General features: G+C 67.5%; 56 protein-coding genes and 1 pseudogene (1 of these 57 running past the window's edge). 40 read left to right on the top strand and 17 right to left on the bottom strand.

The annotated features are described in order from the left end of the window. The 10 genes in view from AC1DF3_RS16040 to AC1DF3_RS15995 are tightly spaced (at most 43 nt apart) and all read left to right on the top strand, a layout consistent with a single transcriptional unit that may run on beyond the window. Positions 1–185: the 3' portion of a substrate-binding domain-containing protein gene (locus AC1DF3_RS16040; protein ID WP_478140163.1), read on the top strand. It extends 538 nt beyond the left edge of the window; only the last 185 of its 723 coding nucleotides appear in the window; the start codon falls outside the window, past its left edge; the stop codon is at positions 183–185. Next, complete coding sequence (locus AC1DF3_RS16035) at positions 182–1561, top strand: MFS transporter (protein WP_478140162.1); 1380 nt, start codon at positions 182–184, stop codon at positions 1559–1561. Before AC1DF3_RS16040 ends, AC1DF3_RS16035 begins: the two co-directional genes overlap by 4 nt. A gap of 43 nt (positions 1562–1604) precedes the next feature. Next, positions 1605–2633 carry an amidohydrolase family protein gene (locus AC1DF3_RS16030; RefSeq protein WP_478140161.1) on the top strand — a complete coding sequence of 343 codons (1029 nt, stop codon included), beginning with the start codon at positions 1605–1607 and terminating at the stop codon, positions 2631–2633. 22 nt (positions 2634–2655) lie between these two features. Then, positions 2656–3339: a 4-carboxy-4-hydroxy-2-oxoadipate aldolase/oxaloacetate decarboxylase gene (gene ligK, locus AC1DF3_RS16025; RefSeq protein WP_478140160.1), complete on the top strand. Its 684-nt coding sequence runs from the start codon at positions 2656–2658 to the stop codon at positions 3337–3339. Between the two features lie 24 nt (positions 3340–3363). Then, complete coding sequence (locus tag AC1DF3_RS16020; protein WP_478140159.1) at positions 3364–4356, top strand: Bug family tripartite tricarboxylate transporter substrate binding protein; 993 nt, start codon at positions 3364–3366, stop codon at positions 4354–4356. Positions 4357–4360: 4 nt separating this feature from the next. After that, positions 4361–5278: an amidohydrolase family protein gene (locus AC1DF3_RS16015; RefSeq protein ID WP_286534061.1), complete on the top strand. Its 918-nt coding sequence runs from the start codon at positions 4361–4363 to the stop codon at positions 5276–5278. Further along, a complete protein-coding gene (gene ligA / locus AC1DF3_RS16010; RefSeq protein ID WP_286534060.1) occupies positions 5278–5718 on the top strand; it encodes a protocatechuate 4,5-dioxygenase subunit alpha in 441 nt (146 codons plus the stop codon). The genes AC1DF3_RS16015 and ligA overlap by 1 nt, the downstream gene beginning before the upstream one ends. 1 nt (position 5719) lies before the next feature. Next, positions 5720–6577 carry a class III extradiol dioxygenase subunit beta gene (locus AC1DF3_RS16005; RefSeq protein ID WP_286534059.1) on the top strand — a complete coding sequence of 286 codons (858 nt, stop codon included), beginning with the start codon at positions 5720–5722 and terminating at the stop codon, positions 6575–6577. After that, positions 6574–7530, top strand: coding sequence for a Gfo/Idh/MocA family oxidoreductase (locus tag AC1DF3_RS16000; RefSeq protein WP_478140158.1), 957 nt, complete (start codon positions 6574–6576; stop codon positions 7528–7530). The genes AC1DF3_RS16005 and AC1DF3_RS16000 overlap by 4 nt, the downstream gene beginning before the upstream one ends. 8 nt (positions 7531–7538) lie before the next feature. Then, entirely contained in the window at positions 7539–8546 is a 1008-nt protein-coding gene (locus AC1DF3_RS15995; protein WP_478140157.1) for an aldo/keto reductase, read from the top strand. Positions 8547–8562: 16 nt separating this feature from the next. On the opposite strand, the gene AC1DF3_RS15990 is transcribed toward AC1DF3_RS15995, so the two are convergent. Then, positions 8563–9369, bottom strand: coding sequence for a PaaX family transcriptional regulator (locus tag AC1DF3_RS15990; RefSeq protein WP_478140156.1), 807 nt, complete (start codon positions 9367–9369; stop codon positions 8563–8565). A gap of 74 nt (positions 9370–9443) precedes the next feature. Here AC1DF3_RS15990 and AC1DF3_RS15985 point away from each other — a divergent pair, with 74 nt between their 5' ends. The 9 genes from AC1DF3_RS15985 to AC1DF3_RS15945 all read left to right on the top strand — a co-directional run bounded on the left by AC1DF3_RS15985 (position 9444) and on the right by AC1DF3_RS15945 (position 17569). Beyond that, positions 9444–10226 (top strand): crotonase/enoyl-CoA hydratase family protein, encoded by a 783-nt coding sequence (locus AC1DF3_RS15985; protein WP_478140155.1) that lies wholly within the window; start codon positions 9444–9446, stop codon positions 10224–10226. Between the two features lie 10 nt (positions 10227–10236). Then, positions 10237–11787 carry an AMP-binding protein gene (locus AC1DF3_RS15980; RefSeq protein ID WP_478140154.1) on the top strand — a complete coding sequence of 517 codons (1551 nt, stop codon included), beginning with the start codon at positions 10237–10239 and terminating at the stop codon, positions 11785–11787. 85 nt (positions 11788–11872) lie between these two features. Next, positions 11873–13081 carry an ABC transporter substrate-binding protein gene (locus AC1DF3_RS15975; protein ID WP_478140153.1) on the top strand — a complete coding sequence of 403 codons (1209 nt, stop codon included), beginning with the start codon at positions 11873–11875 and terminating at the stop codon, positions 13079–13081. Then, positions 13078–13875, top strand: a complete 798-nt coding sequence (locus AC1DF3_RS15970; protein WP_478140152.1) for an ABC transporter ATP-binding protein — start codon at positions 13078–13080, stop codon at positions 13873–13875. The genes AC1DF3_RS15975 and AC1DF3_RS15970 overlap by 4 nt, the downstream gene beginning before the upstream one ends. Beyond that, positions 13859–14575 (top strand): ABC transporter ATP-binding protein, encoded by a 717-nt coding sequence (locus tag AC1DF3_RS15965; RefSeq protein ID WP_478140151.1) that lies wholly within the window; start codon positions 13859–13861, stop codon positions 14573–14575. The genes AC1DF3_RS15970 and AC1DF3_RS15965 overlap by 17 nt, the downstream gene beginning before the upstream one ends. 45 nt (positions 14576–14620) lie before the next feature. Further along, positions 14621–15493 (top strand): branched-chain amino acid ABC transporter permease, encoded by an 873-nt coding sequence (locus AC1DF3_RS15960; RefSeq protein WP_478140150.1) that lies wholly within the window; start codon positions 14621–14623, stop codon positions 15491–15493. A 2-nt stretch (positions 15494–15495) separates the two neighbouring features. Then, on the top strand, positions 15496–16425 hold the full coding sequence (locus AC1DF3_RS15955; protein ID WP_478140149.1) for a branched-chain amino acid ABC transporter permease: 930 nt from the start codon (positions 15496–15498) through the stop codon (positions 16423–16425). Between the two features lie 150 nt (positions 16426–16575). After that, positions 16576–17001 (top strand): helix-hairpin-helix domain-containing protein, encoded by a 426-nt coding sequence (locus AC1DF3_RS15950; RefSeq protein ID WP_478140148.1) that lies wholly within the window; start codon positions 16576–16578, stop codon positions 16999–17001. A gap of 115 nt (positions 17002–17116) precedes the next feature. Further along, positions 17117–17569, top strand: coding sequence for a hypothetical protein (locus AC1DF3_RS15945; RefSeq protein WP_478140147.1), 453 nt, complete (start codon positions 17117–17119; stop codon positions 17567–17569). Positions 17570–17581: 12 nt separating this feature from the next. Here the strand turns inward: AC1DF3_RS15945 and AC1DF3_RS15940 are convergent, their stop codons facing one another. The 8 genes from AC1DF3_RS15940 to AC1DF3_RS15905 all read right to left on the bottom strand — a co-directional run bounded on the left by AC1DF3_RS15940 (position 17582) and on the right by AC1DF3_RS15905 (position 26011). Next, a complete protein-coding gene (locus tag AC1DF3_RS15940) occupies positions 17582–18475 on the bottom strand; it encodes a hypothetical protein (RefSeq protein WP_478140146.1) in 894 nt (297 codons plus the stop codon). A 169-nt stretch (positions 18476–18644) separates the two neighbouring features. Then, positions 18645–20138 (bottom strand): DUF1254 domain-containing protein, encoded by a 1494-nt coding sequence (locus AC1DF3_RS15935; RefSeq protein WP_478140145.1) that lies wholly within the window; start codon positions 20136–20138, stop codon positions 18645–18647. A gap of 109 nt (positions 20139–20247) precedes the next feature. After that, entirely contained in the window at positions 20248–21171 is a 924-nt protein-coding gene (locus AC1DF3_RS15930) for an SMP-30/gluconolactonase/LRE family protein (protein ID WP_478140144.1), read from the bottom strand. Positions 21172–21187: 16 nt separating this feature from the next. Beyond that, the gene (locus AC1DF3_RS15925) at positions 21188–22186 is read right to left on the bottom strand and encodes a Bug family tripartite tricarboxylate transporter substrate binding protein (RefSeq protein ID WP_478140143.1); all 999 of its coding nucleotides are present in this window, start codon (positions 22184–22186) and stop codon (positions 21188–21190) included. 30 nt (positions 22187–22216) lie between these two features. Beyond that, complete coding sequence (locus AC1DF3_RS15920; protein ID WP_478140142.1) at positions 22217–23146, bottom strand: NAD(P)-dependent oxidoreductase; 930 nt, start codon at positions 23144–23146, stop codon at positions 22217–22219. Next, complete coding sequence (locus AC1DF3_RS15915; protein WP_478140141.1) at positions 23143–23832, bottom strand: RraA family protein; 690 nt, start codon at positions 23830–23832, stop codon at positions 23143–23145. Before AC1DF3_RS15915 ends, AC1DF3_RS15920 begins: the two co-directional genes overlap by 4 nt. Positions 23833–23969: 137 nt before the next feature. Next, positions 23970–24989, bottom strand: a complete 1020-nt coding sequence (locus tag AC1DF3_RS15910; protein WP_478140140.1) for a Bug family tripartite tricarboxylate transporter substrate binding protein — start codon at positions 24987–24989, stop codon at positions 23970–23972. 128 nt (positions 24990–25117) lie between these two features. Beyond that, the gene (locus AC1DF3_RS15905) at positions 25118–26011 is read right to left on the bottom strand and encodes a LysR family transcriptional regulator (RefSeq protein ID WP_478140248.1); all 894 of its coding nucleotides are present in this window, start codon (positions 26009–26011) and stop codon (positions 25118–25120) included. A 105-nt stretch (positions 26012–26116) separates the two neighbouring features. Here AC1DF3_RS15905 and AC1DF3_RS15900 point away from each other — a divergent pair, with 105 nt between their 5' ends. The 5 genes from AC1DF3_RS15900 to AC1DF3_RS15880 all read left to right on the top strand — a co-directional run bounded on the left by AC1DF3_RS15900 (position 26117) and on the right by AC1DF3_RS15880 (position 29610). Further along, positions 26117–26443, top strand: a complete 327-nt coding sequence (locus AC1DF3_RS15900) for an ArsR/SmtB family transcription factor (protein WP_286522233.1) — start codon at positions 26117–26119, stop codon at positions 26441–26443. A 7-nt stretch (positions 26444–26450) separates the two neighbouring features. Further along, the gene (locus AC1DF3_RS15895) at positions 26451–26939 is read left to right on the top strand and encodes an arsenate reductase ArsC (protein WP_478140247.1); all 489 of its coding nucleotides are present in this window, start codon (positions 26451–26453) and stop codon (positions 26937–26939) included. Continuing rightward, on the top strand, positions 26939–28015 hold the full coding sequence (gene arsB, locus AC1DF3_RS15890) for an ACR3 family arsenite efflux transporter (protein WP_478140139.1): 1077 nt from the start codon (positions 26939–26941) through the stop codon (positions 28013–28015). The genes AC1DF3_RS15895 and arsB overlap by 1 nt, the downstream gene beginning before the upstream one ends. A gap of 11 nt (positions 28016–28026) precedes the next feature. Continuing rightward, the gene (gene arsH / locus AC1DF3_RS15885; RefSeq protein WP_478140138.1) at positions 28027–28743 is read left to right on the top strand and encodes an arsenical resistance protein ArsH; all 717 of its coding nucleotides are present in this window, start codon (positions 28027–28029) and stop codon (positions 28741–28743) included. Positions 28744–29028: 285 nt separating this feature from the next. Then, entirely contained in the window at positions 29029–29610 is a 582-nt protein-coding gene (locus tag AC1DF3_RS15880) for a cytochrome b (RefSeq protein WP_478140137.1), read from the top strand. Positions 29611–29646: 36 nt separating this feature from the next. Here AC1DF3_RS15880 and AC1DF3_RS15875 read toward each other — a convergent pair whose 3' ends face one another. Next, positions 29647–31200, bottom strand: a complete 1554-nt coding sequence (locus AC1DF3_RS15875; RefSeq protein ID WP_478140246.1) for an arylsulfatase — start codon at positions 31198–31200, stop codon at positions 29647–29649. A 236-nt stretch (positions 31201–31436) separates the two neighbouring features. On the opposite strand from AC1DF3_RS15875, the gene AC1DF3_RS15870 reads away from it, so the two are divergent. The 9 genes from AC1DF3_RS15870 (at position 31437) to AC1DF3_RS15830 (ending at position 41281) form a co-directional block, all read left to right on the top strand. Further along, positions 31437–32117 carry a TetR/AcrR family transcriptional regulator gene (locus tag AC1DF3_RS15870; protein WP_286534033.1) on the top strand — a complete coding sequence of 227 codons (681 nt, stop codon included), beginning with the start codon at positions 31437–31439 and terminating at the stop codon, positions 32115–32117. Positions 32118–32180: 63 nt separating this feature from the next. Continuing rightward, a complete protein-coding gene (locus tag AC1DF3_RS15865) occupies positions 32181–33977 on the top strand; it encodes an acyl-CoA dehydrogenase C-terminal domain-containing protein (RefSeq protein ID WP_478140136.1) in 1797 nt (598 codons plus the stop codon). 5 nt (positions 33978–33982) lie between these two features. After that, positions 33983–34417 (top strand): DUF2147 domain-containing protein, encoded by a 435-nt coding sequence (locus tag AC1DF3_RS15860; protein ID WP_478140135.1) that lies wholly within the window; start codon positions 33983–33985, stop codon positions 34415–34417. A gap of 34 nt (positions 34418–34451) precedes the next feature. After that, positions 34452–36851, top strand: a complete 2400-nt coding sequence (locus AC1DF3_RS15855; RefSeq protein ID WP_478140134.1) for a 3-hydroxyacyl-CoA dehydrogenase NAD-binding domain-containing protein — start codon at positions 34452–34454, stop codon at positions 36849–36851. An 11-nt stretch (positions 36852–36862) separates the two neighbouring features. Continuing rightward, complete coding sequence (locus AC1DF3_RS15850; RefSeq protein WP_478140133.1) at positions 36863–38062, top strand: acetyl-CoA C-acyltransferase; 1200 nt, start codon at positions 36863–36865, stop codon at positions 38060–38062. Between the two features lies 1 nt (position 38063). Then, positions 38064–38966, top strand: a complete 903-nt coding sequence (locus AC1DF3_RS15845; RefSeq protein WP_301808279.1) for an alpha/beta hydrolase family protein — start codon at positions 38064–38066, stop codon at positions 38964–38966. A gap of 28 nt (positions 38967–38994) precedes the next feature. Continuing rightward, complete coding sequence (locus AC1DF3_RS15840; RefSeq protein ID WP_478140132.1) at positions 38995–39825, top strand: acyl-CoA thioesterase; 831 nt, start codon at positions 38995–38997, stop codon at positions 39823–39825. Positions 39826–39867: 42 nt separating this feature from the next. After that, positions 39868–40461: a 2-hydroxychromene-2-carboxylate isomerase gene (locus AC1DF3_RS15835; RefSeq protein ID WP_286522246.1), complete on the top strand. Its 594-nt coding sequence runs from the start codon at positions 39868–39870 to the stop codon at positions 40459–40461. Positions 40462–40516: 55 nt separating this feature from the next. Then, positions 40517–41281: an enoyl-CoA hydratase gene (locus AC1DF3_RS15830; RefSeq protein ID WP_478140131.1), complete on the top strand. Its 765-nt coding sequence runs from the start codon at positions 40517–40519 to the stop codon at positions 41279–41281. 19 nt (positions 41282–41300) lie between these two features. Here the strand turns inward: AC1DF3_RS15830 and AC1DF3_RS15825 are convergent, their stop codons facing one another. Beyond that, positions 41301–41723, bottom strand: a complete 423-nt coding sequence (locus AC1DF3_RS15825; protein WP_478140130.1) for an acyl-CoA thioesterase — start codon at positions 41721–41723, stop codon at positions 41301–41303. 61 nt (positions 41724–41784) lie between these two features. On the opposite strand from AC1DF3_RS15825, the gene AC1DF3_RS15820 reads away from it, so the two are divergent. Both AC1DF3_RS15820 and AC1DF3_RS15815 read left to right on the top strand, forming a co-directional pair. Beyond that, positions 41785–43617, top strand: coding sequence for an ABCB family ABC transporter ATP-binding protein/permease (locus tag AC1DF3_RS15820; protein ID WP_478140129.1), 1833 nt, complete (start codon positions 41785–41787; stop codon positions 43615–43617). 32 nt (positions 43618–43649) lie between these two features. Continuing rightward, complete coding sequence (locus AC1DF3_RS15815; RefSeq protein WP_478140128.1) at positions 43650–44594, top strand: 2-hydroxyacid dehydrogenase; 945 nt, start codon at positions 43650–43652, stop codon at positions 44592–44594. A 409-nt stretch (positions 44595–45003) separates the two neighbouring features. Here the strand turns inward: AC1DF3_RS15815 and AC1DF3_RS15810 are convergent, their stop codons facing one another. Further along, a complete protein-coding gene (locus AC1DF3_RS15810; RefSeq protein ID WP_478140127.1) occupies positions 45004–46446 on the bottom strand; it encodes an amidase in 1443 nt (480 codons plus the stop codon). Between the two features lie 57 nt (positions 46447–46503). On the opposite strand from AC1DF3_RS15810, the gene AC1DF3_RS15805 reads away from it, so the two are divergent. From AC1DF3_RS15805 to AC1DF3_RS15785, 5 genes are all read left to right on the top strand, one after another. Further along, the gene (locus AC1DF3_RS15805; protein WP_286534015.1) at positions 46504–47454 is read left to right on the top strand and encodes a LysR substrate-binding domain-containing protein; all 951 of its coding nucleotides are present in this window, start codon (positions 46504–46506) and stop codon (positions 47452–47454) included. A gap of 253 nt (positions 47455–47707) precedes the next feature. After that, the gene (locus AC1DF3_RS15800) at positions 47708–48610 is read left to right on the top strand and encodes a transporter substrate-binding domain-containing protein (protein WP_286523948.1); all 903 of its coding nucleotides are present in this window, start codon (positions 47708–47710) and stop codon (positions 48608–48610) included. An 89-nt stretch (positions 48611–48699) separates the two neighbouring features. Then, complete coding sequence (locus tag AC1DF3_RS15795; protein ID WP_286534014.1) at positions 48700–49428, top strand: amino acid ABC transporter permease; 729 nt, start codon at positions 48700–48702, stop codon at positions 49426–49428. A gap of 1 nt (position 49429) precedes the next feature. Next, complete coding sequence (locus AC1DF3_RS15790) at positions 49430–50095, top strand: amino acid ABC transporter permease (RefSeq protein WP_286534013.1); 666 nt, start codon at positions 49430–49432, stop codon at positions 50093–50095. Between the two features lie 29 nt (positions 50096–50124). Continuing rightward, the gene (locus AC1DF3_RS15785; RefSeq protein ID WP_286506855.1) at positions 50125–50862 is read left to right on the top strand and encodes an amino acid ABC transporter ATP-binding protein; all 738 of its coding nucleotides are present in this window, start codon (positions 50125–50127) and stop codon (positions 50860–50862) included. Between the two features lie 5 nt (positions 50863–50867). On the opposite strand, the gene AC1DF3_RS15780 is transcribed toward AC1DF3_RS15785, so the two are convergent. The 5 genes and pseudogenes from AC1DF3_RS15780 to AC1DF3_RS15760 all read right to left on the bottom strand — a co-directional run. Beyond that, the gene (locus AC1DF3_RS15780) at positions 50868–51443 is read right to left on the bottom strand and encodes a nucleotidyltransferase family protein (protein WP_478140126.1); all 576 of its coding nucleotides are present in this window, start codon (positions 51441–51443) and stop codon (positions 50868–50870) included. An 87-nt stretch (positions 51444–51530) separates the two neighbouring features. Beyond that, on the bottom strand, positions 51531–52565 hold the full coding sequence (locus AC1DF3_RS15775; protein ID WP_286534010.1) for a DctP family TRAP transporter solute-binding subunit: 1035 nt from the start codon (positions 52563–52565) through the stop codon (positions 51531–51533). Positions 52566–52595: 30 nt separating this feature from the next. Beyond that, positions 52596–53894, bottom strand: a complete 1299-nt coding sequence (locus AC1DF3_RS15770) for a TRAP transporter large permease (protein WP_478140125.1) — start codon at positions 53892–53894, stop codon at positions 52596–52598. Beyond that, positions 53891–54451 carry a TRAP transporter small permease gene (locus tag AC1DF3_RS15765; RefSeq protein WP_286534008.1) on the bottom strand — a complete coding sequence of 187 codons (561 nt, stop codon included), beginning with the start codon at positions 54449–54451 and terminating at the stop codon, positions 53891–53893. The genes AC1DF3_RS15770 and AC1DF3_RS15765 overlap by 4 nt, the downstream gene beginning before the upstream one ends. Positions 54452–54596: 145 nt before the next feature. After that, positions 54597–54752: pseudogene (locus tag AC1DF3_RS15760) on the bottom strand (electron transfer flavoprotein subunit alpha/FixB family protein); the annotation flags it as partial.

Here is a 54752-nt window from a genome sequence, read left to right as displayed (position 1 = left end):
GCCCGATGCCGGCCGCGATTCAGATCGTCACGACTTTTTCAGGCGGCGTCTGCAGCGGATCGACCCAGGCCGAGACCGCGCGTGCCATGCTGGCCTTCATGGCCTCGCCCGAGGCCGACGCGGCGAAGCGCGCCCAGGGCATGGACCCGGCTCAACGCAACTCGCAGGAAATCTCGGGATCATGAAAAAGCAAGACAACGCGCCGCTCGACGTCCAGGCGTTCTTCAATGCGCAAGGCTTCTCCGGCTACCAGTGGCTGATCTTCGGCCTGTGCTTCCTGGTGGTGCTGCTCGACGGCTTCGACACCGCCGCCATCGGCTACATCGCGCCGTCGCTGATCGGCGAGTGGGGGGTGGCCAAGCCCGCGCTGGCGCCGGTGCTCAGCGCGGCGCTGTTCGGGCTGGCAGCGGGCGCCTTGAGCGCCGGTCCGCTGGCCGACAAGTTCGGCCGCCGCGCCGTGCTGACCGCCTCGGTGCTGGTGTTCGGCCTGGCCAGCCTGGCGTCGAGCTTCTCGGCCAGCCTGGACAGCCTCACCGTGCTGCGCTTCGTGACCGGCCTGGGCCTGGGTGCCGCGATGCCGAATGCCGTGACCTTGACCAGCGAATATTGCCCGGACAAGCGGCGCGCGATGCTGACCAATGCGATGTTCTGCGGCTTTCCGCTGGGCGCGGCCTTCGGCGGCTTCCTGGCCGCCTGGATGATCCCGCACTGGGGCTGGCGCAGCGTGCTGCTGCTGGGCGGTACGGTGCCCGTGGTGCTGGCGCTGCTGATGCTCGTGGCGCTGCCCGAATCGGTGCGCTACATGGTGGCCAGGGGCCAGCCGGCCGAACGCATCCGCCGGGTGCTGGCGCGCATCTCGGCGACCGCCGCCGCGGCGACCTCCTTCGTGCTGACCGAGCGCCAGGCCGCAGGCCCGGTGGCAGGCAGCGGCATGGCGGTGGTGCTGGGGCGCAACCACCGCATCGGTTCGTTCATGCTGTGGCTGGCCTACTTCATGGGGCTGGTCATCTTCTATGCGCTGATCAACTGGATGCCGATCCTGCTGAAGGATGCCGGCATGGATCCCCACAAGGCCGTGCTGGTGTCGGCGCTGTTCCCGCTGGGCGGCGTGGGTGCCGTGTTCTTCGGCTGGCTGATGGACCGTTTCAACGCCAACCGGATCATCGCGGTGGGCTATGCGCTGACGGCCCTGTCGGTCTACCTGATCGGCCAGGCCGTGGGCAACGACGGCCTGCTGGTGGCGATGGTGTTCGTCGCCGGCACCCTCATGAACACGGCGCAGTCGTCGATGCCGGCGCTGGCCGCGGCCTTCTATCCCACGCAGGGGCGGGCCACCGGGGTCGCCTGGATGCTGGGCATCGGCCGCTTCGGCGGGATCGCGGGCTCGTTCCTGGTGGCCGAACTGGCGGCCCGCAGCCTGGGCTTCGACCGCATCTTCACCATCGTGGCCATTCCGGGCCTGATCGCCACCGCGGCGCTCGTCGTCAAGCAGTGGACCCATCCGCAAGCGCCGCGCGAACTGAGTCTGCGCGATGCCGCCGCCGGACCCGCGGCCCATTGATTCCTTCACCGTCATCGACCTTTCAGTCCCAGGAGCACAAGACATGATCATCGACGTCCACGGTCACTACACGACCGCCCCCGCTGCGCTCGGCGCCTGGCGCGACCTGCAGATCGCCAGTCTCAAGGACTCGTCCAAGGCGCCCAAGGCCGCAGATCTCAAGATCAGCGACGACGACATCCGCGAGACCATCGAGAGCAACCAGCTCAAGCTGATGAAGGAGCGCGGCTCCGACCTGACCATCTTCAGCCCGCGCGCCAGCTTCATGGCGCACCACATCGGCGACTTCAACACCTCGTCGACCTGGGCGGCCATCTGCAACGAGCTCTGCTATCGCGTGAGCCAGCTGTTCCCGGACCACTTCATCCCGGCGGCGATGCTGCCGCAGTCGCCCGGCGTCGACCCCAAGACCTGCATCCCCGAGCTGGAGCGCTGCGTCAAGGAATACGGCAACGTCGGCATCAACCTGAACCCGGACCCGAGCGGCGGCCACTGGACCAGCCCGCCGCTGAGCGACCGCCAGTGGTACCCGATCTACGAGAAGATGGTCGAGTACGACATCCCCGCGATGATCCACGTCAGCACCAGCTGCAACCCGGCCTTCCACACCACCGGCTCGCACTACCTCAATGCCGACACCACGGCCTTCATGCAGTGCCTGACTTCGGACCTGTTCAAGGACTTCCCGACCCTGCGCTTCCTGATCCCGCACGGCGGCGGCGCGGTGCCTTACCACTGGGGCCGGTTCCGCGGCCTGGCGCAAGAGCTCAAGAAGCCGCTGCTCGACGAGCACCTGCTCAACAACATCTACTTCGACACCTGCGTCTACCACCAGCCCGGCATCGACCTGCTGAACACGGTGATCCCGGTCAAGAACGTGCTGTTCGCCTCGGAAATGATCGGCGCCGTGCGCGGCATCGATCCGACCACCGGCCACTACTACGACGACACCAAGCGCTACATCGAGTCGAGCAAGATCCTGAGCGACGCCGACCGGTTCCAGATCTACGAAGGCAATGCGCGCCGCGTGTTCCCGCGGCTCGACGCCGCCCTCAAGGCCAAAGGCCTCTGATCCATTTCAAGGAGACATGACCATGTACGAACTCGGAGTCGTCTATCGCAACATCGAGCGCGCCGACCGCGCCACGGCCGACGCCCTGGCCAAGCTCGGCTCGGCCACGGTGCACGAGGCAATGGGCCGCGTGGGCCTGCTCAAGCCCTACATGCGGCCGATCTATCCCGGCGTGCAGGTCTCGGGCACCGCGGTCACTGTGCTGCTGCAGCCCGGCGACAACTGGATGATGCATGTGGCGGCGGAGCAGATCCAGGCCGGCGACATCGTGGTGGCGGCGGTCACGGCCGAATGCACCGACGGCTACTTCGGCGACCTGCTGGCGACCAGCTTCCAGGCCCGCGGCGCCCGCGCGTTGATCATCGACGCCGGCGTGCGCGACGTGAAGACGCTGCAGGAGATGAACTTCCCGGTCTGGAGCCGCGCCATCTCGTCCAAGGGCACCATCAAGGCCACGCTCGGCTCGGTCAACATCCCGGTGGTCTGCGCCGGCATGCTGGTCACGCCCGGCGACGTGATCGTGGCCGACGACGACGGCGTGGTCTGCGTGCCGAAGGCGATGGCCGCCAAGGCGCTCGAAGCGGCCGTGGCACGCGAAGCCAACGAGGGCGCCAAGCGCGAGAAGCTGGCCTCCGGCGTGCTCGGCCTCGACATGTACAAGATGCGCGAGCCCCTCGAGAAGGCCGGCCTGCGCTACATCGACTGATTTCCCTTTCTCTTGATTCCAACCATGCAAGTCACACGACGCTCCCTGACGCAGCTCGCCCTGGCCGCCGGCGCGCTCACCGCCGCGGCGCTCCCGATGGGCGCCTTCGCGCAGCAGTTCCCGACCAGGCCGGTGCGCATCATCACGCCGTTCCCGGTCGGCGGCGGCCCCGATGGCGTCGCGCGCCTGGTGGCCGACAAGCTCTCGCGCGCCTGGGGCCAGCCGGTGGTGGTGGAGAACCGTCCGGGCGGCAACGGCTTCATCGCCATCGATGCCTTCAAGCGCGGCGCCAAGGACGGCACCGACATGATCGTGCTCGACAACGTGCACCTGGCGGCCTACCCGTCGCTGTTCAAGAAGCTGCCCTACGACCCGGTGAAGGACTTCGACACGCTGCTGCCGCTGTTCAAGACCTACTTCTTCTTCACGGTCGCGACCGACAGCAAGTACAAGACCGTCGGCGACATCATTGCCGACGCCAAGGCCCATCCGGGGAAGCTCAACTTCGGCTCCTGGTCGATCGGCAACCCGGTGCACCTGGGCTCCGAGATGTTCGCCTCCGCCACCGGCATCAAGATGGAGCACGTGCTCTACAAGGAAACCACGCAGCTTTACACCTCGGTCTCGACCGGCGAGCTGTCCTTCGCGCTCGGCAGCGCCGCCACCGCGGGCCCGCTGCAGCGCGCCGGCAAGCTGCGCTTCCTGGCCGTGGCCGCGCCGCAGCGCCTGGCCAGCTTCCCGGACGTGCCGACGGTGGGCGAGTCGGGCGGCCCGAAGGGCTTCGAGGTCACGGGCTGGAACGCGATCGCGGTGCCGCCGGGCCTGCCCGCGGCCGTCACCGACAAGATCAGGAAGGACGTCGAGGCCGCGCTGGCCAGCCCCGACGTGCAGGAGAAGTTCAAGAGCTTCGGCTATGAGCCCTTCCCGACGACCCGCGACCAGTTCAACCAGTTCGTCAAGACCGAGACCCAGCGTTTCGGCGACGTGATCCGCAAGGCCAACATCACCCTGGACTGAGACCATGACCACATTCACCAAGACCCCCGGCTGGCTCGACTGGTACGCAGGCCCGTCGAAGCCGCGCTTCAAGGTGCCGCCGGGCAGCGTCGACGCGCACTGCCATGTGTTCGGCCCGGGCGACCAGTTCCCGTTCGCGCCCGAGCGCAAGTACACGCCCTGCGACGCCTCCAAGGACCAGCTGTTCGCGCTGCGCGACCACCTCGGCTTCGACAAGAACGTGGTGGTGCAGGCCACCTGCCACGGCGCCGACAACCGCGCCATGGTCGATGCGCTGAAGTCCTCCAACGGCCGTGCCAAGGGCATCGCCACGGTCAAGCGCAGCATCAGCGACGCCGAGCTCAAGGAACTGCACGACGCCGGCGTGCGCGGCGTGCGCTTCAACTTCGTCAAGCGGCTGGTCGACTTCACGCCCAAGGACGAGCTGCTCGAGATCGCCAACCGCATCGCGCCGCTGGGCTGGCATGTGGTGATCTACTTCGAGGCGGTCGACCTGCCCGAGCTGTGGGACTTCTTCACCGCGCTGCCGACCACCGTGGTGGTCGACCACATGGGCCGCCCCGACGTCAGCAAGCCCATCGACGGCCCCGAGTTCGAGCTGTTCCTGAAGTTCATGCGCGAGCACACCAACGTCTGGAGCAAGGTGAGCTGCCCCGAGCGCCTGTCGCTCACCGGCCCGAAGGCGCTCGACGGCGAGCAGGCGGCCTACCAGGACGTGGTGCCCTTCGCCCGCAAGGTGGTCGAGAGCTTTCCCGACCGCGTGCTGTGGGGCACCGACTGGCCGCACCCGAACCTCAAGGACCACATGCCCGACGACGGCCTGCTGGTCGATTTCATCCCGCAGATCGCGACCACGGCCGAGCTGCAGCGCAAGCTGCTGGTCGACAACCCGACGCGCCTGTACTGGCCGGAGCTGAAGTAATGTCCCTCGACAAACCTTACAAGGACGTGCCCGGCACGACCATCTTCGACGCCGAGCAATCGCGGCTCGGCTACCACCTGAACCAGTTCTGCATGTCGCTCATGAAGGCCGCCAACCGCGAGCGCTTCAAGGCCGACGAGCGGGCCTACCTCGACGAGTGGCCGATGACCGAGGAGCAGAAGCAGGCCGTGCTGGCACGCGACCTCAACCGCTGCATCGCGCTCGGCGGCAACATCTATTTCCTGGCCAAGATCGGCGCCACCGACGGCAAGAGCTTCCAGCAGATGGCCGGCAGCATGACCGGCATGACCGAAGAGGAATACCGCGACATGATGATCAAGGGCGGCCGCTCGGCCGAAGGCAACCGCTACGTCGGCGAGGACGGCGACGCGCAGGCACAGCACCAGCCGCAAGGCGCGGCCGGCCGCAAAGGACACTGACATGGCACGCATCACCGCATCCGTCTACACCTCGCACGTGCCCGCCATCGGCGCGGCGCTCGACCTCGGCAAGTCGAACGAGCCCTACTGGAAGCCGCTGTTCGCCGGCTACGACTTCTCCAAGCAATGGATGAAGGACAACAAGCCCGATGTCGTCTTCCTGGTCTTCAACGACCATGCCACGGCGTTCAGCCTGGACATGATCCCGACCTTCGCGATCGGCACTGCCGATTCGTATCAGCCGGCCGACGAAGGCTGGGGCCCGCGTCCGGTGCCGGTCGTGAAAGGCCACTCGGCGCTGGCCTCCCACATCGCGCAGAGCGTGATCCAGCAGGACTTCGACCTCACCATCGTCAACAAGATGGACGTCGACCACGGGCTCACGGTGCCGCTGTCGCTGATGTGCGGCCAGCCCGAGGCCTGGCCCTGCCCGGTGATTCCGTTCGCGGTCAACGTGGTGCAGTACCCGGTGCCCAGCGGCCGGCGCTGCTTCATGCTCGGCCAGGCGATCCGCCGCGCCGTCGAATCCTTCGATGAAGACCTGAACGTGCAGATCTGGGGCACCGGCGGCATGAGCCACCAGCTGCAGGGCCCGCGCGCCGGACTGATCAACGCCGAGTGGGACAACAAGTTCCTCGACCGCCTGATCGCCGACCCCGACGGCCTCTCGAAGGTGCCGCACATCGACTACGTGCGCGAAGCTGGCTCCGAGGGTATCGAGCTCGTGATGTGGCTGATCGCACGCGGCGCGATGGCCGACGTCGCCGGCGGCAAGCCGCCGAAGGTGGCGCATCGCTTCTTCCATGTTCCCGCGTCCAACACGGCCGTGGGCCACCTCATCCTGGAGAACCAACAATGACCAAGACCATCAAGGTTGCCCTCGCCGGTGCCGGCGCCTTCGGCATCAAGCACCTGGACGGCATCAAGAACATCGACGGCGTCGAAGTGATCTCGCTGGTCAGCCGCGAGCTCGACAAGACCCGCGAAGTGGCTGCCAAGTACGGCATCGGCCACGTCACGACCGACCTCGCCGAATCGCTGGCGCTGAAGGAGGTCGACGCCGTCATCCTCTGCACGCCGACCCAGATGCATGCCTCGCAGAGCATCGCGGCACTCAAGGCCGGCAAGCACGTGCAGGTCGAGATCCCGCTGGCTGATTCGCTCAAGGACGCGCAGGCCGTGGTCGACCTGCAGAAGCAGACCGGGCTGGTCGCGATGTGCGGCCACACGCGCCGCTTCAACCCCAGCCACCAGTGGGTGCACAAGAAGATCAAGGCCGGCGAGTTCAACATCCAGCAGATGGACGTGCAGACCTACTTCTTCCGCCGCACCAACATGAACGCGCTGGGCCAGGCGCGCAGCTGGACCGACCACCTGCTGTGGCACCACGCCGCGCACACGGTCGACCTGTTCGCCTACCAGGCCGGCAGCCCGATCGTGAAGGCCAATGCGGTGCAGGGCCCGATCCACCCGACCCTGGGCATCGCGATGGACATGTCGATCCAGCTGCAGGCGGCCAACGGCGCGATCTGCACGCTGTCGCTGTCCTTCAACAACGACGGCCCGCTCGGCACCTTCTTTCGCTACATCGGCGACACCGGCACGTACATCGCGCGCTACGACGATCTGTTCACCGGCAAGGAAGAAGCGATCGACGTCTCGAAGGTGGACGTGTCGATGAACGGCATCGAGCTGCAGGACCGCGAGTTCTTCGCCGCGATCCGCGAAGGCCGCGAGCCGAATTCGAGCGTGGCGCAGGTGCTGCCCTGCTACCAGGTTCTGCAGCAGCTGGAACAGCAGCTGCAGAGCTGAGCCGCGCCATGCACAAGCGTCAACTCGGCCCCTTTTCGGTCAGCGCGATCGGTCTCGGCTGCATGAACCTGAGCCATGCCTATGGCGTGCCGCCGTCGGCGGAGCAGGGCGAGCGCCTGCTGCTGGCGGCGCTCGATGCCGGTGTGACCTTGTTCGACACCGCCGCGCTCTACGGCTTCGGTGCCAACGAGCAGCTGGTCGGGCGGGTGCTGAAGCCGCACCGCAGCGCCTTCACGCTGGCCAGCAAGGGCGGCATGGCGGGTGTGCGCGGCGACGACGGCACGCTGCGCCGCGTGATCGACGGCCGCCCGGCCACCTTGCGCCGCAACTGCGAAGACAGTCTGCGGAACCTGCAGACCGAGGTCATCGATCTCTACTACCTGCATCGCTGGGACAAGTCGGTGCCGATCGAGGAGTCGGTGGGCGAGATGTCGCGCCTGGTCGAAGAGGGCAAGGTGCGCGCGCTGGGCCTGTCGGAGGTCTCGGCGGCGACCTTGCGGCGCGCGCATGCGGTGCACCCGATCGCCGCGGTGCAGAACGAATATTCGCTCTGGAGCCGCAACACGGAGATCGGCGTGCTCCAGGCCTGCCGCGAGTTGGGCGCGGCGCTGGTGGCCTTCAGCCCACTGGCGCGCGGCTTCCTTTGCGACGTGCTGCACGACGTGTCGACGCTCGACGCCAAGGACATCCGGCGCGCGATGCCGCGTTTCTCGGCCGAGAACTACGCGCGCAACCTGGCGCTGCTGCCGGCCTACACCGCGCTCGCGAAAGAGGCCGGCTGCACGCCGGCGCAGCTGGCACTGGCCTGGCTGCTGTCGCGCGGCGAGCATGTCATCCCGATTCCCGGCACGACCAGTCTCGCCCACCTGAATGAAGACCTGCAGGCCGAGCAGGTCCGGCTGTCGCCCGAACTGGTTGCGCGGGTCGATGCGGTGATCAACCAGCGCACCGTGAGCGGTGCGCGCTATGGCGCGCAGAGCAGCACCGAGGTGGATACCGAGGTGTTCGAGGACTGAGAGGCGAGCTGGCCGATCAGCCGGCAAGCACCTCCCGCCAAAGCTCACGCGCCCGCGCCTGATAGCTTCGGGTCGCCTCGATCAGCGCCCGCCGCGGCGCGCCGGGCTGGATCGCCTCGGGCAGCAGCGGATCGCGCACGATGCCGCGGATCACCGTGCGCCCCACCAGCAGCGTCTCGCGGGCCGCCGCCTCGGGCGCCAGGCGCGGCAGGCGCGCGTTGCTGTCCTCGATCAGCTTCAATGCGCCGCGATAGGCGGCGGACAGTGCCTGAACGTCCCACAGCGCCCGCATTCGCGCAGCGGCATCGGCGTCGAAGCCGCTGCCGCCGAACACCAGGCTGCCCGCCGCCAAGCCGAGCCGGGCCAGCGCCGCGCGCATCGCCTCGGCGCCGCCGTCGAGGTTGTCGGGCCGCACCGAGAGGCCCGCGGCCAGCGTGCGAAACCCGTTCAGGTCGAGCGCCCGCAGGTGGTGCCGCCAGGCGGTCTTGTCGCTGCGCGGCACGTCGCCGTCATGCACCAGCAGCCAGCCGCCGGCCCAATGGCCCATCCGGCTCTCCTTCTCGAACCAGTGCTGCACCTCGTAGTGCACCGAGTTGCCCTGCAGCTGCACGGCATAGCAGCCGCGTCCGGTCTTGACGATCCGATCCTGGCCCAGCAGGCGCGTCAGCGCCACCCGCACGCTGGGCGTGCTGAGTCGCATGATCTCGCCCGCGCGCGCGAGCGTCTGCACCGTCATGTGCGGCTCGGGATGGGTGATCAGCAGGTCGAGCACCAGGTCCGCAGCCGAAGGTTCGCCTTCTTCGATGTTATGAGTTATGTCCATCTAGGTGAAAACGTGTAATCTTTCTTATTCTGCCGTCTATATCATTTTCATTGAAATATCAATGGAGCAAGCGAATGGCGGGTTCTTTCATCCGGACCGAGGTCGACGGCCCAGTGTGCACGATCATCCTGGACCGTCCCGCGGTGCGCAACGCGGTCGACGGCCCGATGGCGATCGATCTGCGCCGCGCCTTCGAGGCCTTCGAGGCCGACGACACGCAGCAGGTGGCGGTGCTGTGGGGTGCCGGCGGCCATTTCTGCGCCGGTGCCGACCTGGGCGCCGTCGGCGATCCTTCACGCCGCCACGAGCTCGATCCCCAGGGCGGCGGCAGCGGGCCGATGGGCCCCTCCCGCATGGCGCTGTCCAAGCCGCTGATCGCCGCGGTCAGCGGCTATGCCGTGGCCGGCGGCCTCGAACTCACGCTGCTGGCCGACTTGCGGGTGGTCGAGCGCGATGCGGTGTTCGGCGTCTTCTGCCGTCGCTGGGGCGTGCCGCTGATCGATGGCGGCACGGTGCGGCTGCCACGCATCGTCGGCATGGGCCGGGCGCTCGACATGATCCTGACCGGCCGTCCTGTAGGGGCCGAAGAAGCATTCGCGATGGGGCTGGCCAGCCGCCTGGTCGACCCAGGCACTGCGCGCGAGGCCGCCGAGGCCCTGGCGCGCGAGATCGCTGCCTTCCCGCGCCGCTGCATGCTGGCCGATCGCGCGTCGGCCTATGGCCAGTGGGATCTCCCGCTGGCAGAGGCGTTGCGGGCCGAAGGCGCCCAAGGCGTCCCGGTGGTGTTCGAGGAAGCCGTCGCGGGCGCCGCCCGCTTCGTCCAGGGCGCCGGCCGCCACGGCAGCTTTGGCCAATAGGAACTCGAGCATGGCCCCCACCACCCTCGACCTGATCCGCCGCGGCGCCGCCCAGCACGGGCCCCGCACCGCCGTCAGCTGCGGCGGCCGCAGCCTGAGCTTCGCCGAGGTCGATGCGCTCAGCGCCCGTCTGGCCCACGCACTGCGCGCCCGCGGCGCCGAGCCCGGCACGCGCATCGCGCTGCTGGTCAACAACAGCCTCTACAGCGTGCCGCTCGACTTCGCCTGCGTGAAGGCGGCGCTCAACCGCGTCCCGCTCAATGCCCGGCTGTCACTGCCCGAGCACGTGCGCATGCTGCAGGACACCGGCTGCCGCCTGCTGGTGTTCGGGGCCGACCTGGCCGAGCGCGCCGCCGCACTGCGCGAGGCCCTGCCGGGCCTGGACTGCCATGGCCTCGATGCCAGCCTGCCCGGCGGCGCCGACCTGATCGCGGCGGCCGCGCAGCAGCCGGCGCGCGACCCCGATCTTCAGGTGAGCGCCGACGACGTGATCCTGACCCTGTTCACCTCCGGCACCACCGGCACGCTCAAGGCCGCGCAGCACACGCAGGGCTCCTATGCCGCGATCTGCCGCAACGTGCTGCTCAACCTGCTGCCCGCGACGCCCGACGACGCGATGCTGCATGCCGCTTCGCTGATCCACGCCAGCGGCGTCTTCGTGCTGCCCTTCTGGCTGCGCGGCGGCCGCACCGTGATCCTGCCCGGCTTCGAGCCCGAGTCCTTCCTGGCTGCGATCGAGCGCGAACGCGCCACCGCGATCAACCTGGTGCCGACCATGCTGCAGATGCTGGTCGAGACGCCGGCCATGGCGACTTGCAATGTCGATGCGCTGCGCTACGTGATCTACGGCGCTTCGCCGATGCCGCGCCCCGTGATCGAGCGCGCGATGGCACTCTGGGGCCAACACCGCTTCTGGCAGTACTACGGCCAGACCGAGGTACCGCTGTGCCTGGCGGTGCTGCGGCCCGAAGACCATCATGGCGAGCGTCTGGGCGCCTGCGGCCAGCCGGCCGTCGAGGTCGAAGTGCGCCTGCTCGACGAGTCCGGCCACGACGTGGCGCCGGGCCAGCCCGGCGAGATCGCGGTGCGCGCGCCGTCGGCGGTGGCCGGCTACCACGCGGCGCCCGAGCTCACGGCAGAGACCTTCAAGCCCGACGGCTGGGTGCTCACGCGCGACGTCGGCGTGTTCGACGAGCACGGCTTCCTGTTCCTCAAGGACCGCACCTCCGACATGATCGTCAGCGGCGGCTACAACGTCTATCCGCGCGAGGTCGAAGAGGCGCTGCTTGCCCATCCCGCGGTGCGCGAATGCGCGGTGGTCGGGCTGCCCGACGACAAGTGGGTGGAGGCGGTCACCGCGGTGGTGGCGCTCGCGCCCGGCAATGCCGAAAGCGATGCGCTGGCGGCCGAGCTCATTGCACACGTCGCGGCCCGGCTGGCGTCCTACAAGAAGCCGCAGCGCGTGATCTTCACCGAGCAGATTCCGAACACCGCAGTGGGCAAGCTCAACCGCCGCGCCCTGCGCGACCGCCTGCGCGCCGCATCCGACCCGCCGGCCTGAAGCGCGGCCGGTCGGCGCGGAACAAGAGACGGCCATAGCCGTCCGCCGCCACACCGAACTGTCACACCACCCAGGGAGAGAAACAATGCAGACACGCGACATTCGAAGGGCCGGCCGCTGGCTGGCCGTGGCCGCCCTCGCAGGCAGCGCCCTGCTGGCGCAGGCCCAGAAGCGCTACGACCCCGGCGCCACCGACACCGCGATCAAGATCGGCAACACCATGCCGTACTCCGGGCCGGCGTCTGTCTACGGCACCGTGGGCAAGAGCGCGGCCGCCTACTTCCGCAAGGTCAACGCCGAGGGCGGCATCGGTGGCCGCAAGATCGAGTTCATCTCGCTCGACGATGCCTACAGCCCGCCGGTGGCCGTGGAGCAGACCCGCAAGCTGGTCGAGCAGCAGAAGGTGCTGCTGATCTTCGGCCCGCTCGGCACGCCCACCAATGCCGCGACCCAGAAGTACCTCAACATCAGGAAGGTGCCGCAGCTCTTCGTGAGCTCGGGCGCCGAGCGCTGGGGCGACCACCGCCAGTTCCCGTGGAGCATCGGCTTCAACCCCACCTACGTGACCGAAGGCCGCATCTACGCCGCCCACATCCTGGCCAGCCGGCCCGATGCCAAGGTGGCGGTGCTCTACCAGAACGACGAGTTCGGCAAGGACATCGTGCGCGGCTTCCTCGATGGCCTCGGCGACAAGGCCAGATCGATGGTCGTGGCCCAGGCCAGCTACGAGGTCAGCGACCCCACGGTCGACAGCCAGATCATCAGCCTCAGGAGCTCGGGCGCCGACACGCTGATGAACTTCTCGCAGACCAAGTTCGCGGCCCAGACCATCCGCAAGATGGCCGCGATCGGCTGGAAGCCCGCGCACTACCTGACCAACGTGTCGAACTCGGTGGCGGCGGTGCTCAAGCCGGCCGGCGCCGAGCATGCGAAGGGCCTCCTCACTGCCACCTACCTGCGCGATCCGAGCGACGCCCGCGACACGCCGGAGGGTCGCGACTTCGCGGCCTTCATGAAGCAGTACTACCCCGAGGGCGACCCGAACGACGCGCTCAACGTCACGGGCTACTCGATGGCGCAGGCGCTGGTGCAGCTGCTGACCCAGGCCGGCGACGATCTGACCCGCGCCAACCTCATGAAGCAGGCCGCGAGCCTCGACATGAGCTTGCCGATGCTCTATCCGGGCATCCGCCTGAAGACCGGGCCCGACAACTTCTATCCGATCCGGCAGATGCAGCTGGTGCGCTTCGACGGCACCGGCTATGAGAAATTCGGCGACCTGCTCGGGCCGTGAACACGCCTTCAACCGGCGCGCCGCTGCTGCGCGTGCAGGCGGTGACGGTGCGCTTCGGCGGCATCGTGGCGCTCGATGCGGTGTCGTTCAGCGTCGAGGCCGGCCAGATCTGCGGCCTGATCGGTCCCAATGGCGCCGGCAAGAGCACCGTCTTCAACTGCCTCTCGCGCATCTACGACTGCGGCGCCGGAAGCATCGAGTTCGATGGCCGGCGCATCTCGAATCTGCCGCGCCACCGCATGGCGGGCGAGGGCATCGGCCGCACCTTCCAGAACCTCGCGCTGTTCGGCAGCATGAGCGTGCGCGAGAACCTGCTGGTCGGCTGCCATGGCCGGCAGCCGGCCGGCTTCGCGGGCGCCCTGCTGCGCCTGCCCGGCGAGCGACGCACGGAGCGCGAGGCGCAGGCGAGGGCGGACGAGCTGCTGCGCTTCCTGGCGCTCGAAGACTGCGCCGAGCGCATCGTGGCCGACCTGCCCTTCGGCACCCAGAAGCGGGTCGAGCTCGGTCGCGCGCTCTGCGGCCGGCCGCGCCTGCTGCTGCTCGACGAGCCGGCCTGCGGGCTCAACCATGAAGAGCTCGAAGGCCTGGCCGCGCTGATCCGCGAGATCCGCGACCGGCTGGGCGTCACGGTGCTGCTGGTCGAGCACCACATGGGCCTGGTGATGGCGATCTCCGACCAGGTGGTGGTGCTGAACTTCGGCCGCAAGATCGCAGAGGGCACGCCGGCCGCGGTGCGGCAGCACCCCGAGGTGATCCAGGCCTACCTGGGAGGCGCCCATGCCGATGCTGCTTGAAGTCGAGGGGCTGCATGCGGCCTATGGCGCGAGCCGCGTGCTGCACGGCATCGACCTGTCGATGCGGGCCGGCTCGGTCACCGCGCTGCTCGGCGCCAACGGCGCCGGCAAGACCACGACCCTGCGCGCGCTGTGCCAGATGGCGGTGCGCACCACGGGCACGATCCGCATCGGCGGCGAGCGCGCCGACGGCCGGCCCACCGAGCGGATCGTGCGGCTCGGCGTCGCCCACGTGCCCGACGGCCGCGGCACCTTCCTTGCGTTGAGCAGCGAGGAGAACCTGCGCCTGGGCGCCTACGGGCGGCGCGATCGCGCGGGCGTCGCCGAAGACTTCGAGCGGGTCTACGGCTACTTTCCGCGGCTCAGGGAACGCAGCGGCCAGCAGGCCGGCACCTTGTCCGGCGGCGAGCAGCAGATGCTGGCGATCGGCCGGGCACTGATGTCGCGGCCGCGCCTGCTGCTGCTCGACGAGCCCTCCTTCGGGCTCGCGCCGCTGGTCGTGCGCGACATCTTCGAGATCATGCGGCGCATCAACGCGGAGCAGGGCGTCTCGATCCTGCTGGTCGAGCAGAACGCCGCGCTGGCGCTCGACATCGCCGACTCGGTCTACCTCATGGCGAGCGGCTGCATCGTGCTGCAGGGCACGCCGCAAGAGGTCCGCGGCAATGACGCGGTGCGCCGCGTCTACCTCGGCGCTTGAATATGGCGGCGGCGGCTGAGCACGAACCAAGGGAGACAAGACAACATGCAAGCATTCCTGCACCAGCTGCTGGCCGGCCTGGCCACCGGCGGCATCTACGCCAGCGTCGCGCTGGCGCTGGTCATGATCTACCAGTCGACCCACCAGGTGAACTTCGCGCAGGGCGAGATGGCGATGTTCTCCACCTACCTCGGCTGGGCGATGCTGCAGGCCGGCTTGCCCTACTGGGCGATGTTCGGCCTCACCGTGGGCCTGTCCTTCCTGATGGGCGCGCTGGTCGAGCGGATCGTGGTCCGCCCGATGCGCCAGGCGCCGGTGCTGTCGGTGGTGGTCGTCTTCATCGCGCTGCTGATGATCTTCCACAGCCTGGCCGGCTGGCTGTTCGGCTACACGATCAAGCGGTTTCCGAGCCCGTTCCCGGAGCGCGCCTGGTACGGCTCGGCAGTGATGTCCGCGCACGAGGTCGGCGCGATCGCGATCACGCTCGCGGTGATGGCACTCATCTTCGGCTTCTTCCGCTTCACCGCGCTCGGCCTCGCGATGCGCGCGGCGGCGCAGAACCCGGTGTCGTCGCGGCTGGTCGGCATCGACGTCGGGTGGATGCTGATGCTCGGCTGGGGCCTGGCGGGCGCGGTCGGCGCGGTGGCTGGCATGCTGGTCGCGCCGGTGGTCTTTCTCGACCCCGGCATGATGGGCGGCGTGCTGCTCTACGCCTTCGCCGGCGCGTTGGTGGGCGGCATCGACAGCCCGGCCGGCGCGGTGCTCGGCGGCTTCATCGTCGGCGTGCTCGAGAACCTGATCGGCAGCTATGTGGTCGGCACCGAACTCAAGCTCACGGTCGCGCTGGTGCTGATCGTCGGCGTGCTGATCGTGCGTCCGAGCGGACTGTTCGGCCGGACCATCGTGGTGAAGGTCTAGCCATGCGCCTCGTCGAACGCACCACGTCCGCGCTGCTGCTGTTGCTGGCCCTCGCCTTTCCCTTCCTGGCCGAAGGCTACGTCGTGTTCCAGGCCACCATGGTGCTGTCGTACGCGGTGGCGCTGCTGGGGCTCAACATCCTGACCGGTTACAACGGGCAGATCTCGCTCGGGCATGGCGCCTTCTATGCCCTCGGGGCCTACACCGCGGCGATCCTCATGGACCGCTTCGGCCTGCCCTACTGGGCGACCATCCCGGCCGCGGGCGCGGTCTGCCTGGTGGCCGGTGTGCTGTTCGGCCTGCCGGCGCTCAAGCTCGAAGGCCTGTACCTGGCGCTGGCCACCTTCGCGCTCGGCGTGGCGATGCCGCAACTGCTCAAGTACAAGCACCTGGAGCCGTGGACCGGCGGCGTGCAGGGCCTGGTGCTGGCCAAGCCCGACGCGCCCTTCGGCCTGCCGCTGACGCCGGACCAGTGGCTCTACCTGTTCGCGCTGGCCGTGGCGGTGATCTTGTTCGCGCTGGCGCGCAATCTGCTGCACAGCGGCGCCGGCCGGGCGATCGTCGCGGTCCGCGACCATCCGCTGGCGGCGCAGGCGATGGGCATCGACAACCGGCGCTACAAGGCCGGCGCCTTCGGCATCTCGGCGATGTACACCGGCATCGGCGGGGCCCTGTCGGCGATCGCGGTGCAGTTCGTCGCGCCCGATTCGTTCACGATGTTCCTGTCGATCTCGCTGCTGGTGGGCGTGGTGGTCGGCGGCGTCGGAACGCTCTCGGGTGCGCTGTATGGCGCCCTGTTCATCGTGTTCGTTCCGACTGCGGCCGAGAAGATCACCCAGGCCGCGCCGTGGGCGATCTACGGCGTGGTGCTGATCCTGTTCGTTTTCTTGATGCCGGGCGGTGTGGCGCGGCTGCTGCACCGGCGCGGATGACCCGACCGCGCCGGACCGCGGCCGAACCAGCCATCAAATCGCAATCCGCTCGATGCGGACACTAGGGAAAATCCGCGCCGCGCTCCCTGCGGCCGAACGTTGGAAAAGCACTAACGTTGAAGGCAAAAGAATGTCAGGGAGGAGCCCAACGTGTCGCGTCGCATCGAGTCGGTTCAAGACCTCGCGCAACTGCCCCCGGAAGAACTGCTGCTCTGTCTCAGGGCACTGCGGAGTGCCATCGGCGAGGCCAGGCGAAAACGTGCAGAGGATCGGCGAGAGGGCCGGGTCGCCGCCGATGCGCCATTGAATTTCCCCGCCTTCGACTGGTATCCCCGGGGGAGCCGCCGGGGACCGCTTCCTGTCCGTATCGATCCGTCGACCCCGATCGACGAGATCCCGATACGGAGCGGGGCGAGGGCGGCGCTCAAGAGCCTCGGCATCTTCTATCTTGAGGATCTCTCCGCCATCACCGAGAGGGAACTGCTGGTGAAGGAGTCGATCGGGCGGCACACCGCCGGACTCCTGAGGGAGGTCCTGCTGCGCGTGGGACTGGACTTCATGCCGAACCGAAGCTGAGCGCGCCGGCGCCGAGCCATCGCATTGCACCAAGGTGCAGCAGCGCGCGCACCATGGTGCGAACACTTTCGCGTGGCGCTCGACTAAGCTCGTTCTGACGCGAAAGGAGCCCCTCATGTCCTGCACGATCCGCTCGGTCAATGACCTCGCACAGCTCCCCGATGACCAGTTGCTCGGTTGCCTCAAGGCGCTGCGCGCTGCCGTTCATCGAGAGAAGCAGGCGCATTCGGCTTCGCTTCGGGCGCATCGAATTCCGTCGGGCAGTCCCTTCGTCTTCGAGTCTTTCGACTGGATCCCGCGCCGTGCCCAGCGCTGGGATGTCGCCAAGGTCGAACCCCAGACACCGGTCGAGGAACTGCTGGTGCGTACCGGCGCCAGAGAAGCGCTCAAGCGGCTGCACATCTTCTGCCTCGAGGATCTGTCGGCCATCACCGAGCGTGAACTGCTCGGCGAGCAGGCGATCGGCGTCAAGACGGTGGCGCGCTTGCGCGAGATGCTGGTTCGCGCCAACCTCGACTTCCTCGAAGATCCGGACGCCGGGTTCAAGACGGCTTCCGGGCGCGCGTGAAGGTGCGTCGCCTCAGCGGGCGGCGCCTCTCGTCGAGTAGTCGAACTGCGGCCCCGGCCCGACCGCGATCGGCGGACCCAGGTCGTTGCCGATCGGGCTGGAAGGTGCCCGCACCGCAGGGCGCGTGAAGTTGTACAGCGGCCCGGGACCCGGCACGACCGGGGGGCCGCTGTCCGCGAACCGTTGCGACGGCGCCTGCCCGCGGTCATAGAGCGGACCGGGTCCGGGCGCGATCGGCGGACCGGGATCCGGCTCGACACGGAAGGCCGAGCGCTCGGCCGCACTCGGTGGCGTCGTCTCGGCCGGACTGCGGTGCGACGACGCGACAGTCGTCCGAGGCCGGATGGGGGGTCGAGCCGTCGTCGCAGGCGGCGGATTGGGGCGCAACGCCTGCGGCGCGGCGGCTTGGACCGGCCTCGCCGCGCTTTCGGCGGCAGGAGCGGCGGGAGCGGCAGGAGCGGCGGGCGCAATGCCCAGGGCGTCCAGTCGCATGTCCTGCGCGGCGTGGGTCGGTGCGCTCGGGACCGGTGGCACAGGGGCGGCCGGCAGGACCCTGGGCGGCGGCGACTCCGGCATCACCAGCGCCAGGATCTGTTCCTGCAGCGGAGGTGCGCCGGGCTTGCGCGTGACATGGAAGCACCAGGCCGCGAAGCCCACGACCATGGCGAGACCGACGCAGCCGGCCTTCAACCAGAAGGCGGCGGTTTCCGCCGGAAGCACCGGAACGGCGGCGCGCCCGTCATCTTCACCGCGCGTGGCCGCGTCGGCGGCGGGTCGGATCGCCATCACGGCGTCGAGCGGTGCCGGTCTCGACGGCGTGAATCCGGGCAGCGGATGTGCGCAGCCCACGCAGAACTTCGCCTTCGAGCGATTGGCGCTTCCGCAGACATTGCATACGACCGGCATGGCCACTGGCTCCCCTTGGCGACAGACACGAGGGATCTACTTTGCACGGCTGCGGGCCGCTGTATGTCGGACGACGCCTACGCGGCGTGTCCACGCCGGCAGAACCAGTGCGTCAAGGCATCGAGTGGTGGCGGCAAGAACTTGCGCGCTGCCACGTCGCCAGCGGTCATCAGTGTGAGCGCACCACGTTCGGCAGCTGGTAGCTGTTGTCGAGCAGCGGCTTCATGGGCACATAGCTGCGCACCAGCAGCGCAAACTGGCCATCGGGCGCGGGCAGCCAGTTGGCCTGCGCATCCTTGTCCGCGGGCTGGTCGCGGGACAGGTGCAGGGTCAACGAGCCGTCGGCGGCGAACTTCAGCTCGTCGGCGTCCAGGTTGACCGTGCCGATGTTGGTGCGCCCGTTGGGGCTGTTCGCGAGCATGAAGTAGTCGCGGTCGTACATCGTCAAGGACCAGAAGCCGCCGCGGTCGCGATCCACCGGGGGCAGCGCGTCCTTCGGGAACCTCACCGTGTAGCGGTAGCGCCCCTGCAGCAGCGCGCCCTTGTCGTCCGTGCCGCGGATCAGGTAGATCGCCTCGTGGAAATCATTGACGTAGATGTAGATGATGGCGGCCTGGGCGCGGCCGAACCAGTCGGTGCCCCAGGCACCGCCGTTGTCCTGGCGTTGCCAGCCGTTGCCGGCATCGACGCCGACCTGCTCGTACCTGGCGCCAGCGTGGAGCTCGGCATCGGCGGCGAGCGCCGTGCGGTCGAGCAGGTTCCCCCAGGCGCTGTCGGATTCGCGCAGTGCCAGCAGCGTCCTGGCCTGCGCAGCCATCGCCGCGTCGTCGGCGCTGACGGCGGGGTTGAGTGCCAGTGCCTCGGCGAGCTGGTCCCAGAACCGGGTCGGATCGACCGGCCTTGCCCTCAGCATGTCGGGATCGGCCGCCACCATCTCGGCCGTGACGCCGGGCGGGAACACCTTGTTGCGCGCACTCGCCTCGCAGTCGAAGCGCAGCGGCCCGGGCCGGTCGAGGCTTTGCGCGACGACGCCGATCTGGTTGAGCACCGCCCGCGCACGCGCCTTCGATTCGCCGGTATGGGCGGCGAAGCTGCGTCCGAACAGGCCGGCGACGTTGGTGGGGCTGCGCAGCAGGTCGATGAATCCGTCGGGCTTCTCGCCCGACCAGTTCGGGCCCACCAGCAGGAGCTTGCCCCCTGGCGTGTTGCTTGCCGAGCCCAGCTGGTGGACCACCGTGGTGAAGAGGTCGCAGATCTGGATGGTCCAGTACTGCCCCTTCGGCACGTCGCTCGGCGTCTGCACCACCACGGCCTCGCGGGTGAGGTCGACGAAGCTGACGCCATAGATGGTGTCGCTGTTCGGCGTGACCACCTTGCGCTGGGCGGGCGACATGTGGTCGTCGAGATAGCCCATCGTGTTCTTCGGCGCGCCGGGAAACAGGCCCATGGTCGCGCCAGGACCTGAGGCCTTCATCAGCTCCCAGCTGCTGGTGCGGCCGAAGGCGTCGACGGCGGGATAGGCCCAGTAGTAGACGATGCGTGCCAGCGATTCGACATAGCGCTCGTTGGCCAACCGCGCCGGTACGCCCGCGGCGTCCGGCAGATCGGGGTGCGCCGGGGTGAACTGGCGTGCAAGGTAGGGGGCTTGGGATGGGTTGGGCATGGGTCCGCTCCGGGTTGGGGATGCCCGAGGCATTGTGGACTTCGTCCCGGCGGCGCGCCATTGCACCAGAGGGCAATCGTTGAAGGCCGGAGCGCGGCCAACCGACGTCTCAGGCCTGTGTTCCTCGGTGCAGCGGTACCCCAGGAATATCCAGGTCCATCTTCATGACGCATCCATGGGTCGAGTCGGTGACGAACAAGGTCGAACGCTCCGCGCCGCCGAAGGCGAGGTTGGTGATCGACGCGCCCGCCGGCCCGCGCAGCACGACCACCGGCTCCGCGCGCGCGTTCAACACCCACACGTAGCCCAATCCCGGGTTGGCCACCAGCACGCGGCCCTCTGTATCGACGGCCAGGCCATCCGGTCCACTGGGCCCGTAGGAGGTGAAGAACTGGCTGACCTTGGCCACACTGCCGTCGGCCAGGAGCGGAACGCGCCAGACGCAATTGCCGCGCGTGACCGCCAGGTACAGCAGCTTGCCGTCGGGCGAGAGCGCGACGCCGTTGGGACTGGGAACGTTCGACAGCAGCAGGTCGAGCTGCCCGTCGGGGCGCAGCCGGTACAGGCGTCCCGTGGGGTCGTGCAGGCCGGTCTGTCCCTGGTCGGTGAAGTAGATGCTGCCCTTCGCATCGATGACCAGGTCGTTGACGCCCTTGAAGCGTTCGGTGTTGCGGCGCTGAAGGTGCGGCGTGACGGTGCCGGTCGCCACGTCGATGCGCATGAGGCCGTTCTTGTAGTCGGTGACCAGCAAGGTGCGGGCGTCCAGAAACTTCATTCCGTTGGGCTCGCCGTCGTATTCCGCCACCTGTGACCAATGGCCCGCCGGGTCGATGCGAAAAATGCGCCCGAACGGGATGTCGGTCACGTAGAGATTGCCCTGATCGTCGAACACCGGGCCTTCGAGGAACGAGTCGGTGGGCTGGCCGCCGCGGTTGGCATCGGCCCACGCGGACGACTCGCGGCGGCGCAGCGCGTCCGGCATGCGGGTGAACAGTTCCAGATCCCGAACCTGCGGCGGCTGAAGAAGGAACAAGGTGATCTCCAGGGAGTTACTGCTTGTCGAATGACGCGTTGGCGGCGATCTTGCCCCACAACACGTTGCTGTCGGTCAGCATCTTCGCAAAAGCCGCGGCGTCCGCCATGCGCGGCTCTGCGCCCAACCCTTCCGCGAACGCCTTCATGTCGGGCGTGGCCATGGCCTTCGCGATCTCCTGCTGGAGTCTCGCGAGCACCGGCGCTGGCGTGCCCTTCGGTGCCCAGAGGCCGGTCCAGTTGACGACGCTGAAATTCTTCACGCCGGCTTCGGCGAACGTCGGCACGGCAGGCAAGGCGACCAGCCGCTTGTCGCCGCTCACGGCCAGGAGGCGCAGCTTGCCGCCCTTGACGTTGCCCATGACGCCCGGAGTCGACGAGAACTGCATGTCGATGGTGTTCGACAGCACGGCCTGGGTGGCCTCGCCCGCGCCCTTGAAAGGCACGTGCATCAGCTTCGTGCCGCTGGCCACGCCGAATGCCTCCGCAGTGAAATGCGGCGTGGTGCCCGCGCCGCCCGTGCCATAGGTCAGCTTGCCCGGGGCGGCCTTCGCAGCGGCGAGGAACTCGGCCAGGGTCTTGTACGGCGATTCGGCATTGACCACCATGGCCATCGGCGCGAACACGTACGCGCTGACCGGCACCAGGTCCTTGTCGTAGTCGAAGGGCAGCTTCTTGAAGATGAACGGCAGCAGCGAGTAGGTCGTGTCGTTGGCCATCAGCGTGTAGCCGTCGGCTTCGGCGCGAGCCGCGGCGCTGGCACCGATGGTGCCCGTGCCGCCGGGCTTGTTGTCGACGATGATGCTCTGGCCCATCTGTTCAGTGAGCTTCTGCGCCATCTTGCGCGTGACCACGTCCACCGCGCCGCCGGGCGGGTACGGGACGATGATCTTGATCGGCTTGCTCGGGTAGGCGGCCTGGGCATTGGCGCCGAGCGGCGTTGCCGCGGCGAGCACGGCAAGAGCTCCGAACGGAATCATCCAGCTCAGGCTGGCGTGCGAGGGCTTCTTGGTCATGGGTGTCTCCGGTTGATTCGGTTCGGCAGATCAGGCTGCGGCGACCGCCTGTCGGCCGAGCACCTCGAGCGCATTGCGGGCCGCGGCGACGCCCATGTTCACGTAGGCGTCGCTGGTGACCCCGCCGATGTGCGGGCTCAGCACCAGGCCTGTCTCACCCTGGAAGGGGTGGCCCGCCGACATCGGCTCGACGGCAAAGCTGTCCAGACCGGCGCTCATCACCTGGCCCGATCGAACTGCGGCCAACAGCGCGTGTTCGTCTATGAGGCCACCGCGGGCCGTGTTGACGACGATCACGCCACGCCTGCACTTCGCCAGCGTGCCGGCGTTGACCAGCTCACGATTGTCCTCGGTCAACGGGCAATGCAGCGAGATGGCATCCGAATCGCGCCAGATGGTTTCCAGGTCCACGGTGGCAACGTACGAAGGCAGGTTCTTCGCATAGGGGTCGAAGCCGATGACGCGCATGTCCAGCGCGTCGGCCATGCGGGCGAAGCGCAGGCCGATGGCGCCCAGACCGATCACGCCCACCGTCCGGCCGGCCAGCTCGACGCTCTTGTGCGTCGCCTTGTCCCAATGACCGGCATGCATGCGTGCATCGAGCGACACCACGGATTTGGCGCAGGCCAGGAGAAGCGCCAGGGCCTGCTCGGCCACGGCCGCCGCGTTGGCGCCGACCGCCGCGACGACGTCGATCCCCCGCTCCCTGGCCGCGACCTTGTCGATCGTGTCGGTGCCGCTGCCGTGCTTGGAGATGACCCGCAGCGCAGGCGCCGCGTCCATCGCGGCGGCGCCCACCTTGCTGTAGCGCACGATGATGGCGACCGGGTTGTGCTTGCGGCTCAGTGCGACGATGTCGTCTTCGGTCGGCGTCTTGCCGGCAAAGACCACTTCGTGATCGTTGAGCAATGCCAGCGCTTGCGGTGCGAGGTCGGCACCGGTGACGAGGATGGTGCTCACAGCGTCTCCCCTTCCTTCAGCACGCCGGCAGTGCGCAGTGCGGCATCGAGCCACTTGGCGGCGGTGTCGCCGGTCTTGATGGCTGCGATGCGCGCCGCCTCGTCCTTGACCTTCCTGGCCGCCAGCGGCAGCAGCGCTTCGATCTTCTCGCGCTCCACCACCACCACGCCGTCACCGTCGCCGATCACGAAGTCGCCCGGGCGCACCGTGACGCCGCCGACCGACACCGGGTGGCCGATGCGCCCGCCGATGTTCTTGGTCGGGCCGTTCGGGTTGGTGCCGGCCGAGAACACCGGATAGTCCATCTCGTCGATCTCGAGGCTGTCGCGGCAGGCACCATCCATGACCACGCCGGCGATGCCCAGTTGCTTGCAGGCCGTCATCATGATCGTGCCCATCAGTGCGGAGCTCAGGTCGCCCTTGCCGTCGATCACCAGCACATCGCCCGGCTTCGCCATCGCGATGGCGGCATGGATCATCAGGTTGTCGCCAGGACGCACTTCCACCGTGAGGGCCGTGCCGGCGAGCTTCATGCGCGGCCTGAGCGCCTTGATGCGGCCGTCGAGGGCGCCGCGGCGGCCGGCCACGTCGGCCAGGATGGCCGGCTGCAGTTCAGCGGCCCGCGCCACGATAGCGGCGGGGACGCGTTCGAAGTCGCGAATGATGTCAGGCAGATTGGAGGACATGAGCTTCTTTCAGTGGGTGAAGACGGGGGGAGAGACCGGCAAAGGACGAGATGACGCGGGCATGGCTGCGCCCAGGCAGGGCCCGGTGCGGCCACCGTGCCTGCCGTTAGCGCTGCGTCACGCGTCGGTGGGTGGGGTCAGTCGACCTTGGCGCCGGATTCCTTGACGATCGGGGCCCAGCGGCCGATGTCGTCATGGATCAACTTGGCGAATTGCTCGGGGGTTCCGCCCAGGGCATCAGTGCCCTGGCTGGCGAGCTTCTTCTTGACTTCCGGGTCCTGCAGTGCCTTGTTGAAGGCAGCGTTCAGCTTGGCGACCATGTCCTTGGGCAAGCCGGCGGGTCCCGCAATGCCGAACCAGGTCACGGCCTCGAATCCCTTGAAGCCCGACTCGGCCACCGTGGGTACCGCCGGCAGGTCGGCGGTGCGCTTGGCCGAGGTGACCGCAAGGAAGCGCATCTTGCCGTTGTTGACGAAGCCGATCAGGGTCGGCACCGATGACATGTACATCTGGATCTGGCCACCGATGAGATCGGTCGAGCCTTGCGCAGCGCCCTTATAGGGGACATGCGTGAACTTCACCCCCGCGGTCTTCTGGAGCAGCTCCGTCGCGAGGTGCGCCACCGTGCCGCTTCCGGAGCTGGCGTAGTTCAGCGATTCGGGCTTGGCCTTGGCCGCGGCCACCACGTCCGCGACGGTCTTGTAGGGCGAGTCCGCCGCCACCACCAGCGCCAGGGGCGCGCTGGCGACCGCGACGATCGGGGTCAGGTCCTTTTCAGGGTTGTAGGGCAGCTTCGGATACAGCGTCGGATTGATCGCCAGGTTGCTGGTCTGACCCAGGACGAGCGTGTAGCCGTCGGGCGCCGACTTCGCCGCCGCATCCACACCGAGGTTGCCGCCGGAGCCCGGCTTGTTGTCGATGATGATCGACCAGCCATTGGACACGGCGACCTTGTTGGCGACCTCGCGCGCGATCAGGTCGGTGCCGCCGCCGGCGGGGAACGGCACGATGAGCTTGATGGCCCGCGAGGGATAGGCGGCCTGGGCCGACACCGAGGGCGAATGCGCCAGCAGCATCGCTGCGGCGACGAGGCCGGTGGCGGCTGTGAAGCCGGAGAGGCGGCGCGAGGCCGTGGCGGGGAAAGCGCGGTGCTGCATTTCTTGTCTCCATTTCGGCCCGCTTCGCCTGATTGCGAGCGGTGCCTTCAGTGGAGGCGAGTATTCGCCGCGGCGCCCATTCAGTCCAATCGATAGTTTTTTAAGATCGATAGATCTGACTTGGGGTATCAAGCCGCCGGTGCGACGGCGTATTTCGCCAGCAGGTCGATCAGGCGCTGCGCCGCGGGGGAGATGTATCCGCTGTCCCGGTAGGTCACGACCATGCGGCGGCGCATGGTCGTGGCGGGGAGCTTCACTTCGCGCAGCGCGGCGCCCGATCGTCCGGCCTGGAGGTGCAGCCGCGAGATGAAGCTCAGTAGGCCGGTCTCGCCGATCAGGCTGGGAAGCATCAGCAGCATCGTGCTTTCGACCTGCACCAGGGGACGGGGGAGGCGGTGCCGATCGAAGGTCTGGTCGAGCCAGTCCCGGGTCGGCGCGCCGGGGGGCTGCAACACCCACCGATGGCCTGTCAGGTCCTTCAACCCGGGCTTCGACTTCTCGAAGATCGCGTGCGACTCGGCAGCGGCCACAACGATCACGTCTTCAGCCAGGTATTGGGAGGCGAACCCGGCTTCCGCGGGAACCTCGGTCGCGACCATCAGGTCGATGTCGCCGGCGCGAAGCAGCGGCTTCAGGACGTCGACCAGCGCCACCGTGGTTCGCAAGGTGACGCCGGGGGCCTCGCGCATCAGGTCGCGGGCGGCGGGGGGCAGGAGAAACTGCGCGGCCGTCGGCACGATGCCGACCTTGATGTTCCCGGTCAGCCCGCGGCCGATGTCGCCGATCTCGCGGCGCGCGCTCTCGACGTCGAAACGCGTGCGCTGTGCCCACTTGAGGAGGGCCTTGCCGGCCGCGGTAAGCCGGATGCCGCGCCCCGTCTTCTCGAACAAGGCGGCGCCGCATGCTTCCTCCAGGCGCCGCACGCAGCTCGTCAGCGCGGGCTGCGTGCGGTGCAGACGCTCGGCCGCGCGCCCCAGGTGCTCGAGCTCGGCAATGACTTCGAAATACTGAAGGTCGCGCAGGTCCAGGATGAGGCTCCGTCGGGTTGAGGGTGATCGCGCGGAACACTGTAGTGCACCGACTGCACCCGTCTTGACCGAAAATAATCATTCGACTATTCTCGAACAATGGAATCAAAAGAAGTCGTTCAAGCACTGGCGGCCCTTGCGCACCCGTTGCGCCTCGAAGTGTTTCGGGCGCTGGTCGTGGCCGGGCAGAGCGGTCTCACGCCGGGCGTCATCCAGGAGGCACTGGGCGTCGCTCCGGCGACGCTCTCTTTTCATCTGAAGGAGCTGGCGGGCTCGGGCCTGGTGACGCAAGAGCGCGCCAGCCGCCACCTCATCTATCGCGCTGCGTACGACAACATGAACGCGCTGCTCGGCTACCTCACCGACAACTGCTGCCAGGGTGCCGCCTGCGCGGTGGAGACGGCCGCCGATGCCTGCAAGTGCTGACACCGCCATGACCGTCAACGTACTCATCCTCTGTACCCACAACTCGGCGCGCAGCGTGCTGTCCGAGGCCATGCTCAACCACTGGGCCCAGCTGCTCGGCAAAGACGTGCGAGCGTTCAGCGCGGGCAGCGCACCGAGCGGCCGCATCAATCCTCAGGCGCTGGTGGCGCTCCAGAACGCGGGCGTGGACGTCCAGGGCTATCGAAGCAAGAGCTGGGACGAATTCACCGGGGACTCGGCACCGCAGATGCACATCGTTATCACCGTGTGCGACAGCGCCGCGGCCGAGCAGTGCCCCTATTGGCCGGGCAGTCCGGTGAAGGTCCATTGGGGCTACCCGGACCCATCCAATGCGCCCGAAGCCGACAAGGCCGCCGCATTCGAACTCACGCGCCAGGCCATCGGCTACCGCATGCTGCAACTGCTGTCGCTGCCGCTCGCCGACCTGGGACAGGCCGAGTTGCAGGGCGCGCTCACCCGCATTTCGAAGAACTGATGACCACCTCCACCCTCGCCGCGGCGGCACCCGCCAAGCCCGCCATCGGCTTCTTCGAGCGCTACCTGACAGTATGGGTCGCCCTGTGCATCGTTGTCGGCATCACCCTCGGCCAACTGCTGCCCGGCGTCTCCAAGGCGGTCGCCAGCCTCGAAGTGGCGAAGGTCAACGTCCCGGTGGGCCTGCTCATCTGGGTGATGATCATTCCGATGCTGCTGAAGATCGACTTCGGTGCCCTTGGCCAGGTCGCTTCGCACTGGCGCGGCATCGGCGTCACGCTGTTCATCAACTGGGCGGTCAAGCCGTTCTCGATGGCGCTGCTCGGCTGGATCTTCATCCGCCATGTCTTCGCGCCCCACCTGCCCGCCGAGCAGCTCGACAGCTACGTCGCCGGGCTCATCCTGCTCGCCGCCGCGCCGTGCACGGCCATGGTGTTCGTGTGGAGCCAGCTCTGCAAGGGCGACCCGTACTTCACGCTGTCGCAGGTCGCCCTGAACGACGCCATCATGGTGGTGGCCTTCGCCCCCATCGTCGCACTGCTGCTCGGCCTTTCCTCCATCACGGTTCCATGGGACACGCTGCTCGTTTCGGTGGGCCTCTACATCGTGGTGCCGGTGGTCATCTCGCAGCTCTGGCGCAAGGCGCTGCTGCGCCGCGGCGTCGGGCATTTCCAGGCCGTGGCCGCCAGGCTGGGCCCGCTGTCCATCTCGGCGCTGCTGCTGACCCTGGTCCTGCTGTTCGCCTTCCAGGGCGAGGCCATCCTGGACCAGCCCCTGGTCATCGCGCTGCTGGCGGTGCCGATCCTGGTCCAGGTGGTCTTCAACTCGGGTCTTGCCTACCTGCTCAACAGAAAGCTTGGGGTGAAGCACTGCGTGGCCGGACCCTCGGCGCTGATCGGGGCGAGCAACTTCTTCGAACTGGCGGTGGCCACGGCCATCAGCCTCTTCGGCTTCCAGTCCGGCGCTGCGCTGGCCACCGTGGTCGGCGTCCTCATCGAGGTGCCCGTGATGCTCGCGGTCGTCGCGGTGGTGAACCGTACCCAGGGCTGGTACGAAGCCGGGCAGCCTGCATCCTGAAACCCGACGATATGTACGACGCCATCTTTCCTGCGCTCGATGCCGAACTGCTCGACCCGCCGACGCCCGAGCGCCTTGGCATGCGCGAACCCTCGCGCCACAAGCCGCGATTCCTGATGCTCTATGGCTCCCTGCGCGAACGCTCCTACAGCCGCTTGGTCACCTTCGAGGCGGCCCGGCTGCTGGAGGCCATGGGCGGCGAGGTCAGGATCTTCGACCCCGCGGGCCTGCCGCTGCCGGACAGCGAGCCCGACAGTCACCCCAAGGTCCAGGAACTGCGTGAGCTCGCCCGATGGGCTGAGGGCATGGTCTGGACCTCCCCGGAGCGCCACGGCGCGATGACCGGCATCATGAAGACCCAGATCGACTGGATTCCATTGGCCCTGGGCGCCGTGCGCCCCACGCAGGGCAAGACACTGGCCGTCATGCAGGTCTCCGGAGGCTCGCAATCCTTCAACGCGGTGAACCAGATGCGCGTGCTCGGGCGCTGGATGCGCATGCTGACCATCCCCAACCAGTCGTCGGTCGCCAAGGCTTTCCTGGAGTTCGACGAGGCTGGGCGGATGAAGCCGTCGAGCTACTACGACCGGATCGTGGACGTGATGGAAGAGCTCTTCAAGTTCACGCTGCTGACGCGCGACGTCAGCAGCTATCTGGTCGATCGGTACAGCGAACGGAAGGAGAGCGCTGTGGCGCTTGCTTCCCGTGTCGATCAGCGGTCGATCTGAGGCGCATGGCACCCTTGGACTCGGAGCGGCAGTCCGGTTTCGACCCGGCCGCCCTGGCTTCCGCGCGTCAAGATCAGTATTGACTTCCGTCGATAGGCGGCGCAACGTTCGCCCTGCCTTTTTTCCTTCGGAACGAGAGGCCACACATCACATGCCACCGCTCTTCAGCCGGATTGCCAACTGGGTCGTTCAACGAAACGATTCGCCCACGTTTCTTGCATGCGCGCTTCTTGCAGTGGGCGCGTGGATAGCTTTCTGGTTCAGCGAGTAAGCGCCCTTCGTGCAATGCATCAGACGCCCGCTTCCCGCTATGACGGTCTCAGCCAAGTCCTCCACTGGCTCACGGCCATCATCGTGACCGTTGCGTTCATCCTCGGCCCGGGTGGCTTCGGTCGACTGATGCGCCAAGGGGTGGACCCGGCGACTCGAAACGACATCGTGTGGCACGAATCCCTGGGGATTCTCGTATTGGTGCTGACCATGCTGCGCCTGGCATGGATGGCGCTGCGCCCGGCCGCACCGCAACTTCAGATGGCCAGGTGGATGTATCTGGCGGCCAAGCTCGTGAGGATCGCGCTGTGGATGCTGCTCATCGCGTTGCCCGTCACTGCGTTGTTGGCCCTGGGCAGCGAAGGCCATCCCCTGACGCTCCTGGGGGGCGTGCGCATCGACCGGATGCCCTTCATCGCAGAATCCCGCGTCGCTGGTCTGGCCGACTGGGGTGAAGTGCACCAATTCCTGGGCGACTCCATCATGTGGCTCGCCGGCCTGCACGCCATGGCCGCCATCCTCCATCATGTGGTGCTCAAGGACGGGGTGCTCGTGGCGATGCTGCCCCGAGGTAGATCCCCCAACCGAGAAGCCTGAGCGCAAAGGCCGGAGCATGAGCGTTCGACGGCAGACCTACTTCGAAGCACCGCCGGCGGCGCTGAGCTTGGCATGCGCCTGTTCGACGGTGAAGCTCGCTGCTTTCTGCCTCGGCGGAAACTCCTTGAAAGTCTCCATGAACGCACCGACGACCGCCTGGGCCGTGAACATGCGATAGCCCTTCGACATGAACCAGTCGTAGTAGGTGTTGGAGGTTACGTCGGCGCGCTCCAGCGGGTCGGTGCGCAGGTTGAAGCACTTGGGCGTGCGCAACACGGTAAACGGGTCCATCCAGATCTTCAGCGTGCCCTCGGTGCGCTGTTCCATGAAGACGAACTTCCAGTTCTTCATGCGCACGGCGACGAGGTTGGAGTCGTCGTCGAAGTACATGAACCCTTCGCGGGGGCTCTTCACTCCCTCGGTGGTGAGGAAAGGCAGCAGGTTGTAGCCATCGAGATGCACCTTGAACGTCTTGCCGGCTGCTGCGTGGCCCTTCTTGCACTTCTCGACGATTTCCGGCTCGCCTGCCATCGCGAGAAAGGTCGGCAGCCAGTCGTGGTGCTGCACGATGTCGTTGGACACCACCCCGGCCGGAATCCTGCCGGGCCAGCGCACCAGCAATGGAATGCGGAAAGCGCCTTCCCAGTTCGTGTCCTTTTCGCTGCGAAACGGCGTCATGCCCGCGTCCGGCCAGGAGTTCATGTGAGGACCGTTGTCGGTCGAATACATGACGAAGGTGTCTTCGGCAAGGCCGAGTTCATCCAGCAGATCGAGCAGTCGGCCGACGTGCCGATCGTGGTCGATCATGGTGTCGTGATAGGTGGATTGGCTTTCGCCTGCCTGACCGACGCTCTTGGGCTTCGGATGCGTGCGGAAATGCATGTGGGTGGTGTTGACCCAGCAGAAGAAGGGCTGTTCGCCTTCGGCCTGTCGCCGGATGTAGTCTTCGGCCCCGGACACGATCTCGTCGTCGATCGTCTGCATGCGCTTGCGCGTAAGCGGGCCGGTGTCCTTGATCTTCTGCTTGCCGACCCGGCCCCAGCGGGGTTGATCGGTCTTGTCGTCCTTGTCGGTGGCCTGGCACTTGAGTACGCCGCGTGGAAGATACCTGGCGCGGAATCTCGGATCCGTCGGGTAGTCGGGATCCTCGGGATCTTCCTCGGCGTTCAGGTGATACAGGTTGCCGAAGAACTCGTCGAAGCCATGCACGGTGGGCAGGTACTTGTTCATGTCGCCCAGGTGGTTCTTTCCGAACTGCGCGGTGGCATAGCCCTGTGCTTTCAACAGCTCGGCAATGGTCGGGTCTTCAGCCTGCAGACCGACGTCGGCGCCCGGCATGCCGACCTTGGACAGGCCGGTGCGGTGCACGCTCTGACCCGTAATGAAGGATGACCTCCCGGCCGTGCAACTCTGCTCGCCATACGAGTCGGTGAACATCATCCCTTCTCTCGCAAGTCGGTCGATGTTGGGCGTCCTGTAGCCCATCACCCCATGGCTGTAGCAAGACAGGTTGTAGATCCCGATGTCGTCGCCCCAGATCACCAGAATGTTGGGTCTCCGCGTCTTGGCGAGCTGCTTTTTTGAGGCCACAAGGACTCCTTGTTGGGTAAAACCTGGAGAGTGCGCAAGAGTTGCCAGCGGCGCACTTGTACTTGTGGGCAGGAAGGCTTGCACTTTGGTGCAAGGGGTGCGCTGCGTCCAGCGATTGCCACGCGCGCTTGATTTGGCAAAAGACCCCCGGCCGCTGCGGGTCTTTGCACTTCCGGAAGCCTCCGAACTCCTGCAAAATAGCACGACCGTTCGTTTTATTCCTCCCGATCCCCCCGATGTCCGACACCGCCGTCCCCGCCAAGCCTTCCCGCGCGCCCGCCAAGGGTCAGCAGACCAAGGCCGTCATCATCGACGCGGCGCTCAATCTCGCGGCCCAGATCGGGCTCGAAGGCCTGTCGATCGGCGCCCTGGCCGAGGTCACGCAGATGAGCAAGTCGGGCGTCTTCGCCCATTTCGGCTCGCGGGAAGAACTGCAGATCTCGGTGGTGCGCGAATACCACCAGCGCTTCGAGCAGGAAGTGTTCTACCCCGCCATGAGCACCCCGCGCGGCCTGCCGCGGCTGCGCGCGATGTTCGCCAACTGGATGAAGCGCACCTCGGCCGAGATCGATTCGGGCTGCATCTACATCAGCGGCGCGGTCGAGTTCGACGACCGCCCGGGCCCCGTGCGCGACGCTCTGGCCGACTCGGTCAACACCTGGCTGGCCGCCATGTACCGGGCCGTGCTGCAGGCCCAGACCGAAGGCCACCTGCGCGCCGACGCCGACGCCAAGCAGATCGCCTTCGAGATCCATGCGCTGATCCTGGCCCTGCACTACGAAGCCCGCTTCCTGCGCTCGCCCGACTCGCTGGCTCGCGCCAACGCCGGCTTCGACAACATCCTTGCGCGCAGCGCCACCGACACTGCGCCGGCCGCCAAGACCCCCGCGGCCCGCCGCCTCAAGACCGTGCGCTGAGGCCCGCGGACGACCACTTTCGTTTTTCCTTTTTCTTCTCTTCATCTTTCCGGAGACCCACCGATGCCCGCCTACACCCCGCCCCTGCGCGACATGCAGTTCGTGATGCACGAAGTGTTCAACATCACCGACGAACTCAAGGTGATGCCCAAGCACGCCGAGGTCGATGCGGACACGATCAACGCGATCCTCGAGGAAGGCGGCAAGTTCGCCTCCGAAGTCACCTTCCCGCTCAACATCGGCGGCGACGAAGAAGGCTGCGTGCTCGACAAGACCACGCACGAGGTGAAGACCCCCAAGGGCTTCAAGGATGCCTACGCCAAATTCGTCGAAGGCGGCTGGGCCGCGCTGTCCTGCGACCCGGCCTACGGCGGCCAGGGCCTGCCCTATGTGGTCAACCAGTGCGTCTACGAGATGCTCAACTCGGCCAACCAGGCCTGGACCATGTACCCGGGCCTGTCGCACGGCGCCTACGAGGCGCTGGCCGCGCACGGCACCGACGAGCAGAAGAAGACCTACCTCCCCAAGCTCACCTCGGGCGAGTGGACCGGCACCATGTGCCTGACCGAACCCCATTGCGGCACCGACCTGGGCCTGCTGCGCACCAAGGCCGAACCGCAGGCCGACGGCACCTACAAGATCACCGGCAACAAGATCTTCATCTCGGCCGGCGAGCACGACATGGCCGGCAACATCATCCACCTGGTGCTGGCCCGCCTGCCGGATGCGCCCAAGGGCAGCAAGGGTATCAGCCTGTTCGTGGTGCCGAAGTTCAACGTCAACGCCGACGGTTCGCTCGGCAGCCGGAACGGCATCTTCTGCGCCGGCCTCGAGCACAAGATGGGCATCCACGGCAATGCCACCGCGCAGATCGTGATCGAAGGCGCCATCGGCACCATGGTCGGCCAGCCCAACAAGGGCCTGGCGGCGATGTTCGTGATGATGAACGCGGCCCGCCTGGGCGTCGGCAACCAGTCGCTGGGCCTGACCGAAGTCGCCTTCCAGAACGCGCTGGCCTATGCCAAGGACCGCACCCAGATGCGCTCGCTGTCGGGCGTCAAGGCCAAGGACAAGGACGCCGATCCGATCATCGTCCACCCCGACGTGCGCAAGATGCTGATGACCGCCAAGGCCTACGCCGAAGGCGGCCGCGCGATGGCGATCTACTGCACCTTGCTGCTCGACAAGGAGCACAACCACCCCGACGAGAAGGTGCGCAAGGACTCGGGCGAGATCGTCGCCCTGCTGACGCCGATCGTGAAGGCCTTCCTGACCGACAACGGCCACACCGCGACCAACGCCTGCATGCAGGTCTTCGGCGGCCACGGCTTCATCAAGGAATGGGGCATGGAGCAGTTCGTGCGCGACAACCGCATCAACATGATCTATGAAGGCACCAACACCATCCAGTCGCTGGACCTGCTGGGCCGCAAGATCCTCGGCAACAACGGCGCGACCCTGAAGAAGTTCGGCAAGCTGGTCGGCAAGCTGGTCGAGGAAGAGGGCGTCAACGAGAAGATGAGCGAGTTCATCACGCCGGTGGCGGTGCTGGGCGAGCAGCTCACCAAGTTCACGACCGAGATCGGCTTCAAGGGCTTCCAGAACCCCGACGAGGTCGGCGCCGCCGCGGTGGACTACCTGCGGGTCGCGGGCCACTTCGTGTTCGGCTACATGTTCGCGCTGATGGCGCGCACCGCGCTGCGCCAGATCGCGGCCGGCAACACCGACCCGTTCTACGTCGCCAAGCTCCAGACCGCGCGCTTCTACTTCGCCAAGCTGTTCCCCGAGACCGCGACGCTGATGCGCACCGCGCGTGCCGGCAGCGCGCCGCTGATGAACACCGACGCCGCGCTGGCCTGAACGCCATGAAGGCCCTGCTCGCAGCGATCGCCCTGGCGGCCTCGGCCGCTTCGGCCATGGCCCAGATGACCCCCGTGGGCGTCTGGCGCAGCGTCGACGACAAGACCGGCGAATCGAAAGCCGAGATCCGCATCGCCGAATCGGGCGGCGCGCTGGCCGGCCGCATCGAGAAGACGCTGCGCAAGGATGCCAAGCCCGACGCCGCGTGCGACGAGTGCACCGACGAGCGAAAGGGCAAGCCGATCGCCGGGCTGGAGATCATCCGCGGCGGCAAGAAGGCCGAGGGCAAGGACGTCTGGGAAGGCGGCCGGATCCTCGACCCCGAGAACGGCAAGGAATACCGCGCCAGCTTCACGCCGATCGATGGCGGCAAGAAGCTCGAAGTGCGCGGCTACCTGGGCCCCTTCTGGCGCACCCAAACCTGGATGCGTGTGCAGTAAGCCGCGCGCGTTCCACATCAAGAAGCAAATCACCATGTCCAGATTCCAAGTGAAAAAGGTCGCCGTGCTCGGCGCCGGCGTGATGGGCGCGCAGATCGCGGCCCACCTCGTCAATGTGCGCGTGCCGGTCGTGCTGTTCGATCTTCCCGCCAAGGAAGGCCCGAAGAACGGCATCGTCATGCGCGCCATCGACAACCTCAAGAAGCTCAAGCCCGCGCCGCTGGCGGACGTGGCCGATGCCGGCCTGATCGAGCAGGCCAACTACGAGACCGATCTCGCCAAGCTCGGCGAATGCGACCTCGTGATCGAAGCCATTGCCGAGCGCATGGACTGGAAGCTCGATCTCTACAGGAAGATCGCGCCGCACGTCGCCAAGCATGCGATCCTGGCCTCGAACACCTCGGGCCTGTCGATCACCAAGCTCAGCGAGGCATTGCCCGAGGCGCTCAAGCCGCGCTTCTGCGGCATCCACTTCTTCAATCCGCCGCGCTACATGTTCCTGGTCGAGCTGATCAACACGCCGACCACCGAGCCCGAAGTGCTCGACCAGCTCGAGACCTTCGTCACCAGCGCACTCGGCAAGGGCGTGGTGCGGGCGCACGACACGCCCAACTTCATCGCCAACCGGGTCGGCATCGCCGGCATGCTGGCCACCTTGAAGGAAGTCGAGAAGTTCGGCCTCACGCCCGACGTGGTGGACGATCTCACGGGCAAGAAGCTCGGCCGCGCGAGCTCGGGCACCTTCCGCACCGCCGACGTCGTGGGCCTGGACACCATGGCCCACGTGGTCAAGACGCTGCAGGACAACCTCGACGAGAAGAGCGATCCGTTCTATGCCAACTTCGCGACGCCGCCGGTGCTCGCCAAGCTGCTCGAACTCGGCAACCTGGGCCAGAAGACCAAGGCCGGCTTCTTCAAGAAGGCCGGGCGCGACATCCTGCGCTTCGATTTGGCCAAGGGCGAGTACGTGCCCTCGGGCGACAAGGCCGACGAGGTCTACGGCCGCATGCTCAAGAAGCCGGCGGCGCAGCGCCTGAAGCTGCTGCGCGAGAGCGAAGGCGCACAGGGCCAGTTCCTGTGGGCGATCCTGCGCGACAGTTTCCATTACGCCGCGGTGCATCTGGCGACCATCGCCGAGAGCGCGCGCGACATCGACTTCGCGATGCGCTGGGGCTTCGGCATGAAGCAGGGCCCGTTCGAGCTCTGGCAGGAGGCCGGCTGGACGCAGGTCGCCAAGTGGATCCAGGAAGACATCGATGCGGGCAAGGCGCTGTCGACCGCACCGCTGCCGAAGTGGGTGTTCGAAGGCCCGGTGGCCGAAGCCGGTGGCGTCCACACGCCGGCGGGTTCGTGGAGCGCCTCGAAGAACATCTTCGTCGCCGCCCGCAAGCTGCCGGTGCATGAACGCCAGCTGTTCCCCGAGAGCGTGCTCGGCGCCGATGCGCCCGACGCCAACAAGGCCGGCACCACGGTCCAGGACGAGGGCGACGTGCGCCTCTGGACGCTCGACGGCGAGGTGCTGATCGCCAGCATCCACTCGAAGATGCACGCCATCAGCCCGGACGTCGCCGAGGCCCTGGCGGCCGGCGTCGAGCTGGCCGAGAAGGAATACAAGGCGATGGTGATCTGGTCGCCCGACGAGATGTTCTCGGTCGGCGCCGACCTGCAGGCGATGCTGCCGGCCTTCGTGGTCGCCGGCATCGGCGCGGTCGAAGGCGCGGAGCAGGAGCTGCAGAACGTCATGCTCAAGATCCGCTACGCCAGCGTGCCGGTGGTGTCCGCCGTGCGCGGCATGGCGCTCGGCGGCGGCTGCGAGCTGGCGGTGCATTCGGCGAAGCGTGTCGCCGCGATGGAAAGCTACATCGGCCTGGTGGAAGTGGGCGTGGGCCTGATTCCCGGCGCCGGCGGCCTGACCTACATCGCGCGCCGCGCGGCCGAGAACGCGGCCGCATCGACCGGCAGCGACCTGCTGCCTTTCCTGACCGAGGGCTTCACCGCCGCGGCCATGGCCAAGGTCGGCACCAGCGCGCTCGAATCGAAGAAGCTCGGCTACCTGCTCGACAGCGATGTCGTGGTGCCGAACAAGGACGAGCTGCTGTACGTGGCATTGCAGCAGGCCAAGGCGATGGCCGACGCCGGCTGGCGCCCGCCGCTGCGCCGCCAGTTCAAGGTTGCGGGCCGCAGCGGCGCCGCCACCATCAAGGGCCAGCTGGTCAACATGCGCGACGGTGGCTTCATCAGCGCGCACGACTTCCACATCGCGAGCCTGATCGCCGAAGTGGTCACCGGCGGCGACATCGATGCCGGCTCGCTGGTCACCGAGGAATACCTGATGGCGCTGGAACGCAAGGCGTTCTGCTCGCTCATCGTGCATCCCAAGACGCAGGAACGCATCATGGGCATGCTCTCGACCGGCAAGCCCGTGCGCAACTAAGGACAGACACCATGAGCAAGCAAATACAAGACGCCTACATCGTCTCCGCCACCCGCACGCCGATCGGCAAGTCGCACCGCGGCTACTTCCGCAACTACCGCCCCGACGACCTGCTCGCGACCACGCTGAAGGCGGCGCTGGCGGCCGTGCCCGGGCTCGATCCGAAGGCGATCGAGGACATCATCTGCGGCTGCGCGATTCCCGAATCGCAGCAGGGCCTCAATGTGGCGCGCATCGGCGCCGTGCTCGCCGGCCTGCCCGACAGCATCGGCGGCATCACGGTCAACCGCTTCTGCGCCTCGGGCCTGTCGGCGGTGCAGATGGCGGCCGACCGCATCCGCGTCGGCGAGGCCGAAGTGATGATCGCCGCCGGCGTCGAGAGCATGAGCATGGTGCCGATGATGGGCAACTCGCCCTCGCTGTCGCCCTCGATCTTCGAGCGCGAAGGCGACGTCGGCATCGCCTACGGCATGGGCTTGACCGCCGAGAAGGTGGCCCAGCAATGGAAGGTGAGCCGCGAGGCGCAGGACGCCTTCGCGCTCGAGTCGCACCGCCGCGCGCTGGCCGCCCAGCAGGCCGGCGAGTTCGCCGACGAGATCACGCCGATCGAAGTCACCGACCGCTCGCCCGACCTTGCCACCGGCGAGTCGGTGGCCAAGAGCCGCATCGTGAGCCTCGACGAAGGCGCGCGCCCCGACACCACGCTCGAAGGCCTGGCCAAGCTGCGCACCGTGTTCGCGGCCCGCGGCTCGGTCACGGCCGGCAACAGCTCGCAGACCTCGGACGGCGCCGGCGCGCTGATCCTGGCCAGCGAGAAGGCCTGCAAGCAGTACGACCTGAAGCCGCTGGCGCGCTTCGTGAGCTTCGCCAGCAAGGGCGTGCCGCCGCACATCATGGGCATCGGCCCGATCGAGGCGATCCCGGCCGCGCTGCGCTATGCCGGCCTGACGCAGGACGCGATCGACTGGATCGAGCTCAACGAGGCCTTCGCGGCGCAGTCGCTGGCGGTGATCAACACGCTGGGCCTCGATCCGGCCAAGGTCAATCCGATGGGCGGCGCGATCGCGCTGGGCCATCCGCTCGGCGCCACCGGCGCGATCCGCTCGGCGACCGTGATCCACGCGCTGCAGCGCAAGAAGCTCAAGTACGGCATGGTCACGATGTGCGTGGGCATGGGCCAGGGCGCGGCGGGGATCTTCGAGCGGGTCTGAGATGGAACACCGCAGCCTGCAGGTCGACGAGGGCGTGCGGATCGCCGTGCGCCTCTATGAGCCGGACGGAGCGCCGCGCGCCAGCGTGGTGATCGGCGGCGCGATGGGCGTGCGGCAGGCTTTCTACGAGCCTTTCGCACGCTGGCTGACACAGCAGGGCCTGCGGGTCTGGACCTTCGACTATCGCGGCTGCGGGGAGTCTCGCCCGGCCGATGCGGCCGCCTCGCTGCGCGGATTCGAGGCCGACCTCTTCGACTGGACGCGGGACTACGAGGCCGTGATCGATGCGGCCAAGGCGGGTGGGCGAGACATTCCGCTCTATCTGCTGGGCCACAGCCTGGGCGCCCAGTTGCCGGGTTTTCTGCAGCGTCCGCAGCAGGTCGATGGCCTGATCAGCATCGCCGCCGGCAGCGGCTACTGGCGCGAGAACGCGCCGCGTCTGAAGCGCGGCGTCCTTTACTTCTGGTATCTCCTGGTGCCGCTGGCGACGCGAATCTGGGGCTACTTCCCTGGTACCCGGCTGCGCAAGGTCGGCGACCTGCCGCGCGGCGTGATCCTGCAATGGCGCCGCTGGTGCCTCGATCCTCGCTACGGCATGGGCGCCGAGGGCGAAGCGGCCGTTCGAAGCTACGGCAAGGTCCGCTTCCCGGTGCTGGCGCTCTCGATGACCGATGACGAACTGATGACGCTGGAGGGCACGCAAAGCCTGCTGAGCTTCTACAGCGGTGCACCCAGCGCGCTGCAGCGCATCGCGCCCGCGGACGTGCAGGCCCGGCGGATCGGCCATTTCGGGTTGTTCCGCGAGCAGTTCAGCCAGAGCCTGTGGCCGAGGGTGGCCGACAGCCTGCACGACCTGGCGGCGCTGACGGCGCCCGCCCGAAACGTCCCGCACACGACTGCGTGACCGGCCCTCACGGAGGCACACTGCGCCCATGAAGACACACCCCCTCGACAAGGCCCTCGACCTGGTGCACAGCGATATCCAGGCGGGGTGCTTCACCGGTGCCACGAGCCCGGACTACTGGAACATGGTCGGCCCCTTCGGCGGCACGACCGCCGCCGTGATGCTGCAGGCCGTGCTGCGGCATCCCGACCTGCTCGGCGAGCCGGTCGCCGTCACGGTCAACTATGCGGCCGCGGTCGGCGAGGGCGCCTTCGAGGTGCTCGCCGTGCCGGTGCGCACCAACCGCTCGACCCAGCACTGGACGATCCAGATGTCGCAGGCCGGCGCCGACGGCAAGCCGCACGTGACCACCACCGGCACCGCAGTCACCGCGGTGCGGCGCGAGACCTGGGGCACCAGCGACCTGCCGATGCCCGAGGCGCCGCCGCCGGCGGCGATCGAGCGCGCGAGCATCGGGCCGGCCCGGGCCGCCTGGCTCGGCCAGTACGAGATGCGGCCGATCATCGGATCGATCCCGACCGAATGGGACGGCAGCGGCGAGGCCAGCGAGACGCGCATGTGGATCCGCGACGCCGAACCCCGGCCGCTCGACTTCGCGGCACTGATGGCGCTCAGCGACACCTTCTACCCGCGCGTCTGGCTGCGGCGCGCCAAGCCGGTGCCGATCGGCACCGTGTCGATCACGACCTACTTCCACACCGACGGCGCGCTGCTGGCCGAGGTCGGCACCGGCTACCTGCTGGGCCGGGCCACCGGGCAGCAGTTCAGCAACGGCTACTTCGACCAGGCGGCGCAGCTCTGGAGCGAGTCGGGCGCGCTGCTGGCCACCAGCAACCAGATCGTCTACTTCAAGGAATGAGTGCCCTGCCGCGACAATGAACGGCAGCACAAGGAGACACGCATGACGACGAAATCCGTCGATTTCTATTTCGACTTCGGCAGCCCGGCCGCCTACCTGGCCTACACGCAGTTGCCGCACCTGTGCGCCGATACGGGCGCTGCGCTGGTCTGGAAGCCAATGCTGCTGGGCGGCGTGTTCCAGGCCACCGGCAACCGCTCGCCGGCCGAGGTCCCGGCCAAGCGGCCCTACATGAACGCCGACCTGAAGCGTTTCGCCGCGCGCTATGGCGTGCCCTTCAGGCACAACCCGAACTTCCCGATCAACACGCTGCTGCTGATGCGCGGCGCCACCGGCCTGCAGATGCGCGAGCCCGAGCGCTTTCGCGCGTACGTCGATGCCGTCTACCACGCGATGTGGGTCGAGCCGCAGAATCTCAACGATGCCGCGACCGTCGGCGCCGTGCTGCAGGCGGCCGGCTTCGACGCGGCCCAGTTGCTGGCCTTGGCCAATGACCAGGCGGTCAAGGACCGGCTCAAGGCCAACACCGAGGAAGCCGTGCAGCGCGGCATCTTCGGCGCGCCGACCATGTTCGTCGGCGACCAGATGTTCTGGGGCCAGGACCGGCTCGACTTCGTTCGAGAAGCCCTGGCCTGACCGTGGGCCCCGCCCGGCGGCGGCCTGATCCCCTCGTTTTTTTCAAGGACCTCCCATGAGCGACATCCTCGTCCACACCGAAGCCGGTGTGATGACCCTGACCTTCAACCGTCTCGACAAGAAGAACTCGATCACCAGCGCGATGTACGGCGAGCTGGCCGACGCGCTGGCCCGGGCCGAGCAGGACGGCGCGGTGCGCGCGGTGCTGATCCAGGGCGACGCCACGATCTTCAGCGCCGGCAACGACATCGGCGACTTCCTCAACCAGCCGCCGTCGACCCAGGAGTCGCCGGTGTTCCGCTTCCTGCGCGGCATCGCCACCTTTCCGAAGCCGATCGTGGCGGCGGTCTGCGGCCCGGCGGTGGGCATCGGCACCACGATGCTGTTCCACTGCGACCTGGTTTATGCCGGGGACAACGCGGCCTTCTCGATGCCCTTCGTGAACCTGGGCCTGTGTCCCGAGGCTGCGTCCAGCCTGCTGGTGCCGCAGATGTTCGGCTACCACCGCGCGGCCGAGGCGCTGCTGTTGGGCGAACCCTTCATGGCCGAGGCGGCGCTCGAGGTCGGCCTGGTCAATCGCGTGGTGCCGCCCACCGAAGCCAATGGCATCGCCCAGGCGCAGGCGCGCAAGCTCGCGGCCAAGCCGCTGAGCGCCCTGATCGAGACCAAGCGCCTCATGAAGAAGTCGCAGCTGCCTGCGCTGCTCGAGCGCATGGGCGAAGAGGGCCAGAGTTTCGGCCGCATGCTGCGCGAACCCGCGGCGCGCGAGGCCTTCACGGCCTTCATGGAAAAGCGCAAGCCGGATTTTTCGAAGGTCTGAGCGGTGGGGGAAGGACCGGTCAGTCCTTCTCGATAGGCCGCGGCCGACCGTCGTCGTCGATTGCGACGTAGGTGAATGTGGCCTCGGTCACCTTGATGTATTCGCCCTGCGCCCGGAAGCGCTCGGCGAAGACCTCGACCGTGACCGTGACCGAGGTGCGCCCGATGCGCACCAGCTTCGAATAGAACGACAGGATGTCGCCCAGCCGCACCGGCTGCTTGAAGATGAATTCGTTGACCGCCACGGTCGCCATCCGGCCCTTGGCGTAGCGCGCCGGAATCACCGAGCCGGCCAGGTCGCACTGCGCCATGACCCAGCCGCCGAAGATGTCGCCATTGGCGTTGCAGTCGGCCGGCATCGGGATCACCTTGAGCACCAGCTCCATGTCGGCCGGTAGGCTCTTGAGCGTGGCGGGGAGGTTGGCGCTGGAATTTGCGGACATGGGCACAATCTGGGGTCGGGTCGTCAGACCCTTCTGAAAACAACAGCCACGATTGTCTCCCATGCGCCGCAGCGGCGAAGCACTTTCCTCTCCCCACCCCAGCTCTGCGGGCACGCCCGCCCGCAGCGACCGATCCGACTGGGCGACGCTGCGGCGTCTGTTTCCGTACCTCTGGCGTTACAAATGGCGCGTCATGGCGGCGCTGGCCTTCATGGTCGGCGCCAAGGTCGCCAATGTGGGCGTGCCGGTGCTGCTCAAGAACCTGGTCGACGCGATGTCGATCAAGCCCGGCAGCGCCGCCTCGCTGCTGGTGGTGCCGGTCGGGCTGCTGGTCGCCTACGGGCTGCTGCGGCTGTCGACCGCGGTCTTCAACGAGTTGCGTGAGCTGGTCTTCGCCAAGGCCACCGAGGGCGCGGCTCGCAGCATCTCGCTGGAGGTGTTCCAGCACCTGCATGCGCTGAGCCTGCGCTTCCACCTGGAGCGCCAGACCGGCGGCATGACGCGCGACATCGAGCGCGGCACGCGCGGCGTGCATTCGCTGATCTCGATGTCGCTCTACAGTATCGTGCCGACGATCATCGAGCTGACGCTGGTGCTGACCATCCTGGGCGTGAAGTTCGACTCGGGCTTCGTCTGGATCACGCTGGCCGCGCTGGTGGTCTACATCTCCTTCACGGTGGTCGTGACCGAATGGCGGACCCAGTTCCGCAAGACCATGAACGAGCTCGACTCGGTGGCGCAGAGCCGCGCGGTCGATTCGCTGCTCAACTACGAGACGGTCAAGTACTTCAACAACGAGGGCTTCGAGGCCGGCCGCTACGACGCCAGCCTGGAGCGCTACCGCAAGGCGGCGGTCAAGAGCCAGACCACGCTCAGCATGCTGAACGCGGGCCAGCAGTGCCTGATCGCCATCAGCCTGGTGGCGATGCTCTACCGAGCCACGCAGGGCGTGGTCGACGGCCACATGACGCTGGGCGACCTGGTGATGGTCAACGCCTTCATGATCCAGCTCTACATCCCGCTCAATTTCCTGGGCGTGATCTACCGCGAGATCAAGCAGAGCCTGACCGACCTCGACAAGATGTTCGTGCTGCTCGAGAAGGAGCGCGAGGTGCGCGACGCGCCGGAGGCCCGGCCGCTGGCGGGCCACGATTCGACGGTGCGCTTCGAGGACGTCAGCTTCGCCTACGAGGCGGCGCGGCCGATCCTGAAGCACGTGAGCTTCGAGATCCCGGCCGGCAAGACGGTGGCCGTGGTCGGCCCGTCGGGCTCCGGCAAGTCGACGCTGGCCCGATTGCTCTACCGCTTCTACGACGTCCAGCAGGGCCGCATCACGATCGGCGGCGAGGACATCCGGCAGGTGACGCAGGCCAGCGTCCGGCAGGCGATCGGCATCGTGCCGCAGGACACGGTGCTGTTCAACGACACGGTCGAATACAACATCGCCTATGGTCGGCCGGGCGCCAGCCGCGAGGAGGTGGAGGAGGCCGCGCGGGCGGCGCGCATCCACGACTTCATCGTCCACACGCCCAAGGGCTACGAGACCATGGTCGGCGAGCGCGGGCTGAAGCTCTCGGGCGGCGAGAAGCAGCGGGTGGCGATCGCGCGCACCCTGCTCAAGAACCCGCCGATCGTGATCTTCGACGAGGCCACCTCGGCGCTGGACTCGGCCAACGAGCGGGCGATCCAGTCGGAGCTCAAGAGCGCGGCGCGCAACAAGACCACGCTGGTGATCGCGCACCGCCTGTCGACGGTGGTCGACGCGCACGAGATCCTGGTGCTCGAGAGCGGCGTGATCGTCGAGCGCGGCACCCATGCGCAGTTGCTGGAAGGCCAGGGCAAGTACGCCCAGATGTGGCGCTTGCAGAAGCTCGAGGCCGAGCCGGTGCTGTGAACCCTTTTCCTTGAATCAGGAGCATGCCGAGAATGTCAGAGAAGATTCCCCTGTTGGTACTCAACAGCCTGTCGCAGGCCCACCAGGCGCAGGTCGCCGCGGTCTACGACGTGACCTATCTGCCGGTGCCGACGCAGGCCCAACGCGATGAGCTGATCGCCGCCCAGGGCGGGCGCTTCCGCGCGGTGCTGACGATCGGCACGATCGGCCTGACGGCCGCGGAGATCGCCGCCATGCCGAAGCTGGAACTGGTGTGCTGCATGGGGGCCGGCTACGAGGGCGTCGCGCTGGAGGCGGCGCGTGCGCGCGGCATCGCGCTCGCGAACGGGGCAGGCACCAACGACGACTGCGTGGCCGACCATGCCTTCGGCCTGCTGATCGGCGCCATGCGCCACATCCGCAAGCTCGACCGGCTGTGCCGCGAAGGGGTGCGGCGCGAGACGATTCCGCATCCGCCCAACGTCTCCGGCAAGCGCCTGGGCATCGTCGGGCTGGGCACCATCGGCCAGAAGATCGCCAGGCGGGCCGAGGGCTTCGACATGGCGATCGGCTATCACAACCGCAAGCCGCGAGAGGGCGTTGCCCACCGCTACTTCGACAGCGTGCAGGCGCTGGCCGAATGGGCCGACATCCTGGTGGTCGCGACACCGGGCGGCGCGGGCACGCGGCACCTGGTGAATGCCGCCGTCCTCGATGCGCTGGGGCCGCAGGCGTTCCTGGTCAACATCTCGCGCGGCAGCGTGGTCGACACCGAGGCGCTCGCTGCGGCGCTGCGCGAAGGCCGTCTCGCAGGCGCCGGGCTCGACGTCTATGAGAGCGAGCCGCTGCCGCCCGCGCCGCTGGTCGGGCTCGACAACGTGCTGCTGACGCCGCACATGGCGGGGTGGTCGCCGGAGGCGACGCAGGCGTCGGTCGATCGGTTCCTGGCGAATGCCGAGGGGCATTTTTCGGGGCGAGGGGTGGTGTCGGCTATTTGAGGGGTTACGTGGCGTGGGCGGCGATGGCGAGCGGTATGCCCTGGACCGGCCGACGTCACCGGCCCTTCGGGCTTCCCTGCGCTGCTCGCGACAGGCGGGGTCCGCGCAAACTCGCTCCGCTGCGCTCCACTCAAACACGCGCGGCCCTGATCCGCCTGCCGCTGCGCTGCTCGGCGGTGCCTCAACGGCCGGCCCAGGGCATACCGCCCGCCACCGCTGACACGTCGGGGTTGCATCGGCGTTGGAGACGCCACGGATCTTTGATCATCCCCTGAGCCCGGCATGCGGTGCGGCACGGGCGATCCCCTCTGCGCCGCTGAGCAGCGCAAGGCAGCCCGAAGGGCCGGCGCAGTGGGGTCGACTGGCCCGCACCGCTCGCCGGGCGCCCCTCGAGAGACAAACGGACTCCTCAACCAATCGCGGAAGGCTGCAGACTCCCCCACCCACAAGCCAGGTCATACGCATGCCCCAGCCGCAGCACCGCCATGTCCGCATGCACCGGCCCCGCGATCTGCAGCCCCATCGGCAGCCCCTCGCCGTTGAATCCCGCGCGCACATTGAGCGTCGGGAGGCCAGCCAGCGTGAAGGGCGTGACGATTTCCATCCAGCGGTGGTAGGTGTCGCTCTCCACGCCGCCGACCGACTTCGGCCAGGACAGCGCGGCGTCGAAGGGGAAGACCTGGGCCGTCGGCGCCACCACGAAGTCGAAACGCTCGAAGGCCCGCAGGAACGCTCGGTAGACGTTGGAACGGTAGACCGATGCCTGGTACAGCGCCGCGGCGTCGAGCAGCTGGCTCTGCTCGATCTCCCAGCGCGCCTCGGGCTTGAGCTTGCCGCGCAGCGCCGGGTCGGCATGCGCGGCGCCCAGCTTGCCGCCGACCAGCAGCTGGCGCAGCCGCAGCCAGGCGGTCCAGTTCTGCTCGCGCGGCACGTCGAGCTGGTGCGGCTCGACCTCGCAGCCGAGGTCGCGGAAGGTCTGCAGCGCGCTTTCGCAGAGTTCGCGAACGCCGGGCGCCAGCGGCAGCTCGGGCCAGATGCTGCCGAGCCAGCCGATGCGCAGGCCCCGGGTCTCGCCATCGAGCCGCAGCGCATCGGGCGAGGGCAGGGCGCCTTCCAGCGACAGCGGCAGCCGGGGATCGAAGCCCGCCTGCACCGCCAGCAGGCGCGCAGCGTCCTCGACGTTGCGCGCCATCGGCCCCTCGGTGCCGAGCTGCTGCAGGAACAGATCGTCTTCGGGCGCACCCGGCACCCGGCCGCGCGAGGGCCTGAAACCGATCACGTTGTTGAAGGCGGCCGGGTTGCGCAGCGAGCCGCCCATGTCGCTGCCGTCAGCCACCGGCAGCATGCCGAGGGCCAGCGCCACCGCGGCCCCGCCGCTGCTGCCGCCGGCGCTCAGCGCCGGATCGTAGGCATTGAGCGTGGTGCCGAAGACCGTGTTGTAGGTGTGCGAGCCGAGCCCGAACTCGGGCATGTTGGTCTTGCCGATGACGATCGCGCCGGCGCTGCGCATGCGGGCCACATGAAGGCTGTCGCTGCGCGCCGGCGTCCGCGGCGCGATCGGCGATCCCATCGAGGTCGGGAGACCGGCCGCATGGCTCAGGTCCTTGACCGCCAATGGAAAGCCGTGCATCCAGCCGAGGCGCTCGCCGCGTGCGAGCTGCGCGTCGCGCTCGCCGGCCTCGTCGAGCAGCTGCTGCGGGTCGCGCAGCGAGACGATGGCGTTGAAGCGCGGGTTGAGGGCCTCGATGCGCGCCAGCGTGGCGCCCATCAGCTCGCGGCAGGACAGCTCGCGCCGGGCGATCAGCTCCGACAGGCGGGTGGCATCGAGGGCGAGAAGGTCGGAGGCGTTCATGGCGATCGCGGGCCGGTGGCGGTTCACCAGTATGTCGCAGCCTCGCATAATCGCCGGATGGAAACCAAGTGGCTCGAAGACTTCGTCAGCCTGGCAGAGACCCGCAGCTTCAGCCGTTCGGCCCAGCTGCGCCACGTGACGCAACCGGCCTTCTCGCGCCGCATCCAGGCCCTGGAGGGCTGGGCCGGCACCGACCTGGTCGACCGCAGCTCCTACCCCACGCGCCTGACGCCCGCCGGCCAGACCCTCTACGGCCAGGCGATCGAGATGCTGCAGGCGCTGCAGAGCACGCGCGCCATGCTGCGCGGGCATTCGGCGGTGGCGCAGGACGTGATCGAGTTCGCGATCCCGCACACGCTCGCCTTCACTTTCTTCCCGGCCTGGATCACCAGCCTGCGCGAGCAGTTCGGGCCGATGAAGAGCCGGCTGATCGCGCTGAACGTGCACGACGCGGTGCTGCGCCTGGTCGAAGGCAGCTGCGACGTGCTGATCGCCTACCACCATCCCTCCCAGCCGCTGCCGCTCGACGCCAACCGCTACGAGATGGTGAGCCTGGGCGAGGAGGTGGTCGCGCCGTGGGTCAAGCCCGATGCCGACGGGGCGCCGCGCTACCGCCTGCCCGGGCGCCCCGGCCAGCCCTTGCCCTACCTCGGCTACGCGCCGGGCGCCTACCTCGGGCGGGTCGTCGATCAGCTGCTCAAGGCGTCCGGCACCGCGATCCATCTCGACCGGGTCTACGAGACCGACATGGCCGAGGGCCTCAAGGTGATGGCGCTCGAAGGCCACGGCATCGCCTTCCTGCCGGAGAGCGCGGTGCGCAAGGAGGTCCGCGCCCGCACCCTGGTCAGCGCCCTGCCGCCGGAGATCGATCGCCTCGACGCCACGATGGAAATCCGGGCCTATCGCGAGCGTCCCGGCACCACGGCCTCGAAGAGCGCCGGGCGCGTCGGCAAGGGAGCCGCCGATTCGCTGTGGGCTTACCTGGTGCAGGCCCAGGGTTCAGGCTGACGCCGTCGATTTGTGCACTGCACAAACTATGACGCGCCGACATGCCGACCGCCGCATTCGGCATTGGGCGCCGGCGATAACTGTGACTAAAGTCCGCCTCACGTTTTTTTCGGGCACAAAGGCTGCTTTGAAGTAGCTGTTCGCGCATCGGTGCGCCCTCGCAAGGTGCATCTCGCACCGGGTTGGTCCGGGTATGGCGCAGAATGCGGGCGTCTAGAATTTCCAGTCTTTCTCTCAGTCTCAGGAGTCAAGTATGAAGAAGCAGGTATTGGCGTTGGCCGTGATGGTGCTCGCCGCAGGAGGAGCCTTCGCCCAGGCCAACGACACGCTGGCCAAGATCAAGTCCACGGGTGCCGTGACGATGGGCGTGCGCGACTCGTCCGGCGCGCTGGCCTACACCATCGGCGACGGCAAGTATGTCGGCTTCCACACCGAGATGTCCGAGCGCATCCTGGCCGACATCCAGAAGCAGCTGGGCCTGCCCAAGCTCGACATCAAGCGCCAGCTGGTGACCTCGCAGAACCGCGTGCCGCTGGTGCAGAACGGCACCGTCGACCTCGAATGCGGCTCGACCACCAACAACGCCACGCGCCAGAAGGACGTCGCCTTCGCCATCACCACCTACGTCGAGGAAGTGCGCATCGCGGTCAAGGCCAATTCGGGCATCAACTCGATCAAGGACCTCAACGGCAAGAACGTGGTCACGACCACCGGCACGACCTCGGTGCAGACCCTGCGCAAGAACGAGCGCGCCCAGGGCATCGACTTCAAGGAAGTCATGGGCAAGGACCACGCCGACAGCTTCCTGCTGCTCGAATCGGGCCGCGCCGATGCGTTCGTGATGGACGGCCAGATCCTGGCCGGCAACATCGCCAAGTCGAAGGCCCCGGCCGACTTCAAGATCGTCGGCGATGCGCTGTCGGTCGAGCCGATCGCCTGCATGCTGCGCAAGGACGACCCGGCCTTCCTGAAGGCGGTCGACGACAGCATCAAGCGCCAGATCGCCGACGGCTCGCTGGCCAAGCTGTACGACAAGTGGTTCATGCAGCCGATCCCGCCGACCAACACCAAGGTCGGCCTGCCGCTGTCGGAAGCCACCAAGGCTGCTTGGGCCAACCCCAACAACAAGCCGATGGAAGACTACGTCAAGAAGTAAGCACGCGGGCTGATGCGTGAACGAACGCCCGCCTTTTCCGGCGGGCGTTTGTTTTGTGAGAGGCCTCCAACAATCATCGAGGAGTTCAAATGGGAAAATGGGATTGGCAGGTCTTCCTGGAAGATCCGGGCGGCAAGATACCGACCTACTGGCAGTGGCTGGTGTCGGCCTGGGGCTGGACGGTGTCGGTGTCCTTGTGCTCGCTGGTCGTGGCGCTGGTGCTCGGCTCGCTGGTCGGCGTGATCCGCACGCTGCCCGACAGCCCGTGGCTGGTGCGCTTCGGCAATGCCTGGGTCGAGCTGTTCCGCAACGTGCCGCTGCTGGTCCAGATCTTCCTGTGGTACCACGTGGTGCCCAAGATGTTCCCGGTCATGTCCGGCCTGCCGCCCTTCATCCTGGTGGTCTTCGCGCTGGGCTTCTTCACCTCGGCCCGGATCGCCGAGCAACTGCGCTCCGGCATCCAGGCCCTGCCCAAGGGCCAGCGCTACGCCGGCATGGCGGTGGGCTTCACGACGCCGCAGTACTACCGCTACGTCATCCTGCCGATGGCCTACCGCATCATCATCCCGCCGCTCACCAGCGAGTCGATGAACATCTTCAAGAATTCGTCGGTCGCGTTCGCGGTGTCGATTCCCGAAATGATCCAGTTCGCGATGCAGGCCGGCGAAGAGACCTCGCGCGTGACCGAGATGTACATGGCCGTGACCGTGCTCTACGTGATCTCGGCGATGGTCATCAACCGCATCATGGCCTGGGTCGAGAAGAGGGTCCGGGTGCCGGGCTTCGTCGTGGCCGGAACCGGCGGCGGAGGACACTGACATGAATCTCGACCTCACGTTCTTCAACTGGGCCGTCGTCAGCAGCTTCCTGCTCAAGGGCCTCTACTTCAGCGTGTTCCTGACGGTGGTCGCCACGCTCGGCGGCATCTTCTTCGGCACCTTGCTGGCCCTGATGCGGCTGTCGGGCAAGAAGTGGCTCGACATGCCGGCGGCGATCTACGTCAACGGCATGCGCAGCATCCCGCTGGTGATGGTGATCCTGTGGTTCTTCCTGCTGGTGCCCAACATCATCGGCCGGCCGATCGGGCCCGAGTACTCGGCCGTCATCACCTTCGTCGCCTTCGAGGCCGCCTACTTCAGCGAGATCATGCGCGCCGGCATCCAGTCGATTCCGCGCGGGCAGGTGTTCGCGGGGCAGGCAGTGGGCATGACCTACGGCCAGAACATGAAGCTGGTGATCCTGCCGCAGGCCTTCCGCAACATGCTGCCGGTGCTGCTGACCCAGACCATCATCCTGTTCCAGGACACCTCGCTGGTCTACGCGATCGGCGCCTACGACCTGTTCAAGGGCTTCGACACTGCGGGCAAGAACTTCGGCCGGCCCGAAGAGGCCTACCTGCTGGCCGCCGTCGTCTATTTCGTCCTGTGCTATTCGCTTTCATGGCTCGTGAAGCGGCTGCACAAGAAGATCGCCATCATCCGCTGAGCTGAAGGAGCAACAAGATGTCCGACAAAATGATTGAAATCAAGAACGTTTCCAAGTGGTATGGCCCGGTGCAGGTGCTCAACGACTGCTCCGTCAGCATCTCCAAGGGCGACGTGGTGGTGGTCTGCGGGCCCTCGGGCTCGGGCAAGTCCACCTTGATCAAGACCGTCAACGCGCTCGAGCCCTTCCAGAAGGGCGAGATCACGGTCAACGGCATTCCGCTGCACGACCCCAAGACCAACCTGCCGAAGCTGCGCTCCAAGGTCGGCATGGTGTTCCAGCACTTCGAGCTGTTCCCGCACCTGTCGGTGACCGAGAACCTCACGATCGCCCAGATCAAGGTGCTGGGCCGCAGTGCCGACGAAGCCAAGACGCGCGGCCTCAAGATGCTCGACCGCGTGGGCCTGATGGCGCACAAGGACAAGTTCCCGGGGCAGCTGTCGGGCGGCCAGCAGCAGCGGGTGGCGATCGCCCGCGCGCTCAGCATGGACCCGATCGTGATGCTGTTCGACGAGCCGACCTCGGCGCTCGACCCCGAGATGGTCGGCGAGGTGCTCGACGTGATGGTGTCGCTGGCCAAGGAAGGCATGACCATGATGGTGGTTACGCACGAGATGGGCTTCGCGCGCAAGGTGGCGAGCCGCGTGATCTTCATCGACGTCGGCGGCCGCATCCTGGAAGACTGCTCGAAGGAGGAGTTCTTCACGCACCCCGAGAATCGTCAGCCGCGGACCAAGGATTTCCTGAACAAGATCCTGCAGCACTAGGGTGATCACGCCCTAGGCGCGGGCGGATCGGTGTCGAGCGGCCCGATCCGAAGCCACGGCCAGCGTACGCGGTACGACTCGGCCTTGCGCTCGAACAGATCGCGGTGCGGCGTCAGCGGGTTCATCGTCAGCAGCCCGTCGTAGAGCAGCTTCAGCCCGTTCGGGGCGTAGAGTTCGGCGGGCCGGATGCCGACGCAGGTGGCCGGCACCAGGAAGCGATCGATGCCATCTTTGGCACTGTGCAGCGGGGCGTAGGGCTGACCGAAATGCGATTCGTACCAAAGGTGGACGCGTGCCTGGTTGGACGCTTCGACGGTGACGCCGAGGTCTCCCAGCACCGCGTCGACCCGCGCCTGCACGCTCTGCTCACCCGCCGCCGTGGTGTCGCCGGCATCGAAGTAGAACAGGTCGTAGTCCTTGATGGCCGTCTCCGGCGCACGGCCCGCCTGCAGGTTCCACACCGTCTGGAACAGGCAGCCGGCGACCAGCCAGCCGTCCGGAAGGGCCAGGGCGGGCCAGCGCTCGAGGATCGCGCGGTTGTGGCGGTTGCGGAGGACGTCGGCGAGAAATCGGTCTTGCATGGCTTGCAGAGCATAGGCGTGCCAGGCAGGCGAAAAGGATGAAAAAAGCCCCGCATGCGGGGCTTCGTCCAACGCCGCGAGGCCAGCCTACTTCGACCGCGCCGCCACTGCCTTCTCCGCCTTGGCCACCAGGTCGGCGCCGACGGTGTTCTTCCACTTGTCGTACACCGGCCGCGTGGCCTTGACGAAGGCCTCGCGCTCGTCGGGCGTGAGCTGGGTCACGGTCACGCCCATGCCGGCGATGTCCTTGAGCACCGGCTTGCCGGGCTCGACCAGGCCCTTGCGGGCAATGGCGATCTCCTGCTTGCCGGCGTCGAGCGCGGCCTGGCGCACGATGGCCTGGTCGGCCGGCGTCCACGAAGACCAGACTTCCTTGTTGACCACGAACACCAGCGGATCGCACACGTAGCCCCAGGTGGTCACGAACTTCTGGCCCACGGTGTGCATCTTCAGCACCGTGAACAGGAACAGCGGATTCTCCTGGCCGTCGACCGCGCCGCTGGCGAGCGCGGGCTGGGCGTCGGCCCAGCTCATCTGGGTCGGGTTGGCGCCCAGGGCGCTGAACATGTCGGAGTAGATCGGCGAGCCGACGACGCGGACCTTCATGCCCTTCAGGTCTTCGGGCGTCTTGATCGGCTTCTTCGAGTTGGTCACTTCGCGGAAACCGTTCTCGCCCCAGGCCAGCGGCACCACGCCGGCCTTGTCGAGCGTGGCGAAGATTTCCTTGCCGACCGGGCCCTGCGTCAGCGCGTCCACTGCCGCGTAGTCGGGCATCAGGAAGGGCATCGAGAACAGGTTGAGCTGCTTGACCTGCGGCGACCAGTTGATGGTCGATCCGACCGCCATGTCGATCACGCCCTGGCGCAGCGCGCTGAACTCGCGCGTCTGGTCGCCCTGGATCAGCGACACGCCCGGGTACAGCTTGATGTTGATGCGGCCCTGGGTGCGCTCCTTGACCAGGTCGGCCCAGATGCGGCCGGCTTCGCCCCACGGCGTCGGCGGACCCAGCACCAGCGACATCTTGTACTCGGCCTTGTAGGCCTGGGCGGTCGCGGCCACCGAGAAGCCGCCCAGCGTGGCAGCGACGGCGAGCAGGCCGAGCAGGGAACGACGGAATTTCATGGACAGTCTCCTTTGGAATGAATCGGAAAGTCAGTAGCCGAGCTTGCGCGGCAGCCAGAGTGCGAGTTCGGGCCAGATGATCACGGCCACCATCACGAGGAACATCGCGAACAGCATCCAGCCGACCCAGCGCACGGTCTCTTCCATGCGCACGTTGGCGATGCGGCAGGAGACCATCAGGTTGACGGCCAGCGGCGGCGTGAACTGGCCCAGCGCGACCTTCAGCGTGAGGATGACGCCGAACCACACCGGGTCCCACTTGTAGTACTGCACGATCGGCCACAGCAGCGGCACGAAGATCAGGAAGATCGAGACGCCGTCGAGGAACATGCCGATCGTGATCAGCAGCAGGATCAGGAGCGACAGCACGCCGTACTCGCCGAGCCCCGAATTGACGATGGCGCGGGTGACCGGATCGATCACGCCGAGGGTCGACAACGAGTACGCGAAGATGCCCGCCAGCGACACCACCAGCAGGATCACGGCCGACAGCTCGCCCGATTCGCGCAGGATCACGAACAGGTCGCGGACCTTGATCGTGCGGTGGATCGCCATGCCGACGAAGAGGCCGTAGAAAACCGCCACCACCGCCGCCTCGGTCGGCGTGAAGAGGCCGGCGCGCATGCCGCCCAGGATCAGCACCGGCGCCGCCAGGCCCCAGGTGGCCTCGCGGAAGCTCCGCCAGAAGGGCGGGCGCGGCAGGCTCGATTCGAGTGCGCCCATCTTGTTCTTGCGGGCCAGCCAGACGGCCGGGACGATCAGCGCCACGCCGGCCAGGATGCCGGGGATCATGCCGGCGGCAAACAGCGCCGGCACGGAAGCGCCGGGGACCAGCACCGAGTAGACGATAAAGGCGACCGAGGGCGGGATCAGGATGTCGGTGGCGGCGGCGGCGCCGACCACGCTGGCCGAGTAGGCGGCCGGATAGCCGGCGCGTGACATGGCGGTGATCATCACGGCGCCGACCGCGGCGGCATTGGCCGGGCCCGAGCCCGAGATGCCGCCGAGGAACATCGCCACCACGATCGCCACCAGCGGCAGCATGCCGGGGCCGCGGCCGACGATCGCGATCGCGAAGTTGACCAGGCGCAGCGCCACGCCCGAGCGGTCGAAGATCGACCCGACCAGGACGAACATCGGGATCGCGAGCAGGGGGTACTTGCCGAGGCCGGCGTAGAAGTTCTGCGGCACGGCCAGGAGGCCGAACCATTGCGCATCGCCATTGGCCAGCGCGATGCAGGCGGCGCCGGCGAGGCCGAGCGCGGCGCCGATCGGCACGCCGACCAGCATCATCGCCACGAAGGCGACGAAGAGCAGCGTGGGGATCATCGCTCCGAATCCCCGTAGTTGGTCTTGCGTCCGCGGCGGATGAACAGGCCCAGCGCCCGCAGCGCGATCGCGAACGAGACGATCGGCAGCCAGATCGAATACCACCATTGCGGCACGCCGATGCCGGGCGAGGTCTCTTCGAAGCGATAGTCGTCCCACACCACGCGCACGCTGAGCGCGCCGATCAGCAGGAACAGCAGCGCGACCGTGATCGCGCCGAACTGCGCCAGCCGCTTGCGCCGCGCCATGCTGCCGCTCTCGGCGAAGTATTCGATGCGGATGTGGCGGTCGCGCGCCACTGCCGCGGAGCCCGCCACCAGCGCCAGCAGGATCATCAGGAAGACCGAGAACTCCTCGGTCCAGGCGAAGGACGAGTCGGTGAAGTAGCGCACCAGCACGTTGGCGAAGGTGATGCAGGCCAGCAGCCCCATGATGAGCACGGTGGCCCAGTCCTCGATCGCGAGCGGAACGCGGGTCGGCTCGTCGGCGGCTTCGATTTCAGGGGGGAGGGGGCTGGCGGCGTCCAGCACGGGGCCGGACTCGGTGGGAGAGGTCATCGGGGGGAGCAGGAAGGTGAGGCCACGTCATGTCACCGGGCGGACGCCGGGACGCGGTCCGTACACCTCGACAGGGAAGCAGCCAGGGATCGTAACGATCCATGACCATTTCGATATCGGGGGTTTCCTTAGCTGCCGCCCCGTCTCAGAGCGCCTTGACCAGTTCCGGCACGGCCGTGAACAGGTCGGCCACCAGGCCGTAGTCGGCCACCGAGAAGATCGGCGCCTCTTCGTCCTTGTTGATCGCCACGATCACCTTGGAGTCCTTCATGCCCGCCAGATGCTGGATCGCGCCCGAGAT

It is taken from the genome of Variovorax sp. 10N432 (assembly GCF_056394465.1).
The sequence above is the reverse complement of the archived record's forward strand: the minus strand, read 5'-3'. Positions and strand labels throughout refer to the sequence as shown.

Bases quoted from the DNA above. Each gene is read 5' to 3' on its own strand.
- AC1DF3_RS16035 (WP_478140162.1), top strand. From the start codon at position 182: ATGAAAAAGCAAGACAACGCGCCGCTCGACGTCCAGGCGTTCTTCAAT.
- AC1DF3_RS16030 (WP_478140161.1), top strand. From the start codon at position 1,605: ATGATCATCGACGTCCACGGTCACTACACGACCGCCCCCGCTGCGCTC.
- ligK (WP_478140160.1), top strand. From the start codon at position 2,656: ATGTACGAACTCGGAGTCGTCTATCGCAACATCGAGCGCGCCGACCGC.
- AC1DF3_RS16020 (WP_478140159.1), top strand. From the start codon at position 3,364: ATGCAAGTCACACGACGCTCCCTGACGCAGCTCGCCCTGGCCGCCGGC.
- AC1DF3_RS16015 (WP_286534061.1), top strand. From the start codon at position 4,361: ATGACCACATTCACCAAGACCCCCGGCTGGCTCGACTGGTACGCAGGC.
- ligA (WP_286534060.1), top strand. From the start codon at position 5,278: ATGTCCCTCGACAAACCTTACAAGGACGTGCCCGGCACGACCATCTTC.
- AC1DF3_RS16005 (WP_286534059.1), top strand. From the start codon at position 5,720: ATGGCACGCATCACCGCATCCGTCTACACCTCGCACGTGCCCGCCATC.
- AC1DF3_RS16000 (WP_478140158.1), top strand. From the start codon at position 6,574: ATGACCAAGACCATCAAGGTTGCCCTCGCCGGTGCCGGCGCCTTCGGC.
- AC1DF3_RS15995 (WP_478140157.1), top strand. From the start codon at position 7,539: ATGCACAAGCGTCAACTCGGCCCCTTTTCGGTCAGCGCGATCGGTCTC.
- AC1DF3_RS15990 (WP_478140156.1), bottom strand. From the start codon at position 9,369: ATGGACATAACTCATAACATCGAAGAAGGCGAACCTTCGGCTGCGGAC.
- AC1DF3_RS15985 (WP_478140155.1), top strand. From the start codon at position 9,444: ATGGCGGGTTCTTTCATCCGGACCGAGGTCGACGGCCCAGTGTGCACG.
- AC1DF3_RS15980 (WP_478140154.1), top strand. From the start codon at position 10,237: ATGGCCCCCACCACCCTCGACCTGATCCGCCGCGGCGCCGCCCAGCAC.
- AC1DF3_RS15975 (WP_478140153.1), top strand. From the start codon at position 11,873: ATGCAGACACGCGACATTCGAAGGGCCGGCCGCTGGCTGGCCGTGGCC.
- AC1DF3_RS15965 (WP_478140151.1), top strand. From the start codon at position 13,859: ATGCCGATGCTGCTTGAAGTCGAGGGGCTGCATGCGGCCTATGGCGCG.
- AC1DF3_RS15960 (WP_478140150.1), top strand. From the start codon at position 14,621: ATGCAAGCATTCCTGCACCAGCTGCTGGCCGGCCTGGCCACCGGCGGC.
- AC1DF3_RS15955 (WP_478140149.1), top strand. From the start codon at position 15,496: ATGCGCCTCGTCGAACGCACCACGTCCGCGCTGCTGCTGTTGCTGGCC.
- AC1DF3_RS15945 (WP_478140147.1), top strand. From the start codon at position 17,117: ATGTCCTGCACGATCCGCTCGGTCAATGACCTCGCACAGCTCCCCGAT.
- AC1DF3_RS15940 (WP_478140146.1), bottom strand. From the start codon at position 18,475: ATGCCGGTCGTATGCAATGTCTGCGGAAGCGCCAATCGCTCGAAGGCG.
- AC1DF3_RS15935 (WP_478140145.1), bottom strand. From the start codon at position 20,138: ATGCCCAACCCATCCCAAGCCCCCTACCTTGCACGCCAGTTCACCCCG.
- AC1DF3_RS15925 (WP_478140143.1), bottom strand. From the start codon at position 22,186: ATGACCAAGAAGCCCTCGCACGCCAGCCTGAGCTGGATGATTCCGTTC.
- AC1DF3_RS15915 (WP_478140141.1), bottom strand. From the start codon at position 23,832: ATGTCCTCCAATCTGCCTGACATCATTCGCGACTTCGAACGCGTCCCC.
- AC1DF3_RS15910 (WP_478140140.1), bottom strand. From the start codon at position 24,989: ATGCAGCACCGCGCTTTCCCCGCCACGGCCTCGCGCCGCCTCTCCGGC.
- AC1DF3_RS15900 (WP_286522233.1), top strand. From the start codon at position 26,117: ATGGAATCAAAAGAAGTCGTTCAAGCACTGGCGGCCCTTGCGCACCCG.
- AC1DF3_RS15895 (WP_478140247.1), top strand. From the start codon at position 26,451: ATGACCGTCAACGTACTCATCCTCTGTACCCACAACTCGGCGCGCAGC.
- arsB (WP_478140139.1), top strand. From the start codon at position 26,939: ATGACCACCTCCACCCTCGCCGCGGCGGCACCCGCCAAGCCCGCCATC.
- arsH (WP_478140138.1), top strand. From the start codon at position 28,027: ATGTACGACGCCATCTTTCCTGCGCTCGATGCCGAACTGCTCGACCCG.
- AC1DF3_RS15880 (WP_478140137.1), top strand. From the start codon at position 29,029: ATGCATCAGACGCCCGCTTCCCGCTATGACGGTCTCAGCCAAGTCCTC.
- AC1DF3_RS15870 (WP_286534033.1), top strand. From the start codon at position 31,437: ATGTCCGACACCGCCGTCCCCGCCAAGCCTTCCCGCGCGCCCGCCAAG.
- AC1DF3_RS15865 (WP_478140136.1), top strand. From the start codon at position 32,181: ATGCCCGCCTACACCCCGCCCCTGCGCGACATGCAGTTCGTGATGCAC.
- AC1DF3_RS15860 (WP_478140135.1), top strand. From the start codon at position 33,983: ATGAAGGCCCTGCTCGCAGCGATCGCCCTGGCGGCCTCGGCCGCTTCG.
- AC1DF3_RS15855 (WP_478140134.1), top strand. From the start codon at position 34,452: ATGTCCAGATTCCAAGTGAAAAAGGTCGCCGTGCTCGGCGCCGGCGTG.
- AC1DF3_RS15850 (WP_478140133.1), top strand. From the start codon at position 36,863: ATGAGCAAGCAAATACAAGACGCCTACATCGTCTCCGCCACCCGCACG.
- AC1DF3_RS15845 (WP_301808279.1), top strand. From the start codon at position 38,064: ATGGAACACCGCAGCCTGCAGGTCGACGAGGGCGTGCGGATCGCCGTG.
- AC1DF3_RS15840 (WP_478140132.1), top strand. From the start codon at position 38,995: ATGAAGACACACCCCCTCGACAAGGCCCTCGACCTGGTGCACAGCGAT.
- AC1DF3_RS15835 (WP_286522246.1), top strand. From the start codon at position 39,868: ATGACGACGAAATCCGTCGATTTCTATTTCGACTTCGGCAGCCCGGCC.
- AC1DF3_RS15830 (WP_478140131.1), top strand. From the start codon at position 40,517: ATGAGCGACATCCTCGTCCACACCGAAGCCGGTGTGATGACCCTGACC.
- AC1DF3_RS15825 (WP_478140130.1), bottom strand. From the start codon at position 41,723: ATGTCCGCAAATTCCAGCGCCAACCTCCCCGCCACGCTCAAGAGCCTA.
- AC1DF3_RS15820 (WP_478140129.1), top strand. From the start codon at position 41,785: ATGCGCCGCAGCGGCGAAGCACTTTCCTCTCCCCACCCCAGCTCTGCG.
- AC1DF3_RS15815 (WP_478140128.1), top strand. From the start codon at position 43,650: ATGTCAGAGAAGATTCCCCTGTTGGTACTCAACAGCCTGTCGCAGGCC.
- AC1DF3_RS15810 (WP_478140127.1), bottom strand. From the start codon at position 46,446: ATGAACGCCTCCGACCTTCTCGCCCTCGATGCCACCCGCCTGTCGGAG.
- AC1DF3_RS15805 (WP_286534015.1), top strand. From the start codon at position 46,504: ATGGAAACCAAGTGGCTCGAAGACTTCGTCAGCCTGGCAGAGACCCGC.
- AC1DF3_RS15800 (WP_286523948.1), top strand. From the start codon at position 47,708: ATGAAGAAGCAGGTATTGGCGTTGGCCGTGATGGTGCTCGCCGCAGGA.
- AC1DF3_RS15795 (WP_286534014.1), top strand. From the start codon at position 48,700: ATGGGAAAATGGGATTGGCAGGTCTTCCTGGAAGATCCGGGCGGCAAG.
- AC1DF3_RS15790 (WP_286534013.1), top strand. From the start codon at position 49,430: ATGAATCTCGACCTCACGTTCTTCAACTGGGCCGTCGTCAGCAGCTTC.
- AC1DF3_RS15785 (WP_286506855.1), top strand. From the start codon at position 50,125: ATGATTGAAATCAAGAACGTTTCCAAGTGGTATGGCCCGGTGCAGGTG.
- AC1DF3_RS15780 (WP_478140126.1), bottom strand. From the start codon at position 51,443: ATGCAAGACCGATTTCTCGCCGACGTCCTCCGCAACCGCCACAACCGC.
- AC1DF3_RS15775 (WP_286534010.1), bottom strand. From the start codon at position 52,565: ATGAAATTCCGTCGTTCCCTGCTCGGCCTGCTCGCCGTCGCTGCCACG.
- AC1DF3_RS15770 (WP_478140125.1), bottom strand. From the start codon at position 53,894: ATGATCCCCACGCTGCTCTTCGTCGCCTTCGTGGCGATGATGCTGGTC.
- AC1DF3_RS15765 (WP_286534008.1), bottom strand. From the start codon at position 54,451: ATGACCTCTCCCACCGAGTCCGGCCCCGTGCTGGACGCCGCCAGCCCC.